Below are 57,461 nucleotides of genomic sequence, written 5' to 3'. Positions count from 1 at the left end.
TTAACAAGTACTATTTCGATTTATTCTATAGAATTTTCACTAATCTTCTTGTTATTGTCAGAAAATAAATCTATTTTAAACCAATTCATTAGTCGCAAATATTTTTAACTCCGTCCTTTTTCTTTTCCCACAGATTAAGCAGATTTTTTAGTCTTTCTATCTGTAACAATCCTTTAAGCATATAGAAACATCTATTTTCCAGCTGAAAATATAACGTTTCACAGTCAACATCTCACTTTTCACTTTTCACATAAAGCCAAGCTGTAAGTTTTCACTGCAAAAAGCATTATTCACTTGTCTGCGAAGTGTAATTCTAAAGCATTTTTAAGATATTCACCTTTATTTTTTACTTAAAACTAGAAAGATTTAGTCTAAATAAGTATAAATTTGCGACGGATTTTCGGTTGGAAAGAATTTATCTCCAGCGAAAAACTGACCCTATTAGGGTATAAACTACAATGCCATAAACCAAAATAAGACTATTAATGAAGAAAGGAATAAAGAAAACTATCGGACAATTACATTTATGGCTGGGACTTGGCTCAGGTTTAATCGTTTTTATTGCTGCATTAACAGGGAGTATTTTAGTTTTTGAAAAAGAGATTGACCAAGTGGTAAATCCACAGTATTACCACGTTTCTTCTATAGGGAAAACCAAAAAAACGATCGATTACTGCACAGATGTCCTTCAGAAAGAATACGGCATCAAAAAGATTAGCCGAATTTCTACTTTTAATGATCCTTCACGTACGATACAAATTCTGGGAAAAGATTCAGATAAAAAAGCACAATTTTTTTCTGTTGATCCGTATTCTGGAAAAGTACTAGCAACAACGCCTCAGGAAAGCAGGTTTTTTGTGGTGGTACTTTCACTGCACAGGCAATTGTTAATGGGAGATGCGGGGCAACTTATCATGGGATCTTCCTGTCTTATCTTTGTTTTTATGCTGATCTCGGGTATCGTTTTGTGGTGGCCCAAAAAAATGAAACATTTAAAGCAGCGTCTTTCTGTAAAATGGAGCGGTTCTTTCAAAAGGATCAACTGGGATTTTCATTCTACTTTTGGCTTTTACAGTTTTTTAGTTTTACTTATTATTTCACTAACCGGTCTGACATTTGCCTTTGACTGGTTTCAAAGTGGCCTTTACCTGGTGACCGAAGGGACGACAAAGAAAACTTCTTTAAAAGTAGAAAATCCAACCAAAATAGATCCTAAACTCAATAACACGGCTTTTTACCAAAGCATTTACAATACTACGGACAGTATTTTTCCTTATGATGGAAATATTCAAATCAGAATGCCTGTGGATACCATCAACAGTATTACGGTCCTGAAAGAAGATGTGGAAAGAATCATTCCGCACCAATCCAGTTCTGCTTATTTTGATAAGTATACTGCGAAAAATATTGAGAACAGACACTTCGCAGCCTATTCCAAAGGAGATAAACTGAGACGTTTGATGTATCCAATTCACACTGGCAGTATCTATGGTTTGACGACTAAAATAATTGCTTTTCTGGTCTGCCTTTTTGCTGCAACATTACCTATTACAGGTTTGTTGATTTGGCTGGGCAGGAAGAAAAAGTAGGTTTTGTATGCTATTATATTTCTCTAAAGAACAACCATTTTTTTAGGCTTTCGAGATATTTTTGAAGCATTTTGCAAAATAAGAACTATCGTAAGTTGTTATGTATCAAAAAATTAATTAATTTTAGTCCCCCCCTATTCTACTAAATCTTTTTATTCTTTGTTTAATCTGTCGGCTAAAATCCAAAAAGCATGAAATGGTTCAACACTTTAACAATAAAAAAGTTTACTGAAAGACTTTCAAAATCCCATTCTAATGAAGGGCCGGCTCATCTGGAAAAAGGAAGGCAATTCTTTTTGTCGAACCAGTTCCAGGATGCACTGTTGCATTTAAACAATGCGATCAATTCAGGATTTGATCAGGGAGTTTATGCTTTGAGGGGAAATTGTCTTCAAAAACTCGATTATCATTATAATGCCATTGAAGATTTTGACAAAGCCATTGAAACTGATCCTTTAGAATTTTCTATTTACTACAATCGGGCAGTATCCAAAAGAGCAATCTTAGATTTTACAGGCCATATAGAGGATTTGCACAATGCAATCTATTACTACAAAAAACATTCAACTATCGAAAATCAAGTGCTCAGAGCATTCGAAACCGATTTACAGGCGGCTAAAATGGATATAGAAGGTCCGGTACAAAGCAGATACGAAGGACGAAAAGCTCCATCGTTAGAAATAAAATCGCTGATCAGAGATTCTCTAAATCTCATTAAAAAAGCAAAGGGTAGAAATACCGCGGTGAATTGATTTCTTTCCTATTTCTGAAAACTTTTTTTGTTTTAAAGTGGTACTAAAAAAAGTACACAGATGAAGCGGATTCGCCAGGCGAAGACTCGGATCTGCAAGGTTTTTTTTTTTGTTTTATCTGGGATAGGATTACTTTATCATGATAGCGTATTTTATTCATCTAAAAATCCGTTTTCATCCGCGTTTTCGTGAAACGAATCCGTATCATCCGTGTGCCATGATCCTAACTATAAAAATACAAAAGTTCACACTAAGACTTCCCTTCTTTTGCAACTCACCCGCTAATTGTGTTATATTTACCATATTAAACTGAAGTTTTATTATGGAAGATTTTTTAATTGGTATTGGAAAGAGATTAAAAGAGATCAGGAAGAAAAATGCATTAACCATACACGAAGTAGCCAACAGAGCCGGAGTTAGCAACGGTTTGATTTCCAGAATTGAAAACGGAAGAACAATTCCTTCCCTGCCCGTTTTGATTGAACTGATCCAATCCTTAAATACGGATGTGAGTTATTTTTTCGAAGGCGTTGAAAATACCAAGAATGCGAAGTACATTCATATTAAAAAAGACGATTATCAAAAAATAGAAAAAGAGGACCGAGCTGAAACTACCGGTTTTAACTACTATCATATTTTCAGCAAAAGCATCAATTCTATTGGTTTTGAAGCCGTAATCCTTGACGTGGAGCCTAACTGCAAACGCGAAAAAGTAATCACAGATGCTTGGGAGTTCAAATACATCATCAAAGGAAGTGTAACTTATATTATTGACGATGCAGAAGTAGTTGTCAATGAAGGTGATTCCTTATGCTTTAACGGAAGACATCCACACGTACCTCAAAACAGAACGACAGAAAACTGCGTGATGCTGGTGCTTTATTTTTATTCTGAGAGTAATAGTTAGATTTAACCGTTTTTAACCGGAAGGATCGCAAAATTTTTTCTCATTTTATGTCATTTCGACCGAAGGGAGAAATCGCATTAGAAACTCCGCAAAGAATGTCGCCAATCTTTGTCGATTAGCGAGTGCGATTTCTCCCTTCGGTCGAAATGACACAAAACTTTACGAACCTTGCGTAACATCTTAGCGTTCTTTGCGGTTAAACTCCAAGCCAGAATCAAATCAAAAAGGCTACCTTCAAAATGAAGATAACCCTTTAAAAAACAAAAAACACAAATTTTTTAGTTCCCTGCCGGAAGCCAAGAACGGCCGTCTAATGACCATCCACTATTGATAGGTACACCAAACCATTGCAGAGAAGAATAGGCGATATCGACCATTTTTGGAACTACTCCCGTCGCAGTGCCGCATTTTAAAGTAGCAGTACTGGTAGTCCAACTAGGTGTGTTTGGAAAAGTAAGCCCCACTTGCTGGCTGCTTGAATCGGTGAAACTGTTTCCTGATCCGTTATCTCCTTTCCAATATCCGATAAGATTTGAATAATCCGGATGAGAAGCGGTAACCGATGAACAGGTATAATTGAAAATGGAAGCTTCAGTTAAGGCTTTGTTCCATACGCGAACCTCAGCAATATTTCCGTTTACATTTGCACCATACGTCAGGGTTCCGTCCTGTCCGATAGCGAAAGGCAAACCTGAAGTCAAACTTCCAAAACTGGCGCCAATAGCTGCCTGGCCTACAAAAGCACCATCCTGATACGTTTTAACCAATTTGGCTGTGCGGTCCACCACAAGTGTCAAATGATGCCATTTCCCATCATTGATTGTCCCACCGGAAATATCCACACGACTTTGAGTATCCCCAATATTTACCTTCCATGTTCCTCCGGTATTAGCACAAATTACAAATCCACGGTTTTTACCACTCACCCAGTTTTTATTCGAAACCAATGACGGATCACTGCTGTAACCTGATGTTTTTACTCGGCATTCAACTGTAAAACTTGAAGTTCCGAAATTGTAAAGCGCATTGGCTGTTGAAGCATAAACACTATTTGAATTAAAATTGACAAATTTACCGGTAATCGTTGTGGTTGGATCTACCGGCTTTTCGATCTTAGTCGAAGTGAAATTTTTGTTGTTGAAAATGGTAAAAATATTTCGCTCTTCGTAGGATGTCCCGCCATGAGATCCGCTGGAACCTGTAACGATACCACCATGATCCGGTGCAACTACAACCAGCCAGTCTTCATTGGCATAGTTGGGTCTGTTTTTTAAAGCTGCTAAAATTTCTCCTATATAACCGTCTGTTGTTTCAATTGAAGCTTTGTATTGCGTCACATTAAGTGAAAATCCATAGCTGTGTCCGGCGTGATCGACATCATCAAAATGCAGAAACAAAGCGTCCGGGTTGTCGTTTGTAAGTGCAGCAACCACCTCATTTTTAACAGCCACATCAGTCGTGAGTGTTTTCTCTACATCAATTCCGTCCACAATGTAGGTATTGATCGGTGCCCAATGCACGATTGACATGGTTTTTAAAGCCGCATTATAAGTCTCAAATCGTTTTAAAAAATTCGGATAAGCTGCAAAATTCGGACTCGAAAATGAATTATCCGTTACGCCATGTTTCAAATGGGTAACTCCGGTAAGCATCGTCGACCAGCCGTTTCCACTCCATGTAGGTGCTTCGGTCAAAGCATCGAGGCTATAGACAGCATTGGGCAATAAAGCATGAACATTAGGTGTATTGGCTCCCATTAAAGCATCCCCGCGACAGCCGTCAATTCCAATAATCAGTAATTTTCTGGTTCCACTGCTTAAAGCAGATTTACCTGTTTTAGCGTTTGTTTTATCATTTACGGCCTGTTCGTTATCCTTAAATGCGGAATCATTGGTACAGGATGTGACTAAAAGCACACTTGCAAGAATTGTAATGTAACTTAATCTAAAAATCTTTTTCATTGGGTTGAATTGTTTTATGGTTACTATTTATTTACTTGTTTGAAACTTTTCCTGCAGGGATATTGTTTTAACTAATTAGCGAATTGTTTAATGTATAGTGTAGGTACTCAAAATACAGACAAAAGATATTTTTATTCTAAATAAATGATGTGTGTTTTTTCTCTCGCAGATTGCTTCGCCTGTTCGCTATCGTTCGGGTTAGCAGCTTTTTAATCTTTCCTCTAAAATCTTTACTCTTTACTCTTTACTCTTTATTCTTTATTCTTTATTCTTTACTCTTTACTCTTTATTCTATAATCTCTCAACTCTTTTTTAACACATAGAAACATAGCTCGAAATGCTTGCAAAAGACGCTTTGCTCAAAATAAACCGCAGAGCGATGTGTATATCTCCTCTCGCAGATTGCTTCGCCTGTTCGCTATCGTTCGGGTTAGCAGCTTTTTAATCTTTCCTCTAAAATCTTTATTCTTTACTCTTTATTCTTTACTCTTTACTCTTTACTCTTTGTTCTATAATCTCTACTCCTTTTTATTTCACTCTTCACTCCTCACACCTAACACTTCGCCCCAATAACCCCATAAAGCGATGCCAGAGAATCTAATATGTAATCCGGTTGGGCTTCTTCGAGCTGCTGTCTGGTTTGTGCGCCTGACAAAACTCCTACGGTCAAACCACATTTAGCATTTTTTCCTTCTTCTATATCTATAGCCGAATCACCTGCTTTTAGTACTTTAGAAGCGTCTTCAATGGCAAACAATTGCATGGCTTTATGTATCATATCCGGAAAAGGACGTCCCAGCACTACATCATCGGCTGTGATCAGGGCATCGTATTGATTTCCTTCTTTCCAGTTTAGCTTTTCTAATAAAGTATTGGCAACATGACTGCTGTATCCTGTGTTTAAGACTACTTTTATACCGTCATTTTTAAGGTTTTTCAAAACCTTTTCGACACCTTCTATGGGTAAAACCTGAGCCGAAAGGTATTCTTTGTCCAATGTTTCTTTAAAGTAGTCAAATATTAAAGCCGACTTGTTCATATCTGTTATGTTCAAGTGTATTAAAATATCCTTGATAGCCTGATGCTTTTCTTTTCCTGCTCCTAAAGACAATACCAGTTCAAGAGAAACATCAATACCGAAGTGATTAATCGATTTATGTAATGTTTTGTAAACTATATTTTGCTCATTTATTGTTGTTCCGGCCATGTCAAAAACAACCATTTCAAGTTCATTAATTTTCATTTTGTGTATTTTTTAAAAAAAATTATAGTTTTTGGTTGGTGGTTAATGGTTGATGGTCTAAAATCTATTGTTTATTATTTATTGCTCTAGAAAGCACTATAAATGTAGATTATAAACTATGATTAATAATTTCCCTGATAACTCATAACTCATAACTCATAACTCAAACCTCATAACTCAAACCTCACAATCCCTAAGTATTAAAGATAGTATCAATATTATGTTTGGCAAATCCTGCGCTGCCGGTCATTCCTTTACCTCCTATTCCGGTTATGATGTGAATGTTTTGATCAACAGTATATTCAAAGATATCCTTTGTTTTACATTGCGAATACATCCCAAACCATCTGTTTTGGATTTCATACGTTGGAAGATCGATTATCTTTTTGGCTTCTTCAATCATAAAATGGTCGATATCCATATTCAGGTCAAAACCTAAAGAGTCAATTTCTTTTGCGGGAGCATATTCATGAGAATCTCCAAGAATCACTGAGCCGTCAAGGGCTTGCTTGAACAAGATGTGAATGCCATATTTTTTCTCGAAACTATCCGGATTTTCCTTTTCTTTAATGGCCTGATACGATTTGCATTCTTCAAAAGATTCGTATCTTCTGATCGTCAATCCGGTTAAGATAGAACCGTCTAGTTTATAATTTTTCTGAGGTTTGGTTTGCAGCATCTGTAGTTTAGAAACAATCAGATCGCTGTTATTGTAAATCTCAGGATATAAAATTTTGAAATCACTTCCGTTGCAAATGATAATTTTTGACGCTTTGTATTCTAGGCCGGTTGCGGTTATGGCTACAACCTCATCATTTCTATCTTCCGTTTGTACTACGGTAGTATTCATAAATAAATCTAGCCCCAGACTGGTTGTCATGAACTGGTGCAATTTATGAATCATTGTAGAAGGTTCAACGGTTACTTCTTGCGGGAAAAATAATCCTCCAGTACAATAATCAGCTCGTAATCCATTGTATTTGGTCAGACATTGTTCTTTTGTCAGCAAATTAGATTCATAATCGTTCGAAATATTAATTTGATGTAACTCTTCTATCAACTGCATTTCTTCTTCGTTTGACGCTACATAAATAGTTCCGTTTTGACGCAAATTAATATCAAACTGCGATTGAATGTCTTTATAGATATTTAAACTTTCTTTTCCGAAATTTTGCCACTTTCGATCCATCCCGGACGGTACAACCTGTCCAAAATTTCTAACGGTTGCGCCTTCCGGTTTGCTGTTTTTTTCCAGAATGGCGACCGATAATCCTTTTCTCAGGGCGTGATAGGCGTGAAATGTTCCTAAAACTCCGGATCCAACAATTATTAAATCATACTTCTCTTTCATGTTTGTGTTTTTATTTGTGTTACTGTTTATTTGTTTATGGTTTGTTGTTTCAGGTTTCAGGTTTCAGGTTTCAGGTTTCACCTACATTTTACATCCTACATTTTACATCTTACATCTTACATCTCATAACTCATAGCCGTGGGAATTTCGACAGTTTTTCTAAACTTCCTTTTAAAATAATTAAAGGACATTATGGTGGTGATGATCCCTACGAAAGAGAGCAGGTAAATACAAGTGGTAAAAAAGTTCAATAAAGAAATTTTTCGGTCTCCAAAATTTTTGAAAAACAATACCAAAACACTCCCTAAATAACCAAAGGCATCGGCTATGTAAATTAAAAATCCAGTATTTCCATTTATTTTATAAGTGGCTATCATTCGGTCAAAAAATAAACCGTTAAACGGAATGTAGCAAACGTACATTCCAAATCCTGAAATGATCATCCACGGAAGTGCTGACATCAGATGTTTTTGAAACAGGAAAGTTGTGATTCCTATAAGTACTGAACCTACAAACAATACCAAATGATAATTGCGGAAAGCTTTATAATTGTTTTTCATGCTTCCTAAAATCCCTAAAATAACCAAAACTGATATGGCAATGGGAATTTCTGAGTACATATAAATTGAAATACTCTCTTTGTATCCCAAGCAATCCCATAATTCTCGCGCAAAATTATCTCTGAACTCACGCATGGCCGTTAGCATAGCATAAAAGACAATAAGTATTGTTAGCGGAAAAGCAAATTGTCGGAACAACAAAGCGCGTTCTTTTTTAGCCAATGGTTTACGCTTAGAACGCAGGGCCAAATCCTCGCTATCCGGATTTGGGATTTTTTCCAAAAACAATGAAAATGCAATTAACGGAACAATAAAAATTAACCCCGAAACAAAAGGCATCCAAAACTCATTGCGTCCCAAAACCTTCAAGACAAAGATTCCCACAGATTTTGCAGCTCCGGAAGAAACGATAAAACTCGAACATAAAATCACCCCTAATAATTCCGTTGTTTTCCGGCCTTCGATATAAGAGAAAACAATTCCCCAAATCATTCCGAGAGGTAATCCGTTAATAAATAAAAACAAGATGTTATAGGGTGCCGGTACCAAAGCAAAGCCCAGTAAAGCCAGTTCGGAAATAACAATAAAACTGATTAGGTATAAAATTCTCCTGGCCGATTTCAATTCAGATATAATCTTGATTCCTAAAAACTTAGAAAAAGTATATCCTAAAACCTGTGCCAGAATCAAGAGAATTTTGTAATCTATTCCCCAAAAAGAAAGCTGATCGAATGTGGCTACCGTGAAAGGTTTTCTAAAAGCATACATACAAAAATAGGTACCAAATGCCGCTATAGATGTTTTGAGTATGAACCTGAAATTAGATGCTTTTTTAGACATTAGTTCTTGAAATTTAGCGTGATAATTGTCTTGTAAATAAGAAGCGTTTACTATTGTTTTTAAAAACCCGTTGCTTGCAGTAGATTAAAAAAAAATAAACTGTAAAAATAAAACCTACCAGCATCCAACGGGTTAACTTATAGTTGTCTATAAATTATATTTTAAACCTAGATTAAACTTCATCCCGTAATATTCCACCTGTTTTGGACGATTTGGTGTTTCTCCAAAATGATACATTAAAGGTTCATTCAATACATTATTTACATCACTGAAAATGGTAAAATGATCTCCAATTTTATACGAAGCAGAAAAATCAAGTGAGTTGTATTTACCGTAATAAATATCATTCATGTCTGTATTTTTAGCATTGGCATCAAAACTTGTAGCATAAGCTCCTTTGTGATTAAAGGCTGCTCTCACATTCAATTTACCACTCTCATAGAACAATTGCAGGTTGTAAAGTTCTTTGGCCTGATAAGGAGTAGACACTTTTCTTCCGTTAGGATTATTAGCATTCTGCCCCAAAGTCATTTCAGAGTTCATAAGTGTTGCATTGATCTGAGTTCCAAAATACTTAAGGAAGCCTGGCAAGAAGCTGAATCTCTTGGTAATTCCAAATTCAACTCCGCCTATCCATGCATTTCCACCATTAGCAGGCGAACTGATTTCTATATTAGGAATTCCGTTGATCGTTCCCTGGTAAGTGTCATCAAAAATTGGATCCGTAATCGACTTGTAAAATACACCGGCATTGATAATTCCCACCTCATCCAGGAAGTATTCTCCTAGCAAATCGAAGTTCCAGGAATAGGTTGGATTTAAATTTGGGTTTCCTCCTGCATACTCCCCATCAATCGTGTTCAGTGAACCTGTTGGTGAAATGTCTCCAAAATTGGGTCTTGCAAATGTTCTTGTAGTAGCAAAACGAAGGTTTAAATTCTCAATCGGAGTATATTTTACATGTACCATTGGAAGTACCGATGTATAGGTTTTCGTATTTTCGGCATCGACTACCACATTATTCTCTACAGTTTTACCGGTTACCTGTGTTATAGTATTGGTTACTCTCAATCCTCCTAAAATGGTCCATTTATCGGATACATTATAGGTTGACATGGCATAAACAGAAGAGGTCGTTTCGCCTACATTAAAGTTTCTTCCCAATCCTTTTCCTAATTCAGGAATTTGAGAATCTGCAGGGTTTAAAACCAAATTTGCTTTCGAGGTATTGAATAATCTTGTCATTCCGTCCGGAGATAAAACCGGACCAAAGCTGTTTCCGATCAAAGTACCAGTTTCTTTTCTCATATAATTTGTACCACCAGGCTGGTTGATTAAATCAGGAGCATAGTTAGACAAATAAGGCGTTGGCGATCCTGTCCAGTTGTAGTATTCGTCTCTGAAAGTAGCAATACGGTCTTTGTCAGTTAATTTTGCACCGAACTTCATTTTAAGATTTTCATTAAAATTGTGCTCGTAGTTTACAGCCGCAATAATATTGTCTCTTTCAACGATGTTGATTTTGTAAAGTTCTAAAGTAGAAAACTTCATTTTTGTCGGATCTGTTTTAAAATTTGGATCTGAATAAAAATCAAATATAGATTTTGGATTGTTCGGGTCCAGCTTTCCTCCATCTGCAGCCCAGTAAGCTCTTGGACCTCCGGCCCCACCATTGGCAAGCGGCACTGTATTTAAATACTCCGGCTTAACACCTACTCCGGTTTGATTGAACTGAATTAAAAAGTAACTATTGTCTTCTGCATTTGGAATGTTTCCGTACTTGAATCTGTTTCGGTAAGATGCCACGCTCCAATCTAAATTTCCATTTGCCAATTGATGTTTCCCTCCCAAATCAATACCTATAAACTGTGTCATTAACTGGTTATGGATGTCTTGTTGCTCAACAGTCAGCGCATTTGTTGCCCCATTGAATTTATCAAATCTAATACGATGTTTGTAATGTGTTTCTTCATCCGTAAGTCCGCCATAAGTAGCCTTTAGGAAAATTTTATCTCTCGATGATGGATTGAATTCCAATGCACCATTTAAACCCGAGGTTTTTCTAATTCCGGTATAGTCTCTCAGTTCTAATCTGTAAACTCCCTGATCTCCTTGTCTTCTCGCCTCATAATTATCGGTTGCCCAGTTTCTGTCCCAGTATGTACCATTGATAATATATCCGAACTTTCCGTTTTTGCTTTTGTCGCCAATGGTAAGCGATCCACTATAAATTCCTTTATCTGATTTTTGGTTGTATCCACTAAAAACACTGGCTTTAATAGTTCGTTTGGTTGGAGCGGTTTGTGTAGTAAAATTTACGCTTCCGCCAATCGCATCACCGTCCATATCCGGTGTAAGTGCTTTGGTAGCTTCAACATACGCAATAAGATCTGAAGGAAAAAAATCAAATGCTGTGGCTCTCGAAGTTGTTTCTTCTTCGGCGGTTGGAATTCGATTTCCATTAATAGTAGTCGACGACCAAAAAGGAGGTAATCCTCTCACCGACACAAAACGTCCTTCACCCTGATCACGTTCTATAGAAACTCCGGGCATACGCTGTACGGTTTCGGCAGCATTACGATCCGGAAGTTTTCCTATCCCGTCGGCTGCAATTACGTTTACAATACTCATCGATTTTTTTTGCATGTTCAGCGCTCTGGCTTCACTATTTCTTTGAGTCATTCCACTCACGACAACTTCATTCAATTCTTTGGAATTCGTTTGCAGTTGAATGATTCCTAACTTTAACTGTTGATTGTCTTTAATATCAATTTTTATATTCTTTACTTCATATCCTATATAGGAGATCTCCAATTCAAAACTGCCCGATCCCACATCCTGAATTGTAAAATAACCACTAAAATCGGTCGTAGCTTTTTGATTATTAGACAATACAATGGTCGCTCCCGGAAGTGGGGATTGTGCGTCGGTAATTGTTCCGCTAATACTTGCCTTTTGGGCGGTCATGTTTTGAGTAAAAAGTGCAACCGAAAAAATTAAAATTGCCTTGTAAATTGTTTTCATGGTTAATTTGTTTACAAATATTAAATTTATACAAGCAAATAAACAATGATTTTTATAAATAGTAAATAATTGAAAATTATCTAATTGTTAAAGAAAAGAAAATTCAGCAGCCTGATTTGTTAAGTATTTGTAAAAAAAATGTACTATAATGTTTTGATTATTGGTACACTATTATTGTATTTAGGCCTTTAGGTGAAGCAATCTAAGGGAAGTATCATAAAAAACACTTCACCAGGCTTAAGTTAAGTCCTGATTAAGATTAATTTTTTTGAAAAGTCATTTTTTTACTATTTGTAAAATAGTAGTTTGATTTTTTACAAATAATTGATCAATATAAAAGTTATGTATTGATAAAAATTCTTCCGTTTACCAACAATATCAGCGCTTCAATTTTCTGGAGCCTTATTATAAATAAAAGACATTCCAGCACATAGGATCACTTTTTTTGTGGGAGTTTGGCTTTCGCTCTTACAGGGCTTAAACAATTATCATCCTTATTCATAGTGCTTCGCACTATTCTAATTGCCAAAGCTCTTTCAGAGCTGGTGAATTTACTACAAACAAAAAAGACCGCAAACGGCGGTCTTAGGTGTGTAAATACCAATTAAATTATCTAAAAACGGCTCCGTTATTACAATCCGGAAACGGCAAAGTTTATTGTTTTATTAAAATATAACCGATCTGCATTCACAGTTTTGATTTAATTCTTTCACTATGCAACGCTTTCCAATATAGCATTAGAATGATCTTCTACTTTAGCATCCGGCGCGTATTTTCTAAACTCCAAGATTTCCGCATCACGGGAATCTCTATCTTTAAACATTTTACTTGTTCCGATAATCTTTCCGTTAAAAGCTTTAAGATTAAAGTATCTTTCATCTTTTGAATTTGTTTTTCGGAAGAATTTTGTGTTATCCTGTGAATTAGCTTTTACTGATTCTATTCCTTTCATGCACATAAATTTTCGGGTATATGCTCCACTGCTCAAAATAATTTCGCCATTTTTATTCACAAAATCAAATTGAAATTCTCCATTAGCTCTTTTGTTAACTATAAATTTTTCCATTCTTAAATTAATTATTTATGTACGCTGATACTTCTATTCATAATGCTAAGCGCAGCATCTTTAGTCCTTAAAAAAGATTTTAAATGTGGTTCCTTCTCCCACCTGGCTTTCAACCGTAATCTTACCCTTCATAGACTCAATCTGGTTCTTTGTAATGTACAAGCCCAAACCGTTTGCATTCTCGTGCTTATGAAATGTTTTATACATTCCGAAAATTAAATCTCCGTGTTTCTCCAGATCAATCCCTAAACCATTGTCTTTTACCGTCAGTACTTTTTTTCCGTTTTCGATAAAAAAATTAAATTCAACGACCAGGGGTCTTTTAGGATCTGCATACTTTATAGCATTCGTACTCAGGTTTTGCAATACACTTTCAAGATATGCAGGATTAAAACAAACAACTGCTTCGGGAGAAACATTATTGATTACCGTCATATTACTTCTGTCATTATAAGCATTAACAATATTAAGTACTCTATTGAGGTAGTTGTTTACATTGAGAGATTCGATATTAATTTCGGAATTGTTTTGAATATTTACTATTTGGGACAAATCTTCAATGGTTTTACTAAGATCTCCGGAAACCGCACGCAGGTATTTTATGGTTTCGATTTTTTCATCAAAACCTTCCTCTGAATCGATCAAGTCCAGAAGAACTTTAAAATTACCTGCGTGCGAGTTTAGGTTATGTGATACGATATGCGAAAAATTCAATAATCTATTATTTTCCTCTTTATACACTTCCATTTCTCTCTCTAGCTCTAACTCTTTTTCTTTTTGAAAAGAAACATCACTGTGCGTTCCTATTACTTTTAGAGCTTTACCGGCAGCATCACGTTCTACCACCATTCCCTTACTAAGAACCCATTTATATTCTTTTTTTGAAGTCAGCACACGCTGAAAATTTTCGTAAGAAGAAGTTTTGTTATCCAAATGATTCTGCAGTACGCTTAAGTATCCTTCAAAATCATCCGGATGTACTATTTTATTCCAGCCGTCACGAGTATTTGAAATATCTGAAGCTTTCAATTCTAATACCTTCAAAGATTGTGGCGAATAGTAAACTCTATTGGCCACTAAATCCCAATCCCAAATACCTGCATTTGAACTCTCCAGCATAAACTTAAAACGCTCTTCTGTCCTTTTAAGTTTCAACTCCTGTTCTTTTAACTCGGTAATATCTGTTATCCGACCATAAAATTCTACACTTCCGTCTTTATTAACCTGTCTTTTTGAGGTAACCTTAAACCAGCTTAATCCGTTCAAAGGCAATTCTGCTCTGAACACAACACTCCATTTTCTTCTTTTTTTGATAGCATCAAATAAAGAGTCCTTCACTAGTTTTTTATCTTCCGTATGAATTCGGTTGTAAATGGAAAGTACTGTACTGGTAAACATCTTACTTGATAAAACTTCAAACATCTCATAAGTTGCATCATTTATAAATGGCATCTCATAATCGTTATCTGCCGAAATCGTAAACACGAAAAGAGCGTCCTGAATCTCATCAAATGCTTTAGATTTAAAAATACTTACATTTGCTTTTTTCTTTGTATTGTAAAAGTCGAATTCCATAGTCTTGCTTTTTTTACATTCTCTTTCTGTTAACTGTAGTTTTCTCTAACTCTAAATTTGTTGTAGACTTAAAAAGTAATATTTGTTGATCAGACGGCCATATCCAAAAAAAAAAAAATGACCTGACTTGTATAAACCCAAAAACACAAACAAAAGAGCCGTCCGTAACAACAAAAAAAAATCTTTTAATACAGGAAGCTAGATGCTGAAAAAAAATAACCCATTCTACTACAAATCCATCCTTTTTATAAACTTCCAGCAACTGCGTCTTCCTGACACAACAAAAATACATTCAATAAAATCAATACTTTATAGAACATCGAACGTCCTGTTGTAGAATTATTTCTACAGAAAATACATCAAAAAACAAAAGCTTTTTACAAAAAAAAACAGGAACCCAAAAGTTCCTGTTTTTAAATATGTAGGCAATAAATTGTTTCTGATCTGTTATTCGTTTTTGCCGTGTAAATTCGTTAATCAGAATACAGCTGAAAAAACTTGATCAAATCGGCGAGATTATCGATTTCCAATTTTTCAAAAATCCTGTTTTTATAAGTACTTACCGTTGTTTTTTTGATGTTTAAATGTTCAATTATTTCCAGATTGCCATAACCTTTAATTAAAAGCTGTGCCACTTCGATTTCTCTGTTGGACAATACATCCAATGGGTTTGTCGGCTTTTTTGATATATAAGAATCCAGAATCCTGTCTTTAACATTCTGCGTAATATACTTCCCGGATGAGATCATTGAACTGATCGCATTTTTCATTTCTTCCTCAGAAGTTTCTTTATTCAGATACCCTGAAGCTCCTGCGTTTAAATACCGCATAGCATAGATGTTCTCATCATAAGCAGAAAAAATTAATATTTTAACTTCCGGCTGGATTGCTTTTATTTCTGCTATAATATTGATACTGTTTCCGTCTGGAAAGTTCACATCTAATATCAGTAAATCTATATATTCTTCTTTTAAAAGATTAAGTGTATCCTTAAAATTTCCTGCTTTGTGAATCAAAGCATTTGAAAATAATTCTTTTATCATTAAAGAAACGCCTTGTCGAACCACACTATGGTCATCGGCCACTAGAAAGCTATAGTTGTTGGATGGTGATTTCATTTTCATTTACCTAATTTAGGGTTATTTCAGCGCTTTTCTGTAACTAATTACCACTTTAACATAATTAATTTGGTCTTATTTTAAACTAAGCTTATAAGGAGATTAAAAATTATTTTAGTCCCTTTGCCTTCCTCGCTCTGAACATCTATTTTTCCATCAAACAATTCTACTATTTCTTTACATAAATTAAGCCCTAAACCTACTCCAAGATCGTTTACTTTACCTGAAACAGTTCCTTGGTAATAAAGCTCAAATATATTTTTCAGGTCATTTTTGGCAATACCAATTCCGCTGTCCTGAATTTCAACTTTTAAATTCACGATCTTGTCCGAAGTCTTTTCAAGATCCATCATGATCTTTATAAGTCCATTCTCTGTAAACTTATTCGCGTTACCGATAATGTTATAAAAAAGCTGATGAATTTTTGCTGCATCCGAATTAACTTCAAGCTCCGAAATTAAATTAGAATTAACCTCTATTCTATTCCCTTTACTTTCTACCAACGAAGTCATGGAATTAACTATCTGATGTACCTCCTCCTTAAGATAAAATTGCTTCTTGTTTAGTTTAGGTGCGTAATTTCCATCTTTAGAATACTCCAAGATCTGATTGGCCAGAAGAAGCAATGAGTTAGTCGTAAACTGAATCGATTTAAAAGTGTCTTTTATTTCCGGATCTTTTATAGAGGAACTTATCATTTTACTATAAATAGAAATAATGCTTAAAGGAGATCTGATTTCATGACTGATCATACCCATAATTCTATTCTTAAAATTCAAGCTTTCACGAATCTGCATCTGAGCTGTTGTGAGTCTTTTTTCATACTGAAAAGCCAGTCTTGTAAAGCCAAAAAGTACAAGTGAAACTATAAACATTAACAGAATCAAAATTGCAATGGTGTAACTTCTCACTATTTTATTCGAATCGTACTGCTTCTGTAACTGCTTTTGAGTATTGTCCTGAAGTACTTTCAACGAATTGTTATAGTTAGGCATAATTGCTGCCTCTAAATTTAGTAATTCATTATTTAACTGCTTTAGTTTAGCATCCTGATCTTTTAAATTCGCAAATGATTTTCGTAGATTCTTAAACTGGTCTTCGTAATATTTGTTAGTAGTATTAAACAAGTTTGCAAATTGTTCTTCGATACTTCCGCTTACCACTTTATTGTCATATTTCATGGTAACGGTGATCTTCAACTGCTCTTTTTGCACATCGACTTTTCCTGCCAAAGCAGCACCCAATCTTGAAAATAATCCTTTTTTAGACACACTGTCTACTTTGATATAAGAATCAGTTTTAATACTGTCTAATATTTTTTTGTACGCGAACTTATTTAGTTTAAAAGGCTGAGTCAAAGTAGTCTTATCCGGATTAATCTGCGATTCAATAATCGAATCGATACTAGTTTTCAAAGACTCTACTGATTCTTCAGACTGATTCTTTTCCTTCAGAATCTTCATGAACTCCTTATTATCCTTTGTAATTAGGCTCAAACTGTCAATCAAACGGCTGATCTCGTTTAAAGAAGCGGTGTATTTATCAAGTGATTCTTTGTCTTTGTAACTGGTATAATTACTAAAGCTTTTTTGAGAATCAACAAATGAGTTGTTTATACTGCTTGTAAAATGTGTTATTTTATTTAATGAATCCATCGAACTAAGCGTCTTTGACATTTCCGACTCATTAGACGATTCGTTGTACCAAATAATTATTGCAATTATCTGTAAAAGGATGACACAGGCTATTAAAGTGTAGTGAATTATTTTTCTGTGCTTGAACTTTAGTTTTAAAAAACTAAATGTACTATTTAAGGAATGTTTTCTAATCAAAATTTATATTTTAAAATGATAAATAAAATAAAGAGTCAAAGAATCAAATCAATAACTCGTGCAATTTTTTTAATTAGGTATCGAAAGAACATCCTGAATGATGTACTACATTTTGAATAAATATTGTTCTATAGCTAAAATTAGTCACAACTAATTCAATTTTAATATCAATAACGGATGTTATTCCTCTAAGATACAGCTTTTTTGCTAAAAAAAAGCAAAACCACAGCACTTGTCTATCAATATTAACCATAACACAACAGATATTTAAAAGAGATTTGGGGGATCTTTTTAATAGAATAAATAGGTTTGATGCGACAAACATACTTTTATTCTATTTTTTAAATATATACTTGTTTCTATTTTCTTAATAAGAAGCAAAAATAGCATGCAGGGATTAAACCGACTGTAGAACATTCTCTAACAGTCTGTAGAACTTGTTCTACAATTTAATCATTACTTATCACTACAATTTTCTTGCTGCAAAGATACTGTTTTTGAAAAAATATGCCGGATTATTTACGAAATCGTTTGATCAGGAACTAATCTAATGCCCCAACATTGCCGGTTCGTGTGAGTACTCCCCAACTCTGACTTTCGCCTTTAATCGCCTTTTTTATGGCTCTGAATAAGATAACATACATCAATTGTCTGTAAACAAACCGCTGTGGAATTAGCCAGATGAGTTTACTTAATTTCTCTTTCTCGAAGACAAAAGCAACTACACTAACCAACATGTCTACCAGCATAAATACCAGGTAATAAATTCCAATTTTATACAAACTGTCTATATTGTTATGGTTCCAGATTAAACTGACGATAAGTATTAAATCGGCCAGCGGAGCAAAAATGGGTAAGACAATCTGAAAAATTAATACATTTGGTAATGATACCATTCCAAGCCCTTTGTACTTTGGATTAAAACAAGCATCTCTATTTTTCCAGAATGCTTGTATAATTCCGTAACTCCAGCGAAAACGCTGCTTCATAAATTCATTCAGTGTCTCCGGGGCTTCGGTAACTGCAATGGCTTCTACACAGTTTACAATGCGATAATTGTTGCGAAGAATTCTAATGGTTAAATCGCAATCTTCAGCCAGTGTATCTGTTGTAAAACCTCCCGCAATTTCTATAGCTTCTTTTCTAAAAGCACCAATCGCGCCCGGTACAACTGTAATTCCGTTCACCAAATCAAAGGCTCTTCGGTCAAAATTCTGGGCTGTTGTGTACTCAATACTTTGCCATCTGGCCAGCATGGTATTTTCATTTCCTACTTTTACATTTCCGGCAACCGCTCCTACTTGTTGGTTGTTTTTAAACTGTAGTCTAAAACACTTCATGAGCTGCGAAAGCGCATCTGTTTTCAACTGTGTGTCTGCGTCTATGCAAACAACGAAATCATTCTGAGTTAATGCAATTCCGTGATTTAGCGCCGAAGCTTTCCCGCCATTTGGCTTTGTATGTACTTTTACAATCGCATGATTTTTATATTCCAGATCTACTTTTTTATACGTGCTGTCTTTTGATCCGTCGTCTACAAAAATAATGTCAAAATCAGGGTAATCCTGTCGAAGTAAATTCTGAATTGTTTTAACCGCATTTACCTCTTCATTGTAAGCGGGTACAATTATGCTAACTTTCGGATAATTTTCGTCATTCGTATCATACGTTAGCGGATGTTTGTAATCTTTCCATTTTTTGTAAAAAGCCATCACAGCCATTAACATAATGCGGAAGAATCCCAACAAAATAGCGATCCAGAAAACCGCAGTGATAAAGTGACCAAACCAATACCCCAAATCAAATATGAGGTTGTCAATGGTCATCAGATTCCCTTTGGCCTTGGGCATAATCTCGCTCTTACTTTTTCCTAACAGCTTAGAAACAGTAGTAAATTGAATTCCCTTATCCTTAAAATATTTGATAATTCGCGGTAAAGCCTCTACGGTTGCCTGCCGGTCACCACCTGCATCATGAAGCAGTATGATCCCTTTACTCGGATCGGCTTCATATTGCCGAATTGTTCTGGCGTAAATACTATCGGCAGTTACCCCTTTTTCCCAATCATTGGGATCGATGCTTTCCCCAACCGTATAATAGTTCTGTGCTTTACTCAAAGCAATGGGTCTGAGTTCGGCTTCTGTCGTAGGTTCGGCATCGGCATTATAAGGCGCTCTAAAAAGTACCGTGCTTCTTCCTGTAACCGCCTCGATGAGCAATCGTGTCGTTTCCATTTCGGCCGAAGCCCTATCTTTGCTAACTAATGCAATATTGGGATGAGTGAAAGTATGATTGCCAATCTCATGACCCTCCGCATAAATCTGTTGCAAAAGCGGAATGTTATTCTCTCCTTGTAATCCTACTACGAAAAATACAGCAGGCACTTTTTCGCGTTTTAAGATGTCCAGAATTTGTGGCGTGTACGTAGGATCAGGACCATCATCAAAGGTCAAAACAACCTCTTTGTGAACATTTCCAAACTTACTGATCACATATTTAGTAGGTAATTCTAAGTAATTTTCTTCGTCTATGATCGACTCATTCGGATTGGTTTGTAATTTAATTTTACCGGGATGCGGATCTGTCAATACATTTAGAATTTCACCTTCTCCGATATAATCCGGAGCTGAGAAACTCATGTTCACTTTTTCCAGTGTTTTAAAATCGAAGGCTTTTTTGGCAATACTTTCATTGGTTAAACTGCGGTTGTAAAAATGCCATAATCTGCCATCTTCACTCCCCAATCGCCACAATGCGGTTCCGGCAATACCATATTCGTCAGCAAAGCGAATGGTATTAAAATTAGTAGCAGCATCAGTAAAATACACCAGATGTTTATTGCCTCTTCCGTCACTATAAGCAAATGAATTGTTGTAACTGTCATTATCAAAATCAATAGTAGCGCCGTATTGTTTTGCTAAAGACAGGGCTTCATCGTAGGTAACAGTTATCCCCTCCTTTTTTTGTTCCCAATCATAGCCGTAACCTGCAAAACAGAGAATAATTTTGTTCGACGGAATTTCTTTGGCTACCTGATCTAAAATTCGCTCTGTCCATTTCTGACTGCTTATTGCCCCGGGAACGCTTCCGCTATAATGCTCATCGTACGCCATTAAAAATATATAATCGTTGTACTCTGTAAGTGCTTTAATGTTGAAATCATCGTCGTTTGGCATTATATCCTGTGTCACAATAAATCCTTGCGGATGTAACTTTTCATAAAGTTCTTTTTGAAAGGCAATTATAGGTTCATCGCTGGACTCTTTAAATTCTTCAAAATCGATATTGATTCCCTGAAATTTGTACAACTTCAGATTTGCTGCGATGTCACTAATCAGTCTTTCTCTTTTTACCTTATCGTGCAAAATCCGATGTATCATATCACCATCGAAGTCCCCTTCACCAATAGATTCATTACTATTATTGATGATTGGAACAATCTTTACACCTGCTTTTTTCATGATTTTTAAAGCGGCGGTATCAATTTCTGTACGCAATAAATCGGTTTTTGGATCTATAAAAAACCATTCCGGCACAACCATATTGAGCTTGCTGATATTTTTTTGAAGAGAAAATAAACTCTGCGGGTCCCAATCGACATAAAAAGCGGCTCTTATTTGCGGAAAATCTATTGCCTCATTTTGTTTCTTAAGCTTATCCATTTTTGATTTAGATCGCAAAAAGCTGTCGAAACCTTTATACTTTCTGAGGTCTTCAGCACTAAGTGCAGCCGGAATGCTGGGATTGACTAATTTTTGTGTCGAGGGATCATTACCCAACATCGGTAAAGAAGGCTTCAGTCCCTGTTTTAGGGTAATTATAAAAACCGGGATCAACAATAGAAAAAGAAAAATAACTAATCTGGTAGACCATTGAAAGGTTCTCCAACGCAATTTTGTTTCGGTCTGAAATACATGCTTTTTATTATCCATAATTTTTCTCAAAATTGATGTCTAAATGTACACTAATATTCTCCTCTATTCACCTACTAACAAACAACTTAATATGCTTTTACTTAAAAAATCAAAACTATTAATTACGATTCTGAGTATCGTTAAAAATGGTAGTTTATCCTCAGATAATGAAGCTATTTTTTTTCAAGCAAACCGTCTAAATCTGATAATGTATAGAATTTTAGGTCGTTTAACTTCATGTATCTGCAGATGAACTCCAGTGTTTCTATTTTGGTCTGATAGTTTTCGGTAACATTTCTCACGGGTTTATGACCGCATAAAATCAGGATTTTATTGTGCTTTTTTGCATAGTCTAACAATTCCAGAAGATACGGAATACTAAAATGGATGTGGCTGTTGTCTATATCGAAGGCAAACACAATTTTAGAATTGTTAAAATAGCTGTCCTGTTTTTCCGGAAGTTCTCCTCCAAAGGCTCTTCCTCTTATAATTTTAAATTTGGGAGATAACGCTTTGTCCAATGCATCAGATCTTAATCCGTATGGATAAGCAAACGTGGTCATTTTAAAAGATAGCCTTTTCATAGAAGCAATCATAGGGGTAATTTCCTGATCGATGTAGGCATCCATTCCATTTTTATTGACAAATTTAACGGCATTATAGTGATGGTAGCCATGTCCGGCTATTTCATGTCCGTATTTTTGCATTTCAAGAAGTTTTTCGATTTGCGGTTTCCCAATCGAATCAATACGGCAAACATTAAAAGTAGCTTTCCAGGAGTATTTTCTCAAAGCCTGATCGGCTTCGGACCATTCGTCTACATAGGCATCATCAAAAGATAAAATTACACCTGCTTTATACGCTTTGGCATTCGGATTTTGCCTTTTACCTTCACAAGAAAATAAGGCTAGGCAAGAAAAAAACAATGCTGATTTAAGGAAAAACATGTTCATAAATTATCCCGGATATTAAAGATTGAAGCAAACTTTTTTTTGCAAATAGAATCGCATTATTTCAAAGATAATTCTTTTTTCCAATTTTTCTGCAATTAAAAAGCCTTCAAAATATTCTCACTTTGAAGGCTTTAATTCTACGCTTTATTCATATTTCAAATACTTTAAAACATCTATTTTGGTTACCTGATAGGCTTTTGCCAACACAATTGACAAGGTTAAAAACAGGAGCAATACAAAAGCAAGTATAAAAGGAAGTAAGGGAATCTCGATCCGGAAAGCAAAATCCTCCAACCACTTTCGCAATAAAAGATAGGCAGGAATTATTCCGATAGCAAAACCAATCATACAAAACACCACGTATTGTTTGGATAATTCACGGAGTAAGACAGTCGTGTCTGCTCCCAGTGTTTTTCTGATCGCAATTTCCCGTACTTTTCTTTCCATTGAAAAGGAAGCTAAAGCAAATAATCCAAAAACAGCGATAAGAATCACAACTCCGTTTAGGAGTGAAAACAGTTGGCTTTGGCTTTCATACACCTTATAGGTTCGGGCAAAGCTTCTGTCAACAAAATTGTATTCAAAAGGATATTCTCCATCTACTTTTGTTATCCAGAATTTATTTATAGCCGATATTGTTTCGGGCATGTCTTGTGGTGCGATTTTAACCGAGATATTAAGCAAATCTTTTTCCATCCAGTCAAAAGCTTTGATGTGCATGAAGATCATGGGCGAAATACTGTTTTCGAGTCCAAAATAATTGAAGTCTTTTACCACACCAACAATTTTCATTTTTCTATCTTCCCAGATAATTTCTTTGTTAATAGGATCTTTTTCTAATAATGTTTTGGCAGCAGCTTCATTCAACAAAACATTACTACTACTGTCTGATGCAATTTTGTTATTTAAATCTCTGCCTTTAACTATCCGGATCCCCAAAACATTCATCATCCCAAAATCAATTGCCATTTGCTGTGTTATCACTTCTTTATTTGCTTTGTAGTGCATGCCAGACCATGAATTAACATCATTACCGATAGAAAATACTCCCGCCGAAACCGCCTGGACACCTTTTATTTTTAAAAGTTCCTGTTGTATCGTTTTGTATCTTTCAAATTGATTCCTTCCTTTCTTAGGTTTAAAAGAAATATCCATCACCTGAGCACCTTTAAAGCCTAAATCTTTATCAGCCATATAATTAACCTGCTGGTATACAATAAATGAGCCAATGATAAAAAATGTGGCTATAGCAAATTGTAAAACCAACATACCGTTTCTAAGCCAGATTCCATTTTTACTGCGGGAAAAATTCCCTTTTAAAACCTTCAATGGCTCAAAGTTAGAGACATATATCGCAGGTAAAACTCCCGAAACTACAATGACGATTATAAAAATGAAAAATAGCTGTAAATAAAACTGAGAACCTTCAAGAATCAGATCTTTGTGCAAAAGTGAATTGTAAAAAGGTAATGAAAGTTCAACAATCACTAATGCCAACAAAAGCGACAAAAGCGTAATTAGTGTTGTTTCAAAAACAAACTGAGTAATAATTTGCCATTTTGTGGCACCAACTATTTTTCTTACTCCAACTTCTTTAGCCCGTTTTACAGCATTAGCAGTGGCAAGGTTAACATAATTTACAATTGACAACAGCAAAATAAGGATTGATAATCCCATTAAAATTTTTAAAAACCGCAGATTGGCGATTCCTTCCGGAAAAGGGGAATTTCCCTGATACAATCTCGCTCCCGAAAACGGAAGCAACTTGGCTTTTTCTACCTCTCCATACTTCTTCAAATAACTTTCATAAGTGATTCCTTCAGCTTTGGCCTGTTTTTTAACTTTCTTTTCGATATAGATTCTATTCAGGTTTTTGAGTACCGCTGTCGTATCACTTTGCTTTTTTAACTTCAATATTAATCCATAGCGCAGTCCCCAGCTTTCTCTGTTTTTCTCTATTTCGTTGTCAATTATCGTTGTCACTACATTGGGCATTATCGAAGATTTTTTAGACAATCGGTATACGCCCCGGACAATAAAAATTTTGTCGGCATACTTAACCTGTCTTCCTATTGGATTTTCATCCTTAAACAAGCGCGAAGCTGTCTCTTCAGAAAAAGCAATACTGTTGCGGTCATGAAGTGCACTTTTTCCGCTACCGTGAATAAACTCAAAAGGGAAAAAAGAAAAGAAATTCCCCTGCCCTGAGAAAATTTTATCTATTACTTCAATTTTGCCATTATACTGTATCGTTTCTCGGGCATAATTGTTTGTGAAATAACAATAACTCTCTAAAGCCGGGCTCATTCTTTTTAAAAGTGGTCCCGGAATAGGTGAATTTACAGCCCAAACATTGCCCCCTCCTATATTGTTCAATACCGCGTAAATTTTATCTTTTTCAGGATTCCACTCGTCATAAGAGTGTTCATCATTCCAATACAGAGTGGCAAAAATCAATCCTGCAATTCCAATACTTAAACCCAAAACATTCAAAGCTGTAAAAAACTTATTGTTTTTGATCTGATAAATAAATAGGTTGGTCCAGTTTTTTAGCATGTTACTCGTATTTTAAGTATTTCAAAACATCTATCTTGGTTGCCTGATATGCTCTTGTAAGTACCACTACTAACGTCAATGCCAATAAAGCAGTAAATCCAATTACAAAGGGATAAATCGAAATTGTAATTCGGTACGAAAAATTCTCTAACCATTTGTTGAGTAAATAATAAGCCGGAGCCAGCGCTATTAAAAACCCGATGACACTGAAAACTACGTACTGTTTACAAAGTTCTTTTAGCAAAACATTAGTTTCAGCACCCAGAGTTTTTCGAATCGCGATTTCTTTCATACGGCGTTCAATTGAATAGGAAGCCAGTGCAAACAAACCAAAAAGCGCAATGACAATTACAATGACATTCAATAAAGAAAATAGGTTTTTCTGCCTCACGTAATTACTATACGATCTTTTGTACCCTTTATCGACAAAATCATAGGAAAACGGGTATTCAGTATCTACTTTTTTAGTCCACATACTTTCGATATCCGTCAGCGTTTGCTGCATCGTTTTTGGGTCGGCGGTGATATAAATATTATTCAAAAGTTCTGAAAACCAAGGTACTGTTTTAAAATGAAAAAAGGACATCGGAGGAATAGCCTGACCCGGATCCATCAGATTAAAATCTTTTACAACTCCCACAATAATTGCATCCTGACCATTCCAGTTTACCTTTTTCCCTATCGGATCTTTTTCGTTCAATAACTTGAGTGCAGTCTCATTAATCAACATTGAACTGACGGTATCCTGAGCAAATTTGGGATCTAAATAGCGCCCTTTAACTATTTTAATTTTCAACATTTCCAATAATCCAAAGTCTATTGGTATATTTTCTCCGTCTACACTTTTATCTTTATATTGATAAGTTATAGTCGATTTTGGCCCATATCCCAAGACAAAACCGCCACCCGAAACTTCTTTAACCCCTTTGATATGAAGCAATTGATTCCTTATGCTATTGTAGCGGTCCAATCGCTCTTTATTGCTGATTTTTTCTCCATAAATGTTCTTATAAGAAATGTTCAGAACTTGTTTTCCATTAAAACCTAACTCTTTAGAGTTCATATGTTCTATTTGCTGGTAAACAATATAAGATCCTACAATAAAGAAAGCGGCCACACTAAATTGAAAAATCAACATACCGTTACGGAGCCAAATACCGTTTTTACTTCGACCAAAGTTTCCTTTCAACACTTTTAAAGGCTCAAAATTTGAAACGTAAACTGCCGGAAGTATACCGGCCAATACAACCGTTATAAAAAATATAGCCACAAGTTGCAGATAAAACTGACTACTTTGTAATACCAGTGATTTTTCTAAAAAGGCATTATAATACGGTAGCGAAATTTCGACGATAACCAATGATACCAAAATGGCAAACAACGAAATGAGAGCCGTTTCAAAAACAAATTGTTGAATTATACCATATTTTGAAGCTCCTATAATTTTTCGAACTCCAACTTCCTTCGCTCTCTTCACCGCATTTGCTGTAGCTGAATTAACATAATTTACAATCGATAACAGAAGGATTAAAACCGATAACCCCACCATAATAAGTAAAAATTGGAAATTCCCTTTCGATTCTGTCATACCTCCGGTTTTGGTATGCAGACGAACTGAGGCCAGAGACTCTAAACTTGGTTTTACTTCACCATACTTGCGAATAAGTTCCTCAGGAGTAATTCCCTTCTCTTTTGCAAATCGGACTGTCAGGTTTTCAAAATATATTTTTTGGAGACTTTTTGCTACCTGTTTTTGATTCCCCTGATCTTTCAGTTTCAGTAATAAAACATACTGAAAGTTTCCCCAAAACTGAATGTTTGCATTAATTCGCTGGTCCATAAAATTAACAACACAAGAAGGATTATAGGCTGATTTTTTATCCAACTTGTAAACGCCTCGCACTGTCAAAACTTTCTTCTGTAAAACTACTTCTTTACCTACAGCAGTTTCATTTCCAAAAAGCTTAAACGCTAAATCCTGCGATAAGCAAATACTGTTTACATCCGGTAAAGCTCCCTTTCGACTACCCTCAGTAAATTCATACGGGAAATAATCAAAGAAGTTTCTTTGGGCAATGGTAATCTTGTCAGATTGTGCTTTTTTGCCCTTAAAATAAAGAATATCATTATCATAACCTCCGCTCAAATAACAAAAAGATTCGACTTCAGGACTTGTAGCTTTTAGCGCTGATCCAACAGATGCCGAACTTGAGGACCAATAGGTCGTAGCATTCATTTTATTGGTTACTAAAAAAATGTTGTCTTTATTAGGGTTCCACTGATCGTAGGATTGTTCATCGTTCCAGTACAAAATGGCAAAAATTAATCCTGCAATTCCAATACTCAAGCCCAAAACATTTAAAGCTGTAAAAAGCTTGTTGTTTTTGATGTGGTAAATAAATATGTTGATCCAGTTCTTTAGCATGATTTAGTTGATTGAATTGTTTACTAAAACATCTACATTTCTATGATTCATTTTCTCAGAAAGAATCATTCCGTCTTTCATAACAATTGTTTTTTGCGAAAACGAAGCATCATAATCCGAATGTGTCACCATCAAAATTGTGGCACCGCCGGCATGAAGATCTGTCAATAACTCCATTACTTCGTTACCATTTTTACTGTCCAGATTTCCTGTAGGTTCATCGGCAAGAATAATTTTCGGGTCATTAATTAGCGCTCTTGCAACAGCCACACGCTGCTGCTGTCCTCCCGAAAGTTGTTGCGGATAATGTTTCAAACGATGTGCAATGCCTAATATAGTGGCAATTTCCTGCACTTTTTTCTTTCTTTCTGATGAAGGAACATTATTGTAAATGAGCGGCAATTCGATATTATCAAAAACCGATAATTCATCAATTAAATTAAAATTCTGAAAAATGAATCCAATATTTTCTTTTCTGGCTTTCGATTTAAATTTCTCTTTCACCCCAATCATTTCCTGTCCTAACAATTCATAACTTCCACCCGAAGCGCTGTCCAGTAATCCGATGATGTTCAACAAAGTTGATTTTCCGCTTCCGGATGGTCCCATGATTGATACAAAATCGCCTTCGTTAATGGTTAATGAAATTTCGCTTAAAGCTTTTGTCTCTACTTCTTCGGTTCTGAAAATTTTTGAAAGCTCTTTAATCCTGATCATAATAATTTGTTTTTGATGTTTGTTTTTCTCTCTGAGAATTTTATTGCCGAAGTAAAAAACAGATCCTAAATTAAGATAATAGATAACATAATCTATAAATATCTATTTTTGTTACATTTACCAGCAATAATGATTCTACTATTTGATGATTTGTTAATGGTAATGTGATTTTCATGCCAAAAACTTAAAATTTGTAACTGCCTAATTTTAAATTTTTTATTATTTAAAAGAATTCAAAAGTGTCCAATAATGGACAGCTTTCGTCCAAAACCGAACAAAAATGAAAAAGACAAATGCTGCAATATTAATCATAGACGATCAGGAAGACATCCTTTTTGCGTCGAAAGTGTTCCTTAAAAAGTATTTTGAAGACATTTATACGCTCAATAATCCGAAAAAAATTGTCGAATTATTGGCAAAAAACAGCATTGATGTAGTCTTACTTGATATGAATTACAGAATAGGTTTTGAAGACGGAAAAGAAGGTTTGTATTTATTGAAGGAAATTAAAACGCTTTCGCCAAAAACCGTTGTGATTTTAATGACCGCTTTTGGCAAAGTCGAAACTGCTGTTGAAGGCTTAAAATCAGGTGCTTTTGATTATATCTTAAAACCATGGGAAAATAAAAAACTGCTTGAATCTGTCAAACAGGCTGTTGACAAATCCCGAAAGGAGCAAAAAAAAACCAGGAATATCGAAATCGAAAATGATTTTTTTATTGGTACTTCCGAAATTATCAAAAAGGCCTATTCCCTAGCTGACAAAGTAGCGAAAACCGACGCCAACGTTCTGATATTAGGCGAAAACGGAACCGGTAAATTTGTTTTAGCGCATCATATATTCAGACAGTCCGAAAGGAAAAACAATCCTTTTATAGCGGTAGATTTGGGAGCCTTAAACTCTAATATTTTCGAAAGCGAACTGTTTGGTTATGCCAAAGGTGCTTTCACTGATGCCAAAACAGATACACCCGGACGTTTTGAAATGGCACAAAACGGGACTATATTTTTAGATGAAATTGGAAATGTACCTTTACATTTACAGTCCAAATTACTGCAGGTTATTCAAACCAAAACGGTGACAAGGCTTGGAGAAACCAAAGCACGCCCCTTAAATGTCCGCATCATCACAGCAACCAATCTCAATCTGAAACTGGAAGTTGCCGATAAAAACTTTAGAGAAGATTTGTATTATCGTATCAATACAATGGAAATTGTCCTGCCCCCTTTACGAGAACGCAACGAAGATAAAATTCCACTGGCAAATTACCTGCTCGATAAGATGATTGTAAAATACGACCGAAGTATGATTCAGTTTGATAAAAAAGTACTCGAACAAATTGAAAAACACGCGTGGAATGGAAATATCAGAGAAATGGAAAATAAAATTGAACGTGCTGTCATTTTGTGTGAAAACAATAAAATAACTACGTCCGATTTAGATTTAGAGATCATAACCCCGTACGACGAAAACCCTGACGATATTCAGCTTTCTTCTGTCGAAAAAGCTGCGGTCGAAAAAGCCCTTCTCAAAAACAATAATAACATCAGTAAAACAGCCGAAGAATTAGGCTTGTCAAGAGGGGCTTTGTACCGTCGTTTAGAAAAATACAACATCAATATTACCTAATATGTTTAAAACATTCCAAACCTATAAATTGCTTTTTTTAAGACTGATACTGATTGTTGCGATGATCGAAATCTCCTTGTACTTTTTTAAGAAAGAATTACTCTTTACAGGAATATTTGGCCTTTTTGTTGTCTTTCTACTCGTCCGCGAAATGTACTTTTATGTTCGGAATTTTGTTTTGCTCTATAACAGAACAATCTCTTCTATATTACAAAATGATTTCGGATCAGACTTTTCGCAACATAAATACAATAAAAACTACCACGAATTATTTCTCTTATACGATACACTTAAAAACAAACAAAACGAACAGATTTCCAAAGACATTGTCTATCGTTCCATACTAAATAACATTGAAACCGGAATTGTCATTCTGCAAAAGGAAGAAAAAGAATGGGACATTTTTTTAATGAACAATTATTTCTCTTCCCATTTCAATGTTCCAAAAGTTTCCAAATGGAAATACCTTAAAGATCAATTGCCCTCATTATGCGAAATTATTGAAGCAGATGATTTTCAGGAAATCAAGACCTCTTTAGAAATTCGCGTAAAAGAGCAAAACATACAGACATTTGTTTTGCAAGCTTCCCGAACAGAAATTTTCGGAAAAGAATATTTTATCGTTTTACTCGATTCGATTCAAAATGTCGTTGAGAAAAAAGAGAAAGATGCCTGGGTGAATTTAATGAAAGTGATTTCGCATGAACTCTTAAATTCGATCACGCCAATTCGCTCTATCTGTCAGAATTTACAAGATCTGGTGGATCAGGATACTATGTCGGCTGAAGATTTGGAAGATGTCAAGATTAGTGTTGAAACCATGCTGAGACGAAGTGATCATTTACAAAAATTTGTCGAAGGGTATAGAAAACTGGCCATGCTGCCAAGTCCAAAAAAAGAGAAAACCGACTTGCAATTTCTGATGCACAATTGCCTTCAAATTATGGCTCCCCTGTTTAGGGAGGCAACCATTGAAGTTGTCAACACCATTACGTCCAAATACTGGATTACGATCGATTCCCAGCAAGTTGAACAGGTTTTTATTAATCTTTTGACGAACTGTATTTACGCCTTAAAAGATGCCACAGAAAAGACAGTATTGATTTCGGCGGAAGTTAAAGAAAACAGAACCTTCATTAAAATTACCGATACTGGAAATGGAATCGAAAAAGAAATCGAACACAAAGTCTTTCTCCCTTTTTTCACCACCCGAATTGAAGGTGCCGGAATTGGTTTAACGTTATCCAAAAGTATCATTGAGGCACACGGTGGCTACATCACACACCGAAATGAAAATGGCAAAACTACTTTTGAAATTTGTTTGCTTGAGCAGTAAATGACTTCTTTAACAGCAAAAATGAAATCATTTTTTTCCAAATAGTTTACAAACATCCCTCTTATTGGATAAATTTTCTTACCACAATTCATACCGTTCTTAATTAACAGAATAAAATTTAATTTTCATCTACTTATGCTTAATGCTTTTTTAATAGAAATTCATCTTTTATACTTTCAAATTTCTCTTTACTTAGTGGTTTATTGAGAAAACCTATTACTAGGGGGTTACTTTCTGCTCGTTTAAGATCCTCAGGATGTGTTGAAGAAGTAATCATCATTATGATACAATTTAACTTGATTGATTCAGAAAACTTTGCATATTCCTCAAGAAACTCAAAACCATTCATTTCAGGCATATTGATATCGAGAAAAATGAATTGCGGAAGTAAATGAGGTGTACCTTCTAACGAAAGTAAATATTGAAGTGCCGTAGTGGCTAACTCTTGTAAAACAATTTCCTCAGCAAAGTAATACTTTTCAGCCATTCGCTTTGCAATATAACGATCTGTAGCACTATCGTCTATTACAAGGATTTTTTTAAAGGAGGGTTGTGTTGCTTTCTGTTCCATAGGTTAAGTTGTTTACTTGTTTGGAATTTTAATAGTAAAAGTGGTTCCATGACCAATTTTAGATTGAACTTTTATATCTCCATTGAGTTTATAGATTGCTTCTTTTACAATATAAAGTCCTAATCCTGAACCAACCGATTCTCGGGAAACACGATAAAACATGTCAAATATTTTTGGATGCAAATCTTCATGAATTCCAATGCCATTATCTTTAACAATGATATTTGTTTCAATAGTAGAAATATCAATTTTGATGTTAACAAATGGATTTGGAACCTGAAAATTTTGATAGCGGATAGAATTTGAAATAAGATTATTTAGAATAGTAGTAAGACGATTTTTATCTGAGTACACAGTAGCATTGCCAACAATATCAACTTCAAAATCGACTCTCCTACTAGTATCTCCCATGAATTTTAAATTTTGAGTTACCTCGTTAAGAAGCTCTTTAAAATTGATATTTTGTTTGTCAATTTCCATACGTGAGTTTCTTGAGTAATCAAGGATGTCGCAAATGAAGTTATCTAATTTTTCGGCATTTTCCTTTAACATTTCAAGATGTCCAATCATTAATTTTTCAGTAGTATCGTCCTTGGCTATTTCAATAAGGCCAAGCATAGAATTCAAGGGAGCACGTAAATCATGAGACGTACTATAAACAAATCGGTCAAGCTCGTAATTTGCTGTTTTTAGTTCTTGATTTTCAATTTCCCGTTTTTTAAATGTCTGATTAATATGAGCTTCACTATATTTTTTAAATTGATATGCCCACAATCCACAAAGACCAAAAATAGTTGTAGCCAACAATATATGAATAACAAAAGTTCGAAGTGTCATATAATCCAACTGCGTAAAATAAATGCCGCTGACACCAATATATTGCAAATAGCCAAATAGTGCATGATGAATTATTACTACTAATGCTAGAGGTATTTGCAGTTTCCAGTTTTGATAAGTAATAAGTATCGCACTTGCCACAAATGCAGTAAAATGCATCTCAAACATACCGTGCATTTGATAAATATACTGGCACATGAAAATTCCCAATACACTACTGAGAACATACTGATAAAAGTCAGATTCAGGCAACGCTAATTTTGAAGAATAGTAGGCAATGAGTAATATTCCTCCAACTCCAATGGCAATTTCCCAAGTATCATAATAAAAGGCCAATAATAAACCCGTAATAAAAAAAAAGATCAGGAAGTAATTAATTAAATTATCCGATTTTCTTTTTATTGCCAAAAGAAATTCCTGAATATTCTTAGATTGTTCTAGATTTTCTATTTTCTCTTTCATACTTTTTTCAATTTGGTAATGCATTGCTATACTCTTTTAAAGTAAAAGCAATTTGGATTAAAAAAGGACAAGAAAAGCGGTTTGTTTTTATTTCAGTACCTAATATTAGTGCTTCACTCCGGTAAATGAATAATAGTTTGCAGGCGGGAAACTTTGGTGATCTATAATTGCACTCATTTATTATATGCTAAAAAGCGAAAAAATAGTACACGAGCGAAGTAGTAGGCTGTTCAGAAGGTAATATTTTAATTCTATCCTTCACTTTTCAACATTTTGCTTAGAATTAATCAGTTACTTCCTTTCTTATTCTCCTAAAAGAAATTCAATCCACTACTCCATATATTAATGATATTGACAAAAAGCACTAAGTATACGAATTAGCTAAATTACTAAAAAAACTACAAAGTAGGATTTTATCTGTTATAATATATTTGAAATTATGTATATACCCCCCTATTGTATTATACTAACAAGCTCTTTATACTGCATCTTTTTTTTCCATTATTATGAATTTTCAAAAAAAAATCAAAACACCAAATCTAAAACATTATCCATTGAATACCTGTGCCAGCTGGGGATTTTAAGAAATTAGGGGTCCATGTAAAATGGAAAGGTCTTTTTGTATATTTGGCCTCGCTATAGAACAAACTAATTAGGAACAAAAATCCCCGTCTCTGCAACGCCAGGAAACGTTAACAACAAATGTAAAAAGCATTACGATGAAAAGAATCATACTAAAAATTACAAAATGGGCAGTTCTAGTTTGCCTGGCAATATTCATCGTTAAAGGTTGTATTTCTACAACGTTGGATGTGCCTTACATTAAACCTCGTACAACTACTCAATACTGGAATTTACCTACAGGTTCAAAAATTGCATATACACACATTGCGGGCAAAGGGGTGAAAAAACCCTATCCAATTATTTACCTGCACGGTGGTCCTGGGGGATACGTATATACCAAAAATATAGAAACATTAGGAAAACTTTCTGAATCGGGCTATGATGTCTATTTATATGACCAGGTAGGTTGTGGACTTTCGGAAAGACTTGAAAAAGTTAAAGAATACACTGCTCTACGACATATAAAAGACCTTGAAGAAATTATCAAATTATTAGGTACCGAAAAAGTAATTCTTGTTGGACAATCTTGGGGTGGAGCATTAGCTGCATTATACTCCGCTGACAATTTGAACAAAATAGACAGAATTGTTTTTACTTGTCCTGGTGCGATTAAACCTGCTAATGAAGCGTTAGAAAAAATTAAAGCACCCGACAGCCTGAATTTAAAAGAACCATACAATGCAAATTCAAAAGTACTTCCAATCGTGCTTAATCCAAGGTATGTTTCTATAGGAATTTGGGCAAGATTTTTTGGAACAAAGCTGGCTACTGATAAAGAAGCTGATGGTTTTCTGACGAGTATGGCTAATGTTTTTACGAAAGGTCTTGTTTGTGACCCAGCTAATGTATTGAAAGAAGAAGGAGGTGCTGGTAGTTATTGCAATTTAAACACAAGCGTAAGCTATGGTAGTTTAAAAGACCCGAGAATAAAACTGAAAAACAACAAAATTCCTGTTTTGGTAATGAAAGGACAATACGATAATATTGATTGGGGCTACACCAAAGAGTATCTTGACTTGTTTAGTAATAGTAAGTTCAAATTAATTCCAAATGCAGGACATCAGATTTTTGCAGAACAACCAGAATTATATATAAAAACAATTAAAGACTTTTTAACTCAATAATAACTTCTACGCTTTAACAAGTATCTCATTGATTTCCAAACTTTGTCTTTCCATACTTTATCATTTTTCGAATGTCATCAACACATCTTAACACCTAGTTTGGTTTGACCCCATTTTTTCGATTTAAGATATTGTAAAATAAAAAAACAACCCGAAGGTTGTTTTTTTATTTTACAATACTGTGTATCTCCGATTATCTGTAAATATTAGTGGAAATATTAACCATCAACACATCTAACACATTACAAACTTTAACTCTTCATCGGGCTTAAAAAAGAGTCTTTCGATAGTCTCTTTTATATCTCTTAAAATTAATTACCAGCCTTTTACTGCTCCGCCTTTAAATTCACGAACAGCAGCCTTTTCTACTTCAGCAGATTGAAAAGCCTGGACAAATTGTTTTATTTTTTCTTCTTTTTTATTATCATCACGACTTACGATTAAGTTTACATAAGGCGAATCTTTGTCTTCTACAAACAAAGCATCACGAGCCGGAACCAATCCTGCCTGCGAAGCAAAAGTATTATTGATAATCGCAATTACTACATTTTGATCGTCTAAAGCACGTGGCAATTGTGGCGCTTCTAATTCTAATATTTTTAGGTTCTTCGGATTCTCCGTGATATCCATTACTTTAGGCAATAAACCAACATTTGGACGAAGTTTTAACAATCCGTTTTTCTCCAAAAGCAACAAAGAACGACCTCCATTTGTCGGGTCATTTGGAATAATGATAGTGCTTTCGTTTTTCAATTCCGAAAGGCTTTTGATCTTTTTAGAATAAGCCGCAATTGGGTAAATAAAGGTCTTCGCAATAATCGCCAGTTTGTATCCACGTTGCTTTGATTGCTCGTCCAAATAAGGTTTATGCTGAAAAGCATTCACATCAATATCTCCCTGACTTAAAGCTTCGTTTGGAATCACATAATCGTTAAAAGAAACCAATTCTACTTCAAGACCGTATTTGTCTTTGGCTACTTTTTGAGCAGCTTGCGCCAGAGCATATTCCGGACCGGCAGCAACACCTACTTTAATATGGTGCGGATCGTTAGTTTTACTTTTCCCACAATTGGAAACCACAATTGACAGTGCCACAATTCCCGCTATTTTTAAAAAATTTAGTTTATTATTCATTCTTCTACTTTTTATAATTTTAACTCTTTTTTCTATGTTCTTTCTTCTTTACTCTTTACTCTTTACTCTTTACTCTTTACTCTTTCTTCTATACTCTTTCTTCTATACTCTTTCTTCTATACTCTTTCTTCTATACTCTTTCTTCTATACTCTTTCTTCTTTACTCTTTCTTCTTTACTCTTTCTTCTTTACTCTCAATTACAGTTATCTATGATCAAATCTTTTAGACAATGCATCACCTGCAAACTGAATCACGAATACCAGAACCACCAATAAAGCCAATACCGAGTTCATCGTTACAGCGTCATAACCTGTATAACCGTACTGGTACCCTACCTGTCCTAAACCACCTGCTCCGACTGCTCCACCCATAGCAGAATAGCCTACAAGTGTAATTAAAGTGATCGATGCGGCATTAATTAAAGAAGGTAAAGCTTCCGGAAGCAATACTTTAAATACGATTTGCAAAGGTGTTGCGCCCAATGCCCTTGCTGCCTCGATTAATCCTGAAGGAAGTCCCAAAAGACTATTCTCTACCAATCTGGCAATAAAAGGAGCTGCCCCAATACTTAACGGGACCAATGCTGCACTTACACCAATAGAAGTTCCTACCAGCGCACGGGTAAACGGAATCATCCATACAATTAAGATGATAAACGGAATCGAACGAAAAACATTCACCAGAACCGATAAAAACCGATTCAAAACCGGCTGTTCTAAAATTTGATTTTTTCGGGTCAGAAAAAGTAAAACACCTGTTGGTAATCCAAGCAGAAAACCGAAAAAACCAGACACAAAGGTCATCACTATCGTTTCCCAAGTACCTTTCAATAATAATTCAATAATGGATTCAGACATAACCTATGATTTCTGTTTTAATATGTTTTGAAATAAAATACTGGATCGCGGCATCGTAATTTTCACGTTTACCCGACAATTCAATCAGCATCACGCCAAAATTAACTTCTCCAGCCTGATCCATTTGCGCACTGACGATCTTAAAATTCGTATCAAATAAACGCGAAACCTCAGAAATAACAGGTTCATTAACCGATTTACCCGTCATTTCAAGTCTAAGTAACGGATTCAATCCCTCACCATCTTCCTTTTGCAGTCTTTCCTGATAGACTTGCGGAACATCAAGATGTAATGATGAAGCTATAAATTCTTTCGTCAGTTCATGTTTCGGATCTGCAAAAATTTCCCCAACACTTCCCTGCTCTATTAATTTTCCATGGCTGATTACCGCAACTTCATCACAGATCGATTTTACGACTTCCATTTGATGTGTAATAAGTAAAACTGTAATATTTAGACGACGGTTAATGTCTTTCAATAGATTCAAGATCGATCTTGTAGTTGCAGGGTCCAGTGCGCTTGTAGCCTCATCGCATAAAAGTACTTTAGGATTATTGGCCAGCGTTCTCGCAATGGCAACCCTTTGTTTTTGACCACCCGAAAGACTGACCGGATAATCGTTTGCCTTTTCTTTTAAACCTACCAATTCCAGTAGTTCTAAAACGCGACTTTTGATTTCTGATTTTGAAGCCCCCACAAGTTCCAGCGGAAAAGCCACATTTTCAAAAACCGTACGCGATGAAAGTAAATTGAAATGCTGAAAAATCATTCCAATCTGTCTTCTTTCAATTGCCAGCTGCGCGTTTGACAATAACATCAGTGATTTTCCGTCTACAATAATTTCTCCCGAAGTGGGTCTCTCCAATAAATTCACACATCGAATTAAGGTACTTTTTCCCGCTCCTGAAGTTCCTATTACTCCAAAAATCTTCCCTGGAGGAACCCTAAGCGAAACATCTGACAAAGCCGAAACTACCCGGTCTTTCTGATGGAAATTCTTAGTGACATTTTTTAATTCAATCATTCTTTAATTCAAGTTTAAAAACAAAAAAGCCTCTCAAATAATCATGAAAGGCTTCTCAAATAAATAATACCATTTTATACATAAGCCAGATCAATTAACCTCATAACCACATTACAACACATCATCATGTTGCAGTTATCATAGTTCATATTCTGGTCCTTTTTTCTCATTGTTGCGGCAAATTTAATGAGTTATTTTTAATTTTAAGACAAAAACACGCAAAACTTTTATTAACCTATCAAAATAATAGACTAACATCCCGAATCAGGAGCAATTTCCGGCTATCCGCTTGTATCTTTGCCCGCTTAAAGAAAGCAGGCAAAGGATACCGCTACTATCCGGGCTAGGGCTTTAATTTTCAAAAAGACTTTTCCGAGAAACAAATTTTAATCAGGGCCTTTTATAAGCTCCGGCATCCAATAAAACGGCCAACTGAATACAAGGCAGCTCCGATCGATTGCTCCAGGCATGATTCGTACCTCTTTGTACCACAATATCACCGGCTTGCAATAACGTTTCTCCTTCGTCAACAATCAGATAAATTTCTCCAGAAAGAATAACGATATAATCCAGCGTATCCGTTTGATGCATCAACGGATGTGGCTCTCCCTTGTGAGCCACAATACCAAGCGAAGCATCCGGCGGAATCTGAACATAACGAAAATAACTTCCATTTTCCGGCGTATGGGGAAAAGCGGTATTGTCAATAACCTTCTCCTCATTTAACAGAACAGGCATACAATCCGTTGACCAGATATCCGATATGATAAGACCCGGAAAATGTTCTGAAACATTAGTGACAAGAGCATCCTTTTCAATTATCGATTTTCCATTTTGTATTCCTGTAACGATCCTTCTCGGAATTGTTTTCATATTGGGTTTATTTGCATGATTAATTTCTTCCCATTCGTTCTGTTTTCGCGAAGTACAGCCTGTGCTTTCAAAACTGTTGAAACTTCTAAATTACCCATTACTTCAATATTTGGCGGTGCAATTAACCGCTGTTCCAACAGAGAAGCCAACTGCTCCAGTCCATTTTTATAATAAGTATATCTCTTTTCAAGACCGTAGGCATAATTTGAAATATTGAGAACGGTTGCCCCCTTATTAAAAAGCACTTCACGCGATTCCGAAGTCAAAAAATTCGTCACATCTGCATAAACACCATTTGTTTTTAGCACTCGGGCTGCTGTAACAGCAATAGCATTACCAACTAAATCAACTACAAAATCAAACTTTCGATTGTCATTGAATAACAAAGCAGCCTCGTAAACATTTTCTTCTTTATAATTAATGATTTGTTTTTTAGTCAAACCAATTGCCACTAATGCTTCAATACTATTTTCATTTCCAGCCGTAACAATCAGATTTTGATAGCCATTTGCCAAAAGCAGTTTTACTAACATTGCTCCTACTCCACCTGCTGCTCCGGCTATGAATATAAAATCTGTAGTTTGCACTTTCATACGATTCAAACATTGTAGCGCAGTAAGTCCTGCAGAAGGAATTGCAGCCGCTTGTTCAAACGAAACATGCTTTGGCAAGTGCACTAGAATTTCCGCGGGAACACAAATAAATTCTGCATAAGTACCATTTGACCCCATACTGCCGGAACCACAAAAAACGGCATCCCCAATTTTAAAATCCCGGGCATTTTTTCCGATAGACGTAACGACTCCCGAAAATTCCCTCCCTAATACTGGCGAATGCAATAATTTACGCTCCATCGCATTTTCGGTCATTTGATAATCAATCGGATTAAAACCGGCAGCGGCAATTTTTACCTGAACCTGATTTTCGGACGGCTGTGGAGTAATGAATTCCTCAAGCCGAAATTCCCCATTTTGATGTAAAACAATTGCTTTCATATTTATACTTTTATCTTACGAAATTAGTACAGAAATGATTTATTTTTGCTACTAGTTAACCCGGGGTAACCGGTTACTTAAGAGAAACTACTATGGTAAAAATCAAGGATAACGGGATACTTCGGGAAGCTAATTGCTCAGAAGAATTAATGGCAATGCGCGATAGCCTTGATGTGCTGGGTGGAAAATGGAAACTGATGATTTTACGTTTTTTAACCAATCGAACACATCAAATTATTCATTTTAAAAAAATGCAGCGCGAAATCGAAGGTATATCGGCTAAAATGTTAAGCAAGGAGCTAAAAGAGCTCGAAACTAATTTGCTTATTTCAAGAACAGAACAGAAAACCCAACCAATTATGGTGGTATATGCTATTACTGAATACGGAAAATCTGTACTTCCTGTTACTGAAACTTTGGTACAATGGGGGTTAAATCACCGTGAAAAGATAATTGAAACCATCTGTAAATAAAACCAACCCGATACCTTATATACTCAGTATTAGCAATTTGTTTTATGGATGTTTCAAAAAGAGCACATAGAAATATAGATTCTGTACCTATGTTTCTATGTGCTAATTATATTTTATGAAGCAGAATTGCGAAATCATGTCACACAAGACACCACTTGCTTATTCCAATTCCAACTAAAGTTTATTTTTTATCAATTTTATACAACTTACCGCCATCTGTAACTGCATACAAAGCACCATCGCTTCCTTGGGTAATATCTCTGAATCGTTGATTCTCTGACACCAATAGTCTTTCTTCACCCACAACCTTATTATTGTCTATGGCAAGACGAACAATATGCATTCCGCTTAAAGCCCCAATAAAAAGATTATTCTGCCACTCAGGAACCCGATTACCCTTGTAAAATGTCATACCACTTGGCGAAACTACGGGATCCCAATAATAAACCGGCTGTTCCATACCCTCCTGCTGCTGAATTCCGGCTCCTATTTTATCTCCTCCATATTCAATTCCGTATGTAATAGTAGGCCATCCGTAATTTGCTCCAGCCTTTAATCGATTGATTTCGTCACCCCCACGTGGCCCATGTTCAGACAGCCAGATTTCCCCACTAATCGGGTGAAGTGCCAGTCCCTGTGGATTTCTGTGTCCGTAGGTAAACAACTCAGCTAGTGCTCCGACCTGACTAAAAGCAGGGTTTCCGGATGCCGGCTGTCCTTCCTTTGTAATTCTAACCACCTTACCAAGACCTGAGGTAACAGATTGTGCCAAAGGTCGTGTTTCCAAAACCGAACGTTCCCCGGTACTAACCACGAGATTACCGGTTTTATCAAATAAAATACGTCCTCCATAATGAAGAGTACTTGCATTGGCGGGTTTTGCTCTGTAAATAACCGTTGCTCCTTCTATAGTTTTTTCATTGGCCGATAATTTTCCTTTGGCAACTGCCGTATTGTTCCCTCCTCCTGTTGCTTCAGCAAAAACCCAATAAATCATTCGATTGGAAGCAAATTCAGGATCCAGACACAACCCCAACAAACCTCCCTGTCCTCCGGCATTAACAGCAGGGATACCTGTAATAGGATCACTCACTACCCCGGCAGTTGTAACAATGCGCATCGCACCCGTCTTTTGGGTAATCAGCAAACGACCGTCCGGAAGACTTGTAACTCCCCACGGACTGGTAAGAGCACTCGTGATCACTTTTGCTTCATAAGCCGTGTTCGTTTGTACCCCATTCGTTCGGGTTTGTCCCGAAAAAGCAGGTTTATAGGTCGTATTGGCAGGATTGCCCTCTACAGGATTTGTAATAGTGCCTGGATCAGTAACAACTTCTTTGTCATTTGAACAGCCTAAAAAAATTAATAATACACCCGAAAGAACAACAATGTGTTTTATATTTCTCATACGAAGTAGATTTAGTTAAAAAATGGTATTGGGGTAATTGTACCAAATTTCTACAATTCAAATTGAAAACTTTTATATAATTCACCCGAAAAGTTATACAATTTTATTGTTAAAGCTTTCAAAATAAATTCAAACTACATCTAAACATAACAAACTGAAAAACAATCAACAACCCGTGAAACCGCCCTAATTTCCTGTCGTCAGCTTAACAACTAAATCATAAAAAAGACTTAATAATGGTTGATTCTACAATTATTCTTTTATTTTTGCAATCATCAGATGATGTGATACATACATGAAAACTCTTATCCAAAAAAAATCGCTTGCAGAAGAAGTTGCGTCAAAAATACAGCAACAAATTACCTTGGGTCATTATAAAATTAATGAAAAATTACCCATTGAGGCTGAGTTGATGAAAAGTTTTGGTGTAGGTCGTTCGTCTATACGTGAAGCCATGAAGATACTGGCTAATTCCGGTTTTTTGCGCATTCAGCAAGGTGTAGGTACTTTTGTAGAACAGCTTACCAGTAATCGTGAACCAATGGATCAGCGTATCATGCGTGCCAATGTTCAGGATCTCGATGAAGTGAGACAAATACTGGAAATGAAAATTGCTGAGAAAGCTGCCATTAACAGAACGAATGAGGATATCACAGCCATGCAAGAACATTTACACAACAGATTGATTGCTGCCAAACAAGGAAATTTAGAAGAATGTGTAGAAGCCGACATACAATTTCATATTGCCATTGCCAAAGCTTCGAAAAATGAAATCCTTGCCGACTTATACAAATCAGCATCCGTACACCTTAAAAAAGGTTTTTTACATCTTTATACTGACACCAAAATATTTCAGGAAACTTCGGCCGTTCACCATCAACTTTTAGAAAATATTATTGCACAGGATCCAAAAAAAGCCTGGAATACTGTTGCAAAAATTATCGGACATATCAATTACTAATTTTTTACCCATAATCATCAGATGATCTGATCTATTATTACTTATGAAAACAGACACTACTTTTACCAATACACTAGCCGGATCGAAGCAATTGGCCCAGCAAACCGTTTTCTCTATTTTATTTACCATCAGTTTTACGCATTTTATCAACGATATGCTTCAGGCTGTTATTCCTGCGGTTTACCCTATTCTAAAAACTAAATTTAGTCTGACTTTTACCGAAGTTGGACTTATTACCCTGACCTATCAGCTAACCGCCTCCATACTGCAGCCTTTTATTGGCTTTTATACCGACAAAAAACCGCGTCCGTATTCATTGGCTATCGGTATGGGTTTTACTCTTGTGGGTCTGGCAGCAGTAGCCGTAGCTTCGAGCTTTGTTAATATTTTACTTGCTGTAAGTTTAATTGGCATCGGATCGTCCATATTTCACCCCGAATCTTCACGCGTTGCCCATTTGGCTTCTGGCGGAAAAAGAGGTCTTGCCCAATCGATTTTTCAGCTTGGAGGAAATGCAGGAAGTGCAATTGGACCTTTGTTGGCAGCTATAATTGTGGTTCCTTATGGACAATTTAATATTATATGGTTCTGTTTAGCCGCCATCGTAGGTATTGTAATTCTATCAGGTGTTGCCAAATGGTATCAGGAGCATTTAAATCTTAAAGCACTAAACAAATCGGCTGTTTTAGAAGAAAGACACCATTCGCTTTCCAAACAAAAAGTCATATTCTCATTAGGAATTTTACTGGTATTGATTTTTTCAAAATACTTTTATATGGCCAGTATGACCAGTTATTACACATTTTATCTGATTGACAAATTCCATTTATCTGTTCAGGAATCACAAATTTATCTTTTTGCATTTCTTGGTGCAGTAGCTGCAGGAACATTATTTGGAGGAGCATTAGGCGACCGTTTTGGACGAAAATACATTATCTGGATTTCTATTTTAGGTGTTGCTCCCTTTACCCTCTTATTACCTTATGTTTCACTTTTCTGGACCGGAATATTATCCGTAGTTATTGGTTTAATTATATCATCCGCATTCTCAGCCATTCTGGTTTACGCAACAGAACTTGTTCCGGGTAAAGTAGGTTTAATTGCCGGGCTATTCTTTGGACTGGCTTTTGGTATGGGTGGATTAGGTTCTGCTGTATTGGGAAAATTAGCCGATACTACAAGCATCGAATATGTGTTTAAAATTTGCGCTTTCCTACCCCTGATAGGAGTTTTGACCAGTTTACTACCCAACATCGAAGGAAAAAAAAGAAAACAGTAGGCTCATAACAAAACCGCTAAACTGTAAAATGTAAACTCCAAATTGAGACTGTAAACTGTGTTTTTTACTTTCTGAATATTTTAATCCTTAAAAAAAGATTAAAATTGGAGTTTCTTCAGCAAATACATTGATTTACTAATATTAATTTTTACATTTGCGTTATTTTTAACTATTCTAAATAGATTGTACACGCAAGCTATTTTAGTAATGTACCAAAACAACTAATTTTTTAAAAAATAGTAAATCTTTAAATATGAAAAAGAATTTCTTTATCTCTTTTGCATTAGTCGCTTCTTTATTTGTTAGTGCCCAGCAAAAAAACATATTATTAGAACAATCTTTTTGGAAAACGGCACCGGATGTAAATACCGTTAAAGCTGAAATTGCAAAAGGGAATAATCCGGTAGAAGCAAATGCCAATGCTTTTGATGCTACAGTTATCGCAATCAACAACGATGCTCCTATTGCTACTATAAAATTTTTATTAGACCAACCTGGTAATCCAATAGTTAAATTAACTCACGATAATCGTATTTATCTGCATTGGGCAGCCTACAGAGGAAATGTTGAATTGGTAAACTATCTTATTGCTAAAGGTTCTGACATTAACCTTGAAGACAGCCACGCTACTACTCCACTCGCTTTTGCAGCTTCAAATGGTCAAAACAATACCGCTTTGTATGATGCTTTTTTCAAAGCCGGAATTGATCCTAAGAAAAAATACGCTGACGGTACCAACCTGTTATTAATGGCTATAGCATCAGATAAAGAACTTGTTCTTACGGATTATTTAATTACCAAAGGATTGTCTCTAAAAGATGTTGACGCTAATGGAAGTACTGCTTTTGACTATGCAGCAAGAACCGGAAACATTGTACTTTTGAAAAAACTTTTAGACAGAAAAGTAAAACCTACTGACAATGCACTTCTAATTGCAGCACAGGGATCACGCAGAGAAACCAATACGCTTGAAACTTATAAATTTTTAGTAGAAGAAGTAAAATTAAAAGCTACAGCTACTGGTAAGTCCGGAGAAAATGTACTTCACTTATTGGCAAACAAACCAAATCAGGGAGAAATAATTGCTTATTTCTTAGCTAAAGGTGTTGATGCTAACAAAGTCGACAAAGACGGAAATACACCGTTAATGATCGCTGCCGGAGCAAGAGAAACTTCTGCCTTAGACAAATTATTACCAGTATCAAAAAACATTAACTTACAAAATATTAAAGGGGAATCGGCATTGACATTTGCAGTAAAATCAGGCACTCCTGAAGCGGTTGCAACCTTGTTAAGCAAAGGTGCCGATGTAAATGTAAAAGATAAAGACGGGAACAATCTAGGAGTTTACTTAGTACAATCATACCGTCCAATGGGCCGTGAAGCTAATGCTGTACAAGACCCATTTGAAGCAAAAGTAAAATTACTTCAGGAAAAAGGACTGAATTTAGCTGCTCCTCAAAAAGACGGAAGCACGCTGTATCACTATGCTATTGCAAAAAATGACCTGACTTTAATAAAAAAAATAGCTTCTTTAAACATTGATGTTAATGCTAAAAACAAGGATGGTTTAACAGCTTTACACAAAGCAGCGATGGTTGCAAAAGACGATTCAATCTTAAAATACCTTCTTTCAATTGGTGCAAAAAAAGAAATCAACACCGAATTTGACGAAACTGCTTATGCTTTAGCAAAAGAGAACGAATCGTTAACAAAAAACAATGTTTCTATTGACTTTTTAAAGTAATCGGTAGAAAAATCAAATTCCAAATTCCAAATTCCAAAAATCTAAAGATCTAAGAATCTAAAAGTCTAAAATTAATATGAAATCAATATTTAAAATAGCGCTTACAGCTGCGTTAATCTGCTTAATCTCTTTTCAGTCTACAGCACAAAGCAAATACAAATGTATGCTTCAAATGGCTAATTATATGGGAGAAGGCGCTTACATCGTCGTTTCGCTTATCAATCCAAAAGGAGAATACGAGAAAACACTTTATGTAATGGGTGACGATAAAAAATGGTACAAATCGTTGAAAGAGTGGAATAAGTTTCAAACTTCAAAACCTGCTGACATCAGTGCAAAAACAGGAGCTTCTGTTACAGGCGGGGATCGCAGCATTACCACGATTGAAATCGAAGATTCTAAAATAAACAAAGGATATAAACTAAGATTTGAATCGGCAGTAGAAGATCAGAAGTACTATGTAAGCGATTTAGAAATTCCGCTTACCACTGAAGGACTGGCTAATAAAACTGAAGGAAAAGGTTATATCAGATACGTGAGATTGAACAAAGTTTAATTCTAATAGTCATAGCGTGCGAAAACAAACAGGCGAAGCAATCGCACGAATACACTCTAATTAAATTCTTTGAAAAAGAATAACCACAGATTCAAAAGGTCTAAACAAATTAAAATTCCTTTTAATCTGTGGTAAAAAAACGCTTAAATTTGATTACATTATAGATTACACTCCATGACTCTTTCTTTTTGGCGTTACGCACACCTGGCTCTTGCTTTATTCTCTTCTTTGTTTTTGATCCTCGCTTCGGCAACAGGTATTATTCTGGCTGTTGATACGATGCAGGAAAAAACACTTCCGTACCGTGCCGAAAATTTTGATACTATAACACTGGAAGAAGCCTTAACCGTACTCAAAAAGAATTATTCTGAAATTACAACCGTAAGCGTCGATAACAATCAGTTTGTAACTTTGCAAGCTATTGATGAAGACGGCAATGACATTAATGCTTATATTGATCCTAAAACCGGTAAACAATTAGGAACACCTCTAAAAAAAAGTGAATTTATTCAATGGGTGACCGGATTCCATCGTTCTTTGTTTCTTCATGAAACGGGACGATTTTTTGTAGGTGTTATTTCCTTTTTACTCGTTTTAATTGCGATCTCGGGCTTTGCCTTGGTATTAAACAGACAAAGAGGCATCCGTAATTTTTTCTCTAAAGTGGTCAAAGAATATTTCACACAATATTACCATGTTGTTTTAGGAAGACTGGCTCTAATTCCAATTCTGATTATTGCACTTACCGGAACTTATTTATCTCTGGAAAAATTTAACTTCTTCCTGGATAAAAAAGACCAGGAGAAAGTTAAAACTGTCAAAGCCGTTGTTTCCAAAAAAGAAAAAGAAACCTCCGTTTTCAAACACACTCTTTTAGCAGATGTCGAAAAAATCGAATTTCCTTTTACATCTGACCCGGAAGAATATTACATTATAGGATTAAAAGACCGCGAAATTGAAGTCAATCAGGTTACAGGGGCTATTGTTACGAAAAAATTTTCTCCGGTAACCGCTCAATTGTCTGAGTTAAGTCTCGATCTGCATACCGGAAGAGCTAATGGAATCTGGGCTTTTATACTTGCGATTGCCAGTATCAACATCCTCTTTTTTATCTATTCGGGATTTGCTATCACCTTAAAAAGAAGATCCAGCCGAATCAAAAATAAATACAAAGCTGCTGAAAGTGAATTTATACTGCTGGTAGGTTCCGAAAACGGAAGCTCTTTGCGATTTGCCAATGCCGTTCTCAAACAATTGACCGATCAGGGCAAAAAAGCGTTTGTTACCGAACTAAACAGTTATACCGCTTTTCCAAAAGCAGAACATCTCATTATCTTCTCCTCGACACACGGATTAGGAGACGCCCCTTCTAATGCAAATAAATTTATATCACTTTTAAAGAAACATCCGCAGCAACAAAAAATCTCTTATTCTATAGTTGGATTTGGTTCAAAAGCTTATCCTGATTTTTGTGGTTTTGCCTTTGAAATAGACAAACAGCTAGAAAATCAAAATTGGACAGAACGCTTTCTGGAAGTTCAAACCGTAAACGATAAATCGGCAATAGAGTTTGTAAACTGGATCAGGCTGTGGAGTGCTAAAACCGGAATTCCGTTGTCGACAACGCCTTCTTTGTACAATCATGTTCCCAAAGGATTGCAAAAATTAATGGTTTTAGACAAAACACTTATTTCCGAAACAGAACAAACTTTCCTGATTACATTACGTGCTAACATGAGAGCTAAATTTACTTCAGGAGACTTACTGGCAGTTTATCCGGCAAACGACAGCAGAGAACGCCTCTACTCGATCGGAAATCATTCCGGAAACATTCAGTTGGTTGTAAAATTACATCCGCACGGATTAGGTTCCGGATTCTTAAATGCCTTAGTTCCCGGGAATGTAATCAAAGCCAGAATCATCAACAATAAAGCTTTTCATTTTCCTAAAAAAGTGCCTCAGGTGGCCTTTATTTCAAACGGAACCGGTATCGCACCTTTCCTTGGAATGATCGAACAGAACAAAACTAAAACAGAAATACGTTTGTATTCAGGGTTCCGAATGGAAACCGAGACTGTTTCAGGCTATAAAAAATTTACGACTGAAATGATTCAGAAACAAAAACTGCAAAGTTTTCATTTGGCTTTATCTCGTGAAAATGAACATTTTTATGTTATGGACCTGATCAAACGCGATGCTGATTTTTTCATTAATTTACTACATCAAGGTGGTGTAATTATGATTTGTGGCTCACTGGCCATGCAACAGGATGTAGAATCAATTCTAGATCAATTATGTCTGGAAAGAAATGTAAAAAATCTTTCGGAATACAAGAAAAATGGCCAATTGCTAAGCGATTGTTACTAGCGAATTATTGCATTTAATGCATCACAACATCAATTTTATGCCTCTTTAAAACATAAAACAAATTTCAATGTCAATCAAAAAAGCGATCCATACTCACTCTTTACTGCTACTGGTAATGTTTTGGAGCCTAACTAGTACTGCACAGGCTTTGCGAAAAAGAACTACATTGCTTATGGGGGGACGTTTTGATATTTCGATTGTGGCTAAAGATTCCCTTGCGGCTGAACAAAATATTGATGCGGTAATTGCTGAAATTACACGAATAGAGAATCTTATCTCCGACTGGAAACCCGATTCTCAGGTTTCTCAAGTCAATCAAAATGCCGGAATCCGACCTGTAAAAGTAGATCGCGAAGTTTTTGAACTCACGCAAAGAGCCATACAATTTTCTGAAGCGACCAAAGGCGGTTTTGATGTAAGTTTTGCCGCTATGGACAGAATCTGGAAATTTGACGGATCAATGACTGAAATACCTTCACCTGAAGCCATAAAAAAGTCAGTAGAAAAAGTAGGTTACAAAAACATTATCCTAGACAGCGTTCAATCGACCATATTCCTAAAATTGAAAGGAATGAAAATTGGATTTGGCGCTCTGGGCGAAGGTTATGCAACAGATAAATGCCGAAATATGATGCTCGAAAAAGGCATTAAAGCCGGAATCGTAAACGGCTCAGGCGACATGACCGCGTGGGGAAGACAACCCAACGGCAAAGATTGGAACATCGGAATGACCAATCCTTTTCACCCTGATACACTGTTTGCGGTAGTTCCGTTAAACAATGGCGCTGTGACCACTTCCGGAAGCTATGAGAAGTTTGTAGTTTTTGATGGCAAGCGTTATTCTCATATCATTAATCCCGCAACCGGATATCCTGCTACCGGTTTGTGCAGTGTTTCCGTCTTTGGACCTAATGCCGAAACCGCAAATGGTTTAAGTACCTCGCTTATGGTTTTAGGACAAAAAGAAGGCCTTCTTTTATTAAAAAAATACCCCGACTATAGCTGTGTGATGATTACAGATAATGGCAAACTGGTCAAATCTAAAAACTTTAAAATCAAAAAATTCAAGCCTAGACTTTAATCTGTTGCTAGTTTTTTTCGCGTAGCTTGCTTCGCCTGTTCTCTATCGCTCGGGTTTGCAAATTTATGTTTCTCACGAAGTCGCTAAGACGCTAAGCTGTTTTTGTGTGGGGGCTTCAAACACTCCAACACAAAACTTTGCAACTTTGCGCCTCTGCGAGAGTTTTCTTTTATACAGATTTAGCAGATCTTGCAGATTTTTGTTTCTCGCGAAGTCGCTAAGACGCAAAGATTTTTCTGTGTGAAGCATCAAAATACTCCAATCTAAAACTTTGCGCCTTTGCGAGAATTTTATTTTCATGCAAAAGCACCACAATTTCTCCTTGTCTTTTATTTTAAATATTTGAAAGAAATTAGAGACAAGTGATTATTCCACTAACATAAATCACCTCGCAGAACTGACCTTGTTTTCGATAGTAATCCGTTTCAAAATTAAGCAATTATAGTTCACCATTTTAGTATCTCGTAAAAAACTACCTATCAACACCATACCACAAAACACCATAGCTCAACACTATTTTACTTTGTTCAATCTTGGGTAATTTAAAAAGTATTATAGTACAAAACTGATGGTATCCTCTCACTTCAAATTTCAAATTAATCTCAACATTAGAATTTCTAATGTAATTCTAATGATCTTCTAATCTCTTTATTTAGATTAAATATAAACAATGATTTAAGTTTGCATTCCTATTTAAGAAGTACATAAATCATGAGGTTTTTATTGTTATTGTTGACGTTCATTCATTTTTCAGGTTGGTCCCAAAATGGAAATATTAAAGGAAAAGTTACTTTTGGAAACGCTGAATCTGCATTTGGCGCATCGGTTACAATCGCCGGAACTCAAAAGTTTGCCATAGTGGGTAACGACGGTCAATTTGAAATTAAAAACGTTGCTTACGGCAATTATACCCTTGAAATCACTTCACTTGAAGCCAAAACAAAAACAATAAAAGTTGTTGTAAATAGCCCTACTGTTCCCGTAAACATCTTATTGGAAAAATCAACTGATCCAAAAGCCTTAAAAGAGGTTGTAATCAAAAAGAACTCTGTAAAAAAGGAGATCATGAACAAAGGTTTCTCCGTGAATGTTATAGAAACTAAAGAGGCTGCTACCAGAAATATACAAACAAATGAATTACTTGACCGCTCTGCCGGCGTAAGAATCAGACAAAATGGAGGATTAGGATCGAGCGTTAATTACAATCTAAATGGAATGTCAGGAAACGCTATCCGAATTTTTATTGACGGAATTCCATTAGATACATACGGCTCTTCTTTTAGTCTTAACAGTATACCACCTGCTTTAATCGAGCGCATCGAAGTTTACAAAGGAGTCACTCCTGCGGAACTGGCTGATGACGCCTTGGGTGGAGCTATAAATGTGATTCTAAAAAAAGGTGCCAAAAATACGCTAAATGCTTCCCTTTCTTATGGTTCATTCAATACTATTCAGTCTAACTTTAACACAACTTATCGCGACAAATCAGGTTTTACGGTAAAAGGATCGGGGTTTTATAACTACTCTGATAACGATTATGAAATATGGGGACGATTTGTTTACAACATAGCACCGGACGGAACTCGTGAAGCTGCGCGGGTTAAACGTTTCGAGAACCGATACAGATCTTACGGGGGAAGATTTGAAGCCGGTTTTACCAATGTTAAATGGGCTGACAATTTTTTAATTGGATTAAATGTCTCTGAAGATCACAATCAAATTCAGCATGGCCAATACATGACAAAACCTTATAAAGGCCGTTTTTCCGAAGCTGATGCTACTGTACTAAGTCTGAATTACTCCAAAAAAGATTTCCTATTTAAAAAAATTGATTTTTCAACCAATACGGTTTTTAGCAACAAACATGAAGTGGTAAACGATACGGTCAGAACGGTTTACAACTGGTCTGGTGAAAAAGTAATAGATTTAAGGACAGGCAAACCCCTTTTATCTCATACGGGAGCACAGCAGGCTGGTCCCACCATTAATAACATTTCAGAAAATATACTAAGTTCCAGAACCGTATTGACTTATAATCTAAATGAAAAAAACAGATTTATATTCAGTAATTTATTCTATACATTGGATAGAAATGAGGACGATTTAATCAAACCTGAATTTCAAAAAGATTTTGAAGCAACATTTGATTTGCAAAAAACAGTTACTTCCCTAGCTTACGAAATGCAGGCTTTTGACTCACGTCTGAGAACCAATATTTTCGGTAAGTTTTACGAGCAAAAAGTTAACCATAGAAAACCGGAATTGGTCACACAAAATGGGCAAACCACGGTAGTGGAAAGGATTATCAAAAGTACAACTCCACTATTTGGATACGGACTGGCTGCTTCCTACTTTGTTACTCCTGAGATTATGATTACGGCATCAGCAGAAAAAGCCGTCAGATTAGCAGCTGCAAATGAAATGTTTGGAAGACCCAGTGAAAATGTATTGGCTAACCCCAATCTAAAACCCGAACAAAGCAACAATTTCAATTTAGGGTTACAATTTGGACCTTACGCAATAAATACGCATAAAATATCCGTTGCTGCAACAGGTTTTTCAAGAAATACCCGTGATCGAATTGTTCGTGTCTCGAATGACAGAGTTAATGATGCCATACAAGTTTTACCATTTGATAATCTGGGACGCGCGCAATCCATTGGCTATGAAGCATCGTTTAATTATAGCTATAACGACCGTTTGTTTGTATCGATGAACATGTCAAAATTCAACTCCTTATACAAAAAGAAATACGATGATAATGGGAAGGAACTAGATTTTTACAACAGACAAATCCCAAATGAACCTTTCTTTACGGTAAACGGAAACGTACAGTACAACTTTAAGGAACTGATCCAAAAAAATTCACAACTGAATTTGTATTATAACTTTGGTTATGTAGATCCTTTTCCAACAATTTGGATAGACGTACCAGACTCCAAAACACCAGCACAATTTGCACAGGATTTAGGCTTGAGTTATGTTTTTCCGAATAAACAATTTGTACTAAGTCTTGACGCTAAAAATATATTTGATAAACAGGTTTTCGATAATTACGCTGTTCAAAAACCCGGACGCGCTTTTTATCTGAAACTTAATTATACCCTAAATAACTTTTAATATCTAATTTTTTAAAACAATGAATATGAGAAAAAATATGTTTAAACTATTTACATGTGGTCTAGTTTTAGGTGCATTCTCATTAACTACAAGCTGTAGCAGTAATGATGAGAAAAGTGCCGATCCAATAAATCCGGAAACAACTGATCGTTGGATTACAGTTTCAGGCGCATTAATGCAGGAAAATCCCGGAGACGGAAACGGAGGAACTATGGTTTATGCGGTTACGAAAAAAAACGCTAAAGATCCAAACTACTCGATTAATGTTTATGCAGACGGAATGCCTGTACAATCGAACAGAACGGCTCGTTTGCAATCTTCTGTAGACGGAAAAACTCTCTTCAACATTACCTATACAGGGGCTAACGGTGGAGAGTTTATGACGTATGCAGTAAATGGAGCCAAAAATTTCACCCAATCAGGTACTACCGTAAACATCTCGCAATATGCAGGAACATCTCCAAGATGGAATAAACTTTTTGATGGAGACAAAACCGGTGTTGCTGTAAATGTAAGTACTCCAATAATTAAAACAAATCCGGATAAAACTTACATGTATACGAGAGGTACTGCTACTGTCCTTGCTTTAGACCTTAAAGGCATTCGTATTTCAAAATACGATCAGTATGAACTTCCATTAAGCCCTCAGGAAGAAGCTCAGGGACACCATATTTTCCGTTTAGATGCTCCTACGATCAACAAAGCAGGAAATAAAGTAATTATCGGAACATGGTTACGTAAAACGAATCCAACTACAGGGCAAATCGAAACAACCTATGACCGTTTAGGCGCTAAATCTGTTGTAGTAGATTATCCATCATTAGCAAATCCACAAGTCATTACTTCTAAAGTTGGTTTTGGAGATACAAGCGGTTTCCGTAGCTTTAATAGTTTCTTAGGAACTGATGGTAACATCTATCAAGCAACTCAAAGAGATACAAACAAAGGTTCATTTATTGTAAGAATCAACCAAAACAATCAATATGATGACTCATTTGTTATCAGCCTTGATGCTGCGTTAGGCATAAAAGGATCTTATATCGATGCTTGGAGATATGCAGGAAACGGAATTGCTTATGTACTTTACACGCAAACTGCAACCGGTAAACAAGGGTTTGTTGCCAGAGTAGATCTAAATGCTAAAACGGCTAAAAAAGTAGACGGTATCGCTTACGATACTGCTATAGATTTTGGTCAATACCAAGGTTTTGTAGTTGACGGTAACGAACTTTACCTGGCTGTTACACCAGTTGGAAAAGACGGAAACATTTATGTTATCGATATTCCAACAGGAGCTGTTACCAAAGGAGCAAAACTGGTTAACAAAGCAGGAAACCATTATATTGGAGTATTCTAAAAAAAAGCTGCAAAAGCAGTAAAAGCACTCATAACAATTGTTATTACTTGAGTTTTTTTTTTAATTAAAACATTCCGTTTCAGATTTCTGGAACGGAATGTTTGTTTTTAGGACAATCTTTTATTTCTTATAGCGAGAAGTCAAAATGAATTACAGCAGTTCAATTCATAATTTTTACGTTTTTTTCCCCACAAACGATTCGACAACTACATTAAATAAAATATTTTTCTTAGATTTGTGTAATCGATTACATTTAAGTTTTATTCTTTATTGGAGCTGTTTTTTAAAATTTCTAAAAAAAAGCCATAACGAATAAGACAATTTAGTAACAACGAATACTAATTTATAATTAAATTTCAAACCAAATTCATACCCATGAATGCTAGCCCAATCCAACTTCTACGCATTACTCTGATCCTTACGATCCTCTGTTTATTTCCAGATAGTTTTGCTCAGGGTAACAAACCCTATGACACCTATAAAAATATAGAGTTTAAAATGGCAAAAGTCAATGAACCACTAATCCCTCAAAATACCGTAAACCTAAAAGATTTCGGTGCGGTCAATGGCGGATATGTTTTAAACACTAAAGCTTTCGCTGATGCCATAGAAGCACTATCCAAAAAAGGTGGTGGAAAGGTAGTTATTCCTCCAGGAATCTGGCTTACTGGCCCAATTATCTTAAAAAGTAATATTGAACTTCATGCCGAAGCTGGGGCTCTTATTAAATTCTCTACCGATAAAAGTTTATATCCAATTATCGAAACCAGTTTTGAAGGGCTTAACACCTGGCGCTGCCTCTCTCCTATTTATGGCAAGAATCTGGTAAATGTAGCCTTTACAGGAAGTGGTGTGTGGGACGGTTCCGGAGAAGCCTGGAGACAGGTTAAAAAAAACAAACTCACGGACGAACAATGGAAGAAGTTTGTAGCTTCCGGTGGTGTTTTAAACGAGAAAAAAGACAGTTGGTATCCTTCTGAGCAATATCTAAAAGGGGCTAAAAGTGCGGATCAAAATGTTCGTCACGATCTAAAAACCAAAGAAGAATTTGAAGCCATTCACGATTTTCTCCGTCCGGTTTTGGTAAGTATTCAAAATAGTAAAAGAGTACTATTTGATGGGCCTGTATTTCAAAACTCTCCCGCCTGGAACATTCATCCATTTATGGTTGAAGATTTAATTGTTAGAAATATAACCGTTCGCAATCCGTGGTTTTCTCAAAATGGTGATGGTCTTGATGTGGAATCCTGCAAAAATGTAATTATCGAAAATTCAAGTTTTGATGTGGGTGACGACGCGATCTGCATCAAATCGGGAAAAGACAAAGACGGTCGTGATCGCGCTGTTGCCTGTGAAAATATTATCGTTAAAAATAACATCGTTTATCACGGACATGGTGGTGTAACGGTAGGAAGCGAAATGTCGGGCGGCGTAAAAAATCTACATGTCTCTAATTGTACTTTCATGGGAACCGACGTGGGGCTTCGTTTTAAAAGCACTCGCGGACGAGGAGGAATTGTAGAAAATATTTACATCTCGGATATTTTTATGACCGATATTCCGTCACAGGCTATTTCATTTGATTTGTACTATGGAGGGAAATCAATTGCCGAAACTTTGGCCGAAGGCGGAAACACCGTTACTACAAAAGCTGTTCCTGTAAACGAAGAAACACCACAATTTAAAAATATTTCGATCAAAAACATCACGATTAGAGGTGCGCAACAGGCGGTATTTCTTCAAGGTTTACCCGAGATGAACCTTCAAAACATCGAAATCTCTAATCTGATCGCCAAAGCAGAAAAGGGTTTTACAATCATTGATGCCAACGGAATCAAAATCAACAATGCAACATTAGACATCGAAAATAGTACCGTATTTGAAATCTACAATACCCAAAATATGTCTTTAAAAAATGTTGAATTTAATTCGGCCTCGACAAAAGCAATTTCGATAAACGGAGAAGCGTGTCAAAATATCGAATTGGTTTCCTCCCAAAAACAAGATTTATCTAAAAGAACTACTCTGGGAGAAAACGTTTCTAAAAATGCTGTAAAGTTTTAAATTAAAAACTACAAACAAAAAATATCTCGCTCGCCAAAGTCTTCAAATGTCAACTGAAAAACTGCGCAAATGTCCCTAACTTTGCGCATTTTTCCGTTACTTATAACTCATAAGCGTTTCAAAAGTCTCTGCCTTTTTTAATAGACTTATTGATGCAATTAAATTTAGCTTGTTTTTAAATATATTTGCTAGATACGCTACAAAGTCAAAGACATTTGCGCAGCGCGTTTATGTAATTAAAAAACACCTGGCAGAGCTGGTATTGCAGCAACTATAATTAAAACATAAATTTTATATAATGGAAATAATAAGAATTAAAAGAAATTATACTAAAATTATTTTTCTTTTGGTCGCAGGAATAATTTTTGGGATTCTATGTTTGAATATGTTTTTAAATCCTGATAAGTATGCTTCTTTTGTTTTTAAAAGTACTTCATTTATACAGTTTTTTGGTTTAATAGGTTCTATTTTCACATTTGTCAGTATAATTCTAGTTACAATTAAAACTTTTAGAAACAAATATGGTTTGATCATCACTAAAGAAGGTATAATTGATCTATCAAGCGTAGGAAGTATAGGTTTGATTCATTGGAAAGATATAAAAGGAATTAGGCGAAAAAAAGTTATGTCAACTGAATTTTTATTGATAGATGTTCGTAATCCCAATGAGTATTTAGATAAAGCTAAAAACAAACTTATTTTAAACTTATTAAAATCTAATCTAAGTATGTATGGTACCCCTATTGCTTTATCATCCGTTGCTTTACAATGTAATTTTCATGAATTAAAAACTATGCTTAATAATTATTATCAAATATTCTTAGAGAAACATTAGTAACGCATAAAATCGAGTAATACCCTTACTTTTCGAAGTGTCAAAATGTCAACTAAAAAGCCACACATTTATGTAATTGTAGAATACTTGGCAGAGCTATTTGTTTTATATTATGATGTAGCAGGAGGAAATAGTGAAATATAAATAAATGCAAACTGGCAGAAAGAGAATAAAAATTAGTCCAATTTTAAAATTATGAAAAAATATCCGATTCTTATTTTGATAATGTTATCGTTGATTTCTTGCAACAAAAGCGAAACTAACCAGACTCTTAATAAAGAAGAAATAAAATTTATTAAAAGTTTAAATCTTCTAGCAGATAGCGAGCATATCTATAAATTTTATAGTGAGTATAAAAAAAA

General features: G+C 35.6%; 39 protein-coding genes. 17 read left to right on the top strand and 22 right to left on the bottom strand.

Annotated elements, in window-relative coordinates; genetic code table 11:
• Positions 1-485 precede the first annotated feature (485 nt).
• The 3 genes from FLA105534_RS06470 to FLA105534_RS06460 all read left to right on the top strand — a co-directional run bounded on the left by FLA105534_RS06470 (position 486) and on the right by FLA105534_RS06460 (position 3,248).
• A complete protein-coding gene (locus FLA105534_RS06470; protein WP_173965218.1) occupies positions 486-1,589 on the top strand; it encodes a PepSY-associated TM helix domain-containing protein in 1,104 nt (367 codons plus the stop codon).
• 191 nt (positions 1,590-1,780) lie between these two features.
• Positions 1,781-2,341 carry a tetratricopeptide repeat protein gene (locus FLA105534_RS06465; protein ID WP_173965217.1) on the top strand — a complete coding sequence of 187 codons (561 nt, stop codon included), beginning with the start codon at positions 1,781-1,783 and terminating at the stop codon, positions 2,339-2,341.
• A 322-nt stretch (positions 2,342-2,663) separates the two neighbouring features.
• A complete protein-coding gene (locus tag FLA105534_RS06460; protein ID WP_173965216.1) occupies positions 2,664-3,248 on the top strand; it encodes a helix-turn-helix domain-containing protein in 585 nt (194 codons plus the stop codon).
• A 278-nt stretch (positions 3,249-3,526) separates the two neighbouring features.
• On the opposite strand, the gene FLA105534_RS06455 is transcribed toward FLA105534_RS06460, so the two are convergent.
• The 14 genes from FLA105534_RS06455 to FLA105534_RS06390 form a co-directional block, all read right to left on the bottom strand.
• Positions 3,527-5,209: a DUF4983 domain-containing protein gene (locus FLA105534_RS06455; protein WP_173965215.1), complete on the bottom strand. Its 1,683-nt coding sequence runs from the start codon at positions 5,207-5,209 to the stop codon at positions 3,527-3,529.
• Between the two features lie 553 nt (positions 5,210-5,762).
• On the bottom strand, positions 5,763-6,452 hold the full coding sequence (locus tag FLA105534_RS06450; RefSeq protein WP_173965214.1) for a phosphonatase-like hydrolase: 690 nt from the start codon (positions 6,450-6,452) through the stop codon (positions 5,763-5,765).
• Positions 6,453-6,645: 193 nt separating this feature from the next.
• Entirely contained in the window at positions 6,646-7,803 is a 1,158-nt protein-coding gene (locus FLA105534_RS06445) for a TIGR03364 family FAD-dependent oxidoreductase (protein ID WP_173965213.1), read from the bottom strand.
• A gap of 116 nt (positions 7,804-7,919) precedes the next feature.
• Positions 7,920-9,203 carry a DUF5690 family protein gene (locus tag FLA105534_RS06440; RefSeq protein ID WP_173965212.1) on the bottom strand — a complete coding sequence of 428 codons (1,284 nt, stop codon included), beginning with the start codon at positions 9,201-9,203 and terminating at the stop codon, positions 7,920-7,922.
• Positions 9,204-9,350: 147 nt separating this feature from the next.
• On the bottom strand, positions 9,351-12,227 hold the full coding sequence (locus FLA105534_RS06435; RefSeq protein WP_173965211.1) for a TonB-dependent receptor: 2,877 nt from the start codon (positions 12,225-12,227) through the stop codon (positions 9,351-9,353).
• Between the two features lie 712 nt (positions 12,228-12,939).
• Entirely contained in the window at positions 12,940-13,293 is a 354-nt protein-coding gene (locus FLA105534_RS06430) for a YegP family protein (RefSeq protein WP_173965210.1), read from the bottom strand.
• 60 nt (positions 13,294-13,353) lie between these two features.
• Positions 13,354-14,868: a PAS domain-containing sensor histidine kinase gene (locus FLA105534_RS06425; RefSeq protein ID WP_173965209.1), complete on the bottom strand. Its 1,515-nt coding sequence runs from the start codon at positions 14,866-14,868 to the stop codon at positions 13,354-13,356.
• Between the two features lie 473 nt (positions 14,869-15,341).
• Positions 15,342-15,992, bottom strand: a complete 651-nt coding sequence (locus FLA105534_RS06420) for a response regulator transcription factor (RefSeq protein ID WP_173965208.1) — start codon at positions 15,990-15,992, stop codon at positions 15,342-15,344.
• A 74-nt stretch (positions 15,993-16,066) separates the two neighbouring features.
• Entirely contained in the window at positions 16,067-17,662 is a 1,596-nt protein-coding gene (locus FLA105534_RS06415) for a sensor histidine kinase (RefSeq protein ID WP_173965207.1), read from the bottom strand.
• Positions 17,663-18,360: 698 nt separating this feature from the next.
• Positions 18,361-21,750 carry a polysaccharide deacetylase family protein gene (locus FLA105534_RS06410; protein WP_173965206.1) on the bottom strand — a complete coding sequence of 1,130 codons (3,390 nt, stop codon included), beginning with the start codon at positions 21,748-21,750 and terminating at the stop codon, positions 18,361-18,363.
• 155 nt (positions 21,751-21,905) lie between these two features.
• Positions 21,906-22,685, bottom strand: a complete 780-nt coding sequence (locus FLA105534_RS06405) for a polysaccharide deacetylase family protein (protein ID WP_173965205.1) — start codon at positions 22,683-22,685, stop codon at positions 21,906-21,908.
• Positions 22,686-22,829: 144 nt separating this feature from the next.
• Positions 22,830-25,241: an ABC transporter permease gene (locus FLA105534_RS06400; protein ID WP_173965204.1), complete on the bottom strand. Its 2,412-nt coding sequence runs from the start codon at positions 25,239-25,241 to the stop codon at positions 22,830-22,832.
• Between the two features lies 1 nt (position 25,242).
• A complete protein-coding gene (locus FLA105534_RS06395; protein WP_173965203.1) occupies positions 25,243-27,666 on the bottom strand; it encodes an ABC transporter permease in 2,424 nt (807 codons plus the stop codon).
• Between the two features lie 3 nt (positions 27,667-27,669).
• Positions 27,670-28,383, bottom strand: a complete 714-nt coding sequence (locus tag FLA105534_RS06390) for an ABC transporter ATP-binding protein (protein ID WP_173965202.1) — start codon at positions 28,381-28,383, stop codon at positions 27,670-27,672.
• 280 nt (positions 28,384-28,663) lie between these two features.
• On the opposite strand from FLA105534_RS06390, the gene FLA105534_RS06385 reads away from it, so the two are divergent.
• A complete protein-coding gene (locus FLA105534_RS06385; protein WP_173965201.1) occupies positions 28,664-30,013 on the top strand; it encodes a sigma-54-dependent transcriptional regulator in 1,350 nt (449 codons plus the stop codon).
• Position 30,014: 1 nt separating this feature from the next.
• Complete coding sequence (locus tag FLA105534_RS06380; RefSeq protein ID WP_173965200.1) at positions 30,015-31,349, top strand: sensor histidine kinase; 1,335 nt, start codon at positions 30,015-30,017, stop codon at positions 31,347-31,349.
• A gap of 139 nt (positions 31,350-31,488) precedes the next feature.
• Here FLA105534_RS06380 and FLA105534_RS06375 read toward each other — a convergent pair whose 3' ends face one another.
• Together FLA105534_RS06375 and FLA105534_RS06370 are read right to left on the bottom strand one after the other, a co-directional pair.
• Positions 31,489-31,920, bottom strand: coding sequence for a response regulator (locus tag FLA105534_RS06375; RefSeq protein ID WP_173965199.1), 432 nt, complete (start codon positions 31,918-31,920; stop codon positions 31,489-31,491).
• Positions 31,921-31,932: 12 nt separating this feature from the next.
• Entirely contained in the window at positions 31,933-33,219 is a 1,287-nt protein-coding gene (locus FLA105534_RS06370; protein WP_246253179.1) for a sensor histidine kinase, read from the bottom strand.
• Between the two features lie 719 nt (positions 33,220-33,938).
• On the opposite strand from FLA105534_RS06370, the gene FLA105534_RS06365 reads away from it, so the two are divergent.
• On the top strand, positions 33,939-34,967 hold the full coding sequence (locus FLA105534_RS06365) for an alpha/beta hydrolase (protein WP_173965197.1): 1,029 nt from the start codon (positions 33,939-33,941) through the stop codon (positions 34,965-34,967).
• Between the two features lie 315 nt (positions 34,968-35,282).
• Here the strand turns inward: FLA105534_RS06365 and metQ are convergent, their stop codons facing one another.
• The 5 genes from metQ to FLA105534_RS06340 all read right to left on the bottom strand — a co-directional run bounded on the left by metQ (position 35,283) and on the right by FLA105534_RS06340 (position 39,851).
• The gene (gene metQ, locus FLA105534_RS06360) at positions 35,283-36,101 is read right to left on the bottom strand and encodes a methionine ABC transporter substrate-binding lipoprotein MetQ (protein ID WP_173965196.1); all 819 of its coding nucleotides are present in this window, start codon (positions 36,099-36,101) and stop codon (positions 35,283-35,285) included.
• A 204-nt stretch (positions 36,102-36,305) separates the two neighbouring features.
• The gene (metI, locus tag FLA105534_RS06355) at positions 36,306-36,959 is read right to left on the bottom strand and encodes a methionine ABC transporter permease MetI (RefSeq protein WP_173965195.1); all 654 of its coding nucleotides are present in this window, start codon (positions 36,957-36,959) and stop codon (positions 36,306-36,308) included.
• Positions 36,952-37,983 (bottom strand): methionine ABC transporter ATP-binding protein MetN, encoded by a 1,032-nt coding sequence (metN, locus tag FLA105534_RS06350; protein ID WP_173965194.1) that lies wholly within the window; start codon positions 37,981-37,983, stop codon positions 36,952-36,954. The genes metI and metN overlap by 8 nt, the downstream gene beginning before the upstream one ends.
• A 390-nt stretch (positions 37,984-38,373) precedes the next feature.
• A complete protein-coding gene (locus tag FLA105534_RS06345; RefSeq protein ID WP_173965193.1) occupies positions 38,374-38,856 on the bottom strand; it encodes a cupin domain-containing protein in 483 nt (160 codons plus the stop codon).
• A complete protein-coding gene (locus FLA105534_RS06340; RefSeq protein WP_173965192.1) occupies positions 38,853-39,851 on the bottom strand; it encodes an NADP-dependent oxidoreductase in 999 nt (332 codons plus the stop codon). Before FLA105534_RS06340 ends, FLA105534_RS06345 begins: the two co-directional genes overlap by 4 nt.
• 92 nt (positions 39,852-39,943) lie before the next feature.
• Here FLA105534_RS06340 and FLA105534_RS06335 point away from each other — a divergent pair, with 92 nt between their 5' ends.
• The gene (locus FLA105534_RS06335) at positions 39,944-40,324 is read left to right on the top strand and encodes a winged helix-turn-helix transcriptional regulator (RefSeq protein ID WP_173965191.1); all 381 of its coding nucleotides are present in this window, start codon (positions 39,944-39,946) and stop codon (positions 40,322-40,324) included.
• Between the two features lie 181 nt (positions 40,325-40,505).
• Here FLA105534_RS06335 and FLA105534_RS06330 read toward each other — a convergent pair whose 3' ends face one another.
• Positions 40,506-41,732: a PQQ-dependent sugar dehydrogenase gene (locus FLA105534_RS06330; protein WP_173965190.1), complete on the bottom strand. Its 1,227-nt coding sequence runs from the start codon at positions 41,730-41,732 to the stop codon at positions 40,506-40,508.
• A 295-nt stretch (positions 41,733-42,027) separates the two neighbouring features.
• On the opposite strand from FLA105534_RS06330, the gene FLA105534_RS06325 reads away from it, so the two are divergent.
• The 10 genes from FLA105534_RS06325 to FLA105534_RS06280 all read left to right on the top strand — a co-directional run bounded on the left by FLA105534_RS06325 (position 42,028) and on the right by FLA105534_RS06280 (position 57,099).
• Positions 42,028-42,693: a FadR/GntR family transcriptional regulator gene (locus FLA105534_RS06325; protein ID WP_173965189.1), complete on the top strand. Its 666-nt coding sequence runs from the start codon at positions 42,028-42,030 to the stop codon at positions 42,691-42,693.
• Positions 42,694-42,736: 43 nt separating this feature from the next.
• On the top strand, positions 42,737-43,972 hold the full coding sequence (locus tag FLA105534_RS06320; protein WP_173965188.1) for an MFS transporter: 1,236 nt from the start codon (positions 42,737-42,739) through the stop codon (positions 43,970-43,972).
• A 253-nt stretch (positions 43,973-44,225) separates the two neighbouring features.
• Complete coding sequence (locus FLA105534_RS06315) at positions 44,226-45,719, top strand: ankyrin repeat domain-containing protein (RefSeq protein ID WP_173965187.1); 1,494 nt, start codon at positions 44,226-44,228, stop codon at positions 45,717-45,719.
• A 76-nt stretch (positions 45,720-45,795) separates the two neighbouring features.
• Complete coding sequence (locus tag FLA105534_RS06310) at positions 45,796-46,275, top strand: DUF2271 domain-containing protein (RefSeq protein ID WP_173965186.1); 480 nt, start codon at positions 45,796-45,798, stop codon at positions 46,273-46,275.
• A gap of 174 nt (positions 46,276-46,449) precedes the next feature.
• A complete protein-coding gene (locus tag FLA105534_RS06305) occupies positions 46,450-48,642 on the top strand; it encodes a PepSY domain-containing protein (RefSeq protein ID WP_173965185.1) in 2,193 nt (730 codons plus the stop codon).
• A gap of 67 nt (positions 48,643-48,709) precedes the next feature.
• The gene (locus FLA105534_RS06300) at positions 48,710-49,723 is read left to right on the top strand and encodes an FAD:protein FMN transferase (protein WP_246253178.1); all 1,014 of its coding nucleotides are present in this window, start codon (positions 48,710-48,712) and stop codon (positions 49,721-49,723) included.
• A gap of 711 nt (positions 49,724-50,434) precedes the next feature.
• A complete protein-coding gene (locus FLA105534_RS06295; protein ID WP_173965184.1) occupies positions 50,435-52,843 on the top strand; it encodes a TonB-dependent receptor in 2,409 nt (802 codons plus the stop codon).
• Between the two features lie 25 nt (positions 52,844-52,868).
• Positions 52,869-54,200 carry a hypothetical protein gene (locus tag FLA105534_RS06290; protein ID WP_246253177.1) on the top strand — a complete coding sequence of 444 codons (1,332 nt, stop codon included), beginning with the start codon at positions 52,869-52,871 and terminating at the stop codon, positions 54,198-54,200.
• 375 nt (positions 54,201-54,575) lie between these two features.
• Positions 54,576-56,264: a glycoside hydrolase family 28 protein gene (locus tag FLA105534_RS06285; protein WP_246253176.1), complete on the top strand. Its 1,689-nt coding sequence runs from the start codon at positions 54,576-54,578 to the stop codon at positions 56,262-56,264.
• 298 nt (positions 56,265-56,562) lie between these two features.
• Positions 56,563-57,099 (top strand): STM3941 family protein, encoded by a 537-nt coding sequence (locus FLA105534_RS06280; RefSeq protein WP_173965182.1) that lies wholly within the window; start codon positions 56,563-56,565, stop codon positions 57,097-57,099.
• The last annotated feature ends 362 nt before the right edge of the window (positions 57,100-57,461 follow it).

This window comes from Flavobacterium collinsii, assembly GCF_902804485.1.
Lineage (GTDB): Bacteria > Bacteroidota > Bacteroidia > Flavobacteriales > Flavobacteriaceae > Flavobacterium > Flavobacterium collinsii.
This window is presented reverse-complemented; position numbering and strand designations above follow the sequence as displayed.

Bases quoted from the DNA above. Each gene is read 5' to 3' on its own strand.
- metI (WP_173965195.1), bottom strand. From the start codon at position 36,959: ATGTCTGAATCCATTATTGAATTATTATTGAAAGGTACTTGGGAAACG.
- FLA105534_RS06390 (WP_173965202.1), bottom strand. From the start codon at position 28,383: ATGATCAGGATTAAAGAGCTTTCAAAAATTTTCAGAACCGAAGAAGTA.
- FLA105534_RS06365 (WP_173965197.1), top strand. From the start codon at position 33,939: ATGAAAAGAATCATACTAAAAATTACAAAATGGGCAGTTCTAGTTTGC.
- FLA105534_RS06370 (WP_246253179.1), bottom strand. From the start codon at position 33,219: ATGAAAGAGAAAATAGAAAATCTAGAACAATCTAAGAATATTCAGGAA.
- FLA105534_RS06435 (WP_173965211.1), bottom strand. From the start codon at position 12,227: ATGAAAACAATTTACAAGGCAATTTTAATTTTTTCGGTTGCACTTTTT.
- FLA105534_RS06445 (WP_173965213.1), bottom strand. From the start codon at position 7,803: ATGAAAGAGAAGTATGATTTAATAATTGTTGGATCCGGAGTTTTAGGA.
- FLA105534_RS06405 (WP_173965205.1), bottom strand. From the start codon at position 22,685: ATGAACATGTTTTTCCTTAAATCAGCATTGTTTTTTTCTTGCCTAGCC.
- metN (WP_173965194.1), bottom strand. From the start codon at position 37,983: ATGATTGAATTAAAAAATGTCACTAAGAATTTCCATCAGAAAGACCGG.
- FLA105534_RS06465 (WP_173965217.1), top strand. From the start codon at position 1,781: ATGAAATGGTTCAACACTTTAACAATAAAAAAGTTTACTGAAAGACTT.
- metQ (WP_173965196.1), bottom strand. From the start codon at position 36,101: ATGAATAATAAACTAAATTTTTTAAAAATAGCGGGAATTGTGGCACTG.
- FLA105534_RS06280 (WP_173965182.1), top strand. From the start codon at position 56,563: ATGGAAATAATAAGAATTAAAAGAAATTATACTAAAATTATTTTTCTT.
- FLA105534_RS06320 (WP_173965188.1), top strand. From the start codon at position 42,737: ATGAAAACAGACACTACTTTTACCAATACACTAGCCGGATCGAAGCAA.
- FLA105534_RS06395 (WP_173965203.1), bottom strand. From the start codon at position 27,666: ATGCTAAAGAACTGGATCAACATATTTATTTACCACATCAAAAACAAC.
- FLA105534_RS06290 (WP_246253177.1), top strand. From the start codon at position 52,869: ATGAGAAAAAATATGTTTAAACTATTTACATGTGGTCTAGTTTTAGGT.
- FLA105534_RS06340 (WP_173965192.1), bottom strand. From the start codon at position 39,851: ATGAAAGCAATTGTTTTACATCAAAATGGGGAATTTCGGCTTGAGGAA.
- FLA105534_RS06460 (WP_173965216.1), top strand. From the start codon at position 2,664: ATGGAAGATTTTTTAATTGGTATTGGAAAGAGATTAAAAGAGATCAGG.
- FLA105534_RS06325 (WP_173965189.1), top strand. From the start codon at position 42,028: ATGAAAACTCTTATCCAAAAAAAATCGCTTGCAGAAGAAGTTGCGTCA.
- FLA105534_RS06345 (WP_173965193.1), bottom strand. From the start codon at position 38,856: ATGAAAACAATTCCGAGAAGGATCGTTACAGGAATACAAAATGGAAAA.
- FLA105534_RS06330 (WP_173965190.1), bottom strand. From the start codon at position 41,732: ATGAGAAATATAAAACACATTGTTGTTCTTTCGGGTGTATTATTAATT.
- FLA105534_RS06305 (WP_173965185.1), top strand. From the start codon at position 46,450: ATGACTCTTTCTTTTTGGCGTTACGCACACCTGGCTCTTGCTTTATTC.
- FLA105534_RS06300 (WP_246253178.1), top strand. From the start codon at position 48,710: ATGTCAATCAAAAAAGCGATCCATACTCACTCTTTACTGCTACTGGTA.
- FLA105534_RS06380 (WP_173965200.1), top strand. From the start codon at position 30,015: ATGTTTAAAACATTCCAAACCTATAAATTGCTTTTTTTAAGACTGATA.
- FLA105534_RS06315 (WP_173965187.1), top strand. From the start codon at position 44,226: ATGAAAAAGAATTTCTTTATCTCTTTTGCATTAGTCGCTTCTTTATTT.
- FLA105534_RS06470 (WP_173965218.1), top strand. From the start codon at position 486: ATGAAGAAAGGAATAAAGAAAACTATCGGACAATTACATTTATGGCTG.
- FLA105534_RS06420 (WP_173965208.1), bottom strand. From the start codon at position 15,992: ATGAAAATGAAATCACCATCCAACAACTATAGCTTTCTAGTGGCCGAT.
- FLA105534_RS06450 (WP_173965214.1), bottom strand. From the start codon at position 6,452: ATGAAAATTAATGAACTTGAAATGGTTGTTTTTGACATGGCCGGAACA.
- FLA105534_RS06385 (WP_173965201.1), top strand. From the start codon at position 28,664: ATGAAAAAGACAAATGCTGCAATATTAATCATAGACGATCAGGAAGAC.
- FLA105534_RS06455 (WP_173965215.1), bottom strand. From the start codon at position 5,209: ATGAAAAAGATTTTTAGATTAAGTTACATTACAATTCTTGCAAGTGTG.
- FLA105534_RS06430 (WP_173965210.1), bottom strand. From the start codon at position 13,293: ATGGAAAAATTTATAGTTAACAAAAGAGCTAATGGAGAATTTCAATTT.
- FLA105534_RS06285 (WP_246253176.1), top strand. From the start codon at position 54,576: ATGAATGCTAGCCCAATCCAACTTCTACGCATTACTCTGATCCTTACG.
- FLA105534_RS06400 (WP_173965204.1), bottom strand. From the start codon at position 25,241: ATGCTAAAAAACTGGACCAACCTATTTATTTATCAGATCAAAAACAAT.
- FLA105534_RS06335 (WP_173965191.1), top strand. From the start codon at position 39,944: ATGGTAAAAATCAAGGATAACGGGATACTTCGGGAAGCTAATTGCTCA.
- FLA105534_RS06310 (WP_173965186.1), top strand. From the start codon at position 45,796: ATGAAATCAATATTTAAAATAGCGCTTACAGCTGCGTTAATCTGCTTA.
- FLA105534_RS06295 (WP_173965184.1), top strand. From the start codon at position 50,435: ATGAGGTTTTTATTGTTATTGTTGACGTTCATTCATTTTTCAGGTTGG.
- FLA105534_RS06425 (WP_173965209.1), bottom strand. From the start codon at position 14,868: ATGGAATTCGACTTTTACAATACAAAGAAAAAAGCAAATGTAAGTATT.
- FLA105534_RS06440 (WP_173965212.1), bottom strand. From the start codon at position 9,203: ATGTCTAAAAAAGCATCTAATTTCAGGTTCATACTCAAAACATCTATA.
- FLA105534_RS06415 (WP_173965207.1), bottom strand. From the start codon at position 17,662: ATGTCAAAGACGCTTAGTTCGATGGATTCATTAAATAAAATAACACAT.
- FLA105534_RS06375 (WP_173965199.1), bottom strand. From the start codon at position 31,920: ATGGAACAGAAAGCAACACAACCCTCCTTTAAAAAAATCCTTGTAATA.
- FLA105534_RS06410 (WP_173965206.1), bottom strand. From the start codon at position 21,750: ATGGATAATAAAAAGCATGTATTTCAGACCGAAACAAAATTGCGTTGG.